Below are 55,938 nucleotides of genomic sequence, written 5' to 3' on the forward strand. Positions count from 1 at the left end.
AACTCGGCCCGCTGGCCGGGGAACGCCGCCATGATGGCGAACACGCTGACGATCAAGGCGATGGTGAACAGGGTCAGCCAAGGGAACAGCCACATGCGCACCGCCAGTGGCCTGCCCAGGGCAACCAGCTTGCGGCGCATGCACAGTTGGGTGATGGCGATCACCAGGTACATCAGCAGGGCCAGTGCACCGCTGGTGGCCAGCAGGAACTGGAACACCTGGGCCGGCAGCAGATAGTTGGCGGCCAGCGCCGCCAGTGCGGCCGCCGAGGTCAGGGCCACAGCCAGTAGCGGCACGCCCTGGGCAGTGGTGCGGGAAACAGCGTCGGGCGCATCGCCGCGGCGCGCCAGTGAATAGACCATTCGCGACGCCGTGTAGATGGCCGAGTTCAGGCAGCTGGTGACGGCCACCAGCACCACGATGCTCATGATGCCCGGCGCCCAAGGGATGTTCATCGCGTTCAGCACCGCCTGGTACGAGCCCTGGGCCAGGCCCGGGGCGTTCCACGGGATCAGGCACACCACCACGAACATCGAGCCGAGGTAGAACAGGCCCAGGCGCCACACCACGGCCCGGATGGCCTTTTTGATGTTGGCTTTGGGGGCGGGTGATTCGGCGGCGGCGATGGTCACCACCTCGCTGCCCTGGAAGCTGAACATCGCGGTCAGCAGCGCAGCGACGATGGCCACATTGCCGTTGGGGGCGAAGCCGCCGTTGGCGTACAGGTTGCTGATGCCGCTGGTGGACGAGCCAGGCATCAGCCCCAGGATCGCCAGCACGCCGAGCCCGATGAAGCTGACGATCGACACCACCTTGAACAGCGACAGCCAGTACTCCAGCGTACCGAACGAACCGACACTGAGGCTGTTGCACAAGACCAGTACCAAGGTCATGGCAAAGGCGGTGAGCCAGTGCGGCAAGCCCAGCCAGTCACCCAGGATGTTGCCGGCAACGATAGCCTCGATGGCGATCACCAGCACGTAGAACCACCAGTACAGCCAGCCGATGGAAAACCCGGCCCAGCGCCCGATGGCCTGGTCGGCGTAGGAGGAAAACGAGCCGGTGTCTGGCCGCGCCGTGGCCATCTCGCCGAGCATCTGCATGACCAGCACCACGATCGCTGCGGCGATCAGGTACGCCACCAGTACCGCCGGCCCGGCGGTGACAATGGCGTTGCTGGAGCCCACGAACAGGCCGGCGCCAATTACCCCGCCGATCGAGATCATCGTGACCTGCCTGCCTTTCAAGCCCGTCCCCAGCTTGTTGTTTGTCTTGCCTTGATCGCCACGCATCGGCTTGCACCTCGGTTGCTCGCTTGTTGTTGTCGTGGGCCGTCTGCGCAACCGGCCTTGCAGGGTCACCTTAAGCGGCAAAGGCGTGTGGGATTAGCCGGCCAGGCGTCACACCGGGTGTGAACACAGTTCATAGCTGAGCAGGGCAGTACCCGGCAGGCAGGGCAGGGCCGCGCAGTCGGTCCGATATAACCCTGTTGCCGGACGGGAAGGCGCACACTCGAAACAGCCCAGGACTTCTGGGCGTTGAGAGGTGCGTATGACCACTGGCAAGCGCTTCACGGATATCGATGCCCCAGGTGCCAAACCCCATGAGGACGCAGACTGGCCAACCGGGGAAGACGACGAGGACAGTGAGCAGGACGAGCGCTCCAAAGCACAGGCTTCTGATGACCATAGGGATGAGAAGGCGCGCACGGAAGGCGAAAGAGGTTCGGGTCGGCCGGACCCGTCCAGGGCTTCTGAGGCTGAACGGTACAGCTATCAGCCTTGGCAAAAAATCAAGCCGTGATGGCCCCGGCCCAGGGTCAGGCGCCCTGGGCCTCTGTATACCCGATGGGTTCACACCGGTGCATCAGCGCCTGCCTGCTCGAGCAAGCCACTGGTCTGCAGGTGTCTCAGTGCTTGTCGGTGAAGTGGTGAGGGTAAAGCACCCGGTCAAGTTCCAGCTTTTCAGCATCCCCCACGCGCTTGCGTACTTCAGCGTAGAACTGCTGGCTCTGGTTCTGGAACCTGATGTAATCGCGGCTACAGGCCTTGAGCGCTGTGCTGAGCTGCTCGCCGGTCAGCCCCTGTGCGTGCTTTTGCGAGGCAAGATATGCCTGCCAGCTGTTTTCCACCTGCTGCAGCCCCTGAGCGAGCGCTGTTGTCTCGATTGTCGCCATTGCTGCACCCTCTTTGAGCCGTTAACGGCCCGTCGGTGTGGATCGCCCGAGCGACGATGGACCTGCGATGCTTTGCCGGGCACTGGTGTGGCCTCGGAAACCCGAGCTTAGCCTGTTTTCACGAGGGCGCCTGCACCGTGCGCCAAACGGCGGCGGGCGCACGCGGCACGTAGGCGAGCAGCCGGCATCGTGATGATGCGTCCGGGCGCAGTGCTGTCGATGGTTGGCGCTGCACCTGAAAAAGCCGCGCAAAGGCCCAACGTCTGTGGCAGTGTTAGGCATCTGGCCAGCCCCACAGTGGTTCCACATGCAAACTCGCAAAACCGGTGTTCGCGCCCAGCAGGCGGACCGCACCAGGCACAACATTCTTCAGGCGGCGGTGAAGGTCTTCAGCAAGGAAGGCTTCACTGGCGGGCGCATCGAGCAGATATCCTCGCTGGCAAACTCCAATGACCGGATGATCTACTACTACTTCGGCAACAAGGAAAAGCTGTTCATCAGCGTGCTGGAGCACATCTACGCAAGCTTCAACCAAGCTGAAGCCAAGCTGCGACTGGACCTTTCCGACCCCGAGGCGGCACTGCGCGAGCTGGTGGCGTTCATCTGGGACTACTACGTGCGCCATCCCGAATTCGTCACCCTCCTGGCCACAGAGAACCTCCATCAGGGCAAGCACGTCAGGCAGTCGCAAAACCTGAAGGGGCTGTCCGGCGAGGCGGTCGGCGTACTGCGGCCGATCGTCGAGGCGGGCCAGGCCAAGGGCGTGTTCCGCACAGATATCGACATCAGGCACACCTACCTGATGATTGCCTCGCTCTGCTATTTCTATAACTCCAACCGCTACACGCTCAGTTCGTTTCTTGCCGTGGACCTGGCCGATAAACAGGCCAAGTCCGACTGGCTGGCGTTCATCAGCGACCTGGCCTTGCGCGGGCTGCGCTGCTGACGGGCGAGCGCACGGGTCAATGGCTGCCGGGGTTGGCGCGCACCTGAGCGCTCTTGGCCACCAGCCCCTCCCAGGCCGGCTTTTGGGCCGCGAAGCGCTGGCGCAGGTAAGCGGCAAGGTCCGCCACCTGGCGGTTCGACAAACTGTCCTTGAACCCCGGCATGTAGCCCAGCTCACGTGTCGCCGGCGCCGGTATGCCGTGCAGTATCACGCGCAGCAGGTTGTCCGGCAGGTCGCTGTGAACATTGCTGTTCACAGCCATGGACGGGCTGACCCCGAACAGCTTCGGCCCCAGCCCGTCGCTGTGGCAGGCCATGCACGCGCCCTTGAACACCCGCTCGCCATTGCTCAGGGACACCTGGGTGTCGACTTGCGCTGGCGCCTTGGCTGCGACCGCCTGCGGCGTGCCGTCCAGTGAGGCCAGGTAATGGGCAATAGCGCGTACATCGCTTTGCGGCAAAGTTGCCAGTTCGCTGACCACCGGCCCCATGGGGCCGGCAGCCACGCCATGCTTGTCGGAAAAACCGGTGCTCAGGTAGGTGAACAGCTCATTCTCGCTCCAGGGGGTCGATGACTTGCCCAGGGCATTGAGTGCAGGCGCTTCCCAGCCATCGACCATGCCGCCGGCAAGGTAGCTGTTGCCGCTTTTCTCCGCGCCCATCAGGTTGCGTGGCGAGTGGCACGCCGCGCAGTGGCCGAGCCCGTCGACCAGGTAGGCGCCGCGGTTCCATTGCTCGCTGCGCTGCGGGTCGGGCTGGTATTCGCCGCGCTTGAGAAACAGCGCGTTCCAGCCGGCCATCAGGGGGCGCTGGTTGAACGGGAAGCGCATCTGATTGGCCGAGGGCGCCTGGTATACAGGCGTTTGCGACATCAGGTAGGCGTACAGGGCCTGCATGTCGGCGTCAGTGATGTTGCGAAATGAGGTGTAGGGGAAGGCCGGGTACAGGTGCCGGCCGTCGCGGCTGATGCCTTCGCGCATGGCCCGCTCGAAGGCGGCGAACGACCACCGGCCGATACCGGTATCCGGATCGGGAGTGATATTGGTGCTGTAGAGCGTACCGAACGGAGTCTCCATCGCCAGGCCACCGACATTGACCTTGCCGCCTTGTACCGTATGGCAGACAGCACAGTCGCCGGCAGCAGCCACTTGGCGCCCGCGCTCGAGCATCGAGGCCGACCAGCTGCCAGCAGCAGGTGGTGTCACCGGGGCGATTTCAGCGCGCCAGGGCAGGGCGGTAGCGGCCATGCCCAACGCGGCGCCGAACACTCCGGCGATCGAGCCGAACCACCATTTCGAGCGCTTCGGCGCGGGCTGTGCCGGCGCCGGCCCGTCGGAGCCCTGGCCATCGCCACTCAGTGCCTCGCGCACCCGCTCAGCCGTGATCGGCAGCTCGCGGAAACGAATGCCGGTGGCATCGAACACGGCGTTGGCGATGGCTGCTGCACTGGGTACCGAGGCTGATTCACCGCTGCCCATCGGCGGCTCGTGTTGGCGCGGCAGCATCATTACATCGATGGCCGGCACCTCGGGGAATGTCAGGATCGGGTATCCGCCCCATTCCTTGCTCGCCACCGTCGATTCTTCGAAGCTCACCTGCTCCTTGAGCACGCGGCTGGTGGACTGAATTACATTGCCGTGTATCTGGTGCCGCACCCCGTCGGGGTTGACCATCATGCCGGCGTCATGGCCGATGACCACACGTGTCACGGCGACCTCGCCGGTGCGCCGGTCCACTGCAACATCGGCGACCCAGGCCGCCCACGCAGCCCCGAAGCCCGGGAACTTGCTGTGGATGTAGCGTGCATAGGCGAAACCGCGTCCGCGCAACACATCACCTTTGGCGGGTGTCTGCATGGGCTCGGTGCGCGGCTGCCAGCCGGCGCGCTCGGCCGTGGCTTTGACCAGGTCGATGGCGCGCGGATCGCTGAGGTGCTTGAGGCGGTACTCGACCGGGTCGACGCCTGCTGCAAAGGCCAGTTCGTCGATGTAGGACTCATGGGCGAAGCTGTTGGGCATGGCCGACACACCACGCATCCACGAGGCGCGCACCAAGGGCGTCATGTCATTGATGGTGACGCGCATGTGTTCGTAGTCATAGGGTGGGATGGAGGTGCGGTCGCCCATTTCGAACAGTGCCGGTACCGGCTCCACGGCGCCTGTGAGCAGCAGGGCGAGTGTAGGTGCACCGTTGGAGGGGTAGCTGGTCTGGAAATCGTAGGCGGCGACCGTGCCGTCGGCATTCAGGCCGCCATCGATTTCCATCAGTTGCGCGGTACCCTTGGGTTCCCAGGCATGCTCCTGCTCGCGGGTCAGCTGCACCCGCACCGGGCGGCCGACTGCACGCGACAGCAGCACTGCATCGGCGCAGACATCGTCGGCGCAGTTTCGGCCATAACAGCCGGCCGCTTCCATGCGGATGATCTCGATGCGTTGTTCGGCACAGGCCAGCAGCCAGGCCAGGTCTGCACGCAGCAGGTGCGGGTTCTGGGTGCCCGACCAGACGCGGATCTGCCCGTCGGTGTAGTCGGCGAGCGCGCAGGAGGGGCCAATCGAGCCATGCAACTGGTAGGGCCAGAGATAGCTGCGGCTCAGGCGCTGGCTGGCGTTGGCGATGCCGGCGTCGACATCGCCCTGGTCCAGCACGGTGCGTTGCACACGGGGGTTGTCGCGGATTGCTTGAGCGACATCGCTGAGGTCGGGCAATTTGCCGGTGAGCGGCTTCCAGCTGAGCTTCAAGTCGTGGGCGGCGCGGATCGCCTGCTCCTCACGCTCGGCAACCACACCGACGAAGTCACGGATGACCACCACCGCGACCACCCCCGGCACATGGGCAATAGACGATTCGTCCACTGCCAGCAGGCTGTTGCCGACGAACTCGCCGCTGTCGTGGCCTGCATAGGGCGGGCGGATCACCCGGCCATGCAGCATGTCGGGCAGGCGCATGTCGTGGACGTAGGTCAGTTCGCCGGTCGCCTTGCCAGGAATGTCCACCCGTGCCGCGCTGCGACCGACCAGGCGGTAATCCTCGACGGCCTTGAGCGGCGCATCGTCGGCAATGTGCAGTTGATGGCGCTGCCCGCCGACCAGGTCGGCAAAGCTCAGGGTACGGCCGTCCTCGGTAATCAGCATGCCGGCATCCATGCGCAACGCCTGCACCGGGCAGCCCAGGCGCAGGCTGGCCTGTTCCAGCAGGAAGCGCCGCGCTGTCGCTGCGGCCTTGCGCAGCGGCACGGCGGAAATCTGCAGGGTCGCGCTGGCGATGGTGGCGCCCTGGTTCGGCGCCCGCTCGGTATCACCCAGCACCATGTGCACCTGGTCCATGCGCAGGTCGAGTTCTTCGGCAACGATCTGAGCCAGCGAAGTGCGGATGCCGGTGCCCAGGTCAACGTGGCCATTGAAGGCGTAGACCATGCCGTCATCGCTTACGGCAAGAAACAGCGCCAGTTCACGCGCCTTGACCGTGGGTGTCACACCCTTGGCCACAGGGCCCGAGGGCGGCGTGATCTGGTCGACGATCAACAGTACGCCGGTTTTGCCCAGCAACTGGTCGCGGGTGGGAACGTGTTGGGAGTGGTTCATGTTCTGCTCCGGGTCTCAGGCCTGGCGGCCGGCAGCGCGGCGCACCGCGCGCAGGATTTCGACATGGGTGCCACAACGGCACAGGTTGCCCGACAGTTCGTTGCGGATCTGTTCGTCACTGGCGTCGGGGATGCGGTCGAGCAGGGCCTTGGCGGTCATGATCATGCCGTTCATGCAGTAGCCGCACTGGGCGGCCTGCTCATCGATGAACGCCTGCTGCACCGGGTGTGGCGCGGCCTTGCTACCCAGGCCTTCGAGGGTAGTGATGTCGCGGTTGGCGGCGCCGGACAGCGGGATCACGCAGGCGCGTGCGGCCACGCCGTCGATGATCACCGTGCACGCCCCGCACTCGCCCAGGCCGCAGCCGTACTTGGGGCCGTTCAGGCGCAGGTCGTTGCGCAGGACCAGGAGCAAGGGCGTGTCGGCCATGGCGCTGACTTCGACATCCTGGCCGTTGACCCGCAGGGGGAGGGTGATTTGCATGGTTGGCTCATCTCTGGAAGTTTGCATGCCGTTCAAAAGCGAGTACCTGCGCTACCAAACCACTCAAGTGGTGCGCTTGTTTAGGTAAGTACTCACTACATGAAATGTTCAGGCAAGAAGCAGGCCAGGGACGATTCCGTAGGGGTTGCTCGGGGTATTGGGCGCGCTCAGCCCGCCTGATCGTCCCCGTCGATCATCTTGCGCAGCAGAAACAGGATCGCCACCCGCTCTGCGGCGTTCAGGCAGCCCATGCTCAGTTCACTGATTTGCCGGGCGCAGGGGATCATCGCATCGAGCAAGGCTGCGCCACTGTCGGTGAGCCCGACAATGACCTTGCGCCGGTCATCCGGGTCTGGTGACAGCTCGATCAGCCCGCGTGCCTTGAGGCGTTCGACAATGCCGCGGATGGTCGCCTGATCGACGGCGGTGGCCTTGATCAGTTCGGCTTGGGAACTGGGGCCGTGGTCGCGCAGGGCGCACAGGGTGACGAACTGGATCGAGGTCAACTGCGGGTCGCACGCCTGTTGCTGGAAAATCGCGGTGTGCCGTTGGTAGGCCTTGCGTAAAAGGTGGCCGACCTGTTCGGTCACGTCGTAGGGGGCAGTGTCGGGTGCAGCGGGAGCGGGGGTGTTTTTATTCGACATGGGTTGGCTTGGGCTGTGTGGGTTGGCTGGCCGGCCCCCCGGAACGGGGCGCCGGGCCAGTATAACCACTATCGCGCCTTGGACTCCTCAGGCGCGACCACATCACCGGCCAGCACCACGGCCTGGTCATCCAGGTAGATATCGCAGTTGCGCAGCGGAATATCCAGATGGCAGGGGGTTTTGCGCTTGCCCCCGACTTCGGTGTTGGGGCCGGTGGAGAACAGGAAGTTGCCATAGAACGCGCGGGCATCCATGCACATGCCGTCGTTGCGGTCGTGCAGCCCCATGGCGGTCCACTGGGCACGCGGCTGCAGCCCCCAGCCGATATGGGAGATGCCGTAGACCTCGGGGTCGTTGAAGTACTTCATGTAGTCGCGCAGGTACTCAGCCTCGAAGCCGCCATGGATGCCGGTAATGAAGCCTTTCTCGATCTCCAGGGTGATGCGCTCGCGGCAGTAGTTCTTGAACGGCAGGATGATGTCGCCCACATCCAGTACCAGCGTGCCTTCGGCGCTGTCCTCGTTCGGCCAGGTGAACAAAAAGCCGCTTGGCCAGTGGTCCCAGCGGCCGGGCTCGTCGGCATAGCCGTATTCGGTAACGGCCGGGTATTGGCCCAGTGGGGCGTGGAAATCACTGCCGGCCCTGGAACGCACCTGCATCGTGCGGGCTTGCTTGAGCTGGGTTTCGGCGGCCAGCACGCGGCGCTTGTCGTCTTCGCTGGGCAGCATGCGCGCCAGGACTTCCGGGGGTTCGACCGCCAGCAGTATGCGCGTTCCGGTCTTCAGGATCTGCTCCTGCTCGGGTGAGTGCAGCAGCATCATGGTGTCGACGACCAGGTCGGCGGCTTCCAGCGCCCGCTGGGCTGCCAGGTTGCCGGTCAGGGCGGTGTCGCCGCAGTAGGCGGTCATGTCGTTGCCCATGGCCGTGGGGTGGTTGAACGCGGGCAATTCCACGGCGTAGACCTTCGCCTTGAGCCGCTGCGCCGCTTCCATCGCGGCACTGACCGTACGCGGGTCGGAGTAGTGGCTCTTGAGCACGGCGACGCTCTGAGTTTCGTCCACCCGGGACAGTTTGAGTACGTGTTCGAACATTTGGGTCAGTTCTGCGTTGCTAACCGGCATCAGCTTTCTCCTGGCAGGCCTCGATGAAACCGAAATGCCGCACCGCAGTGGTGCGGGGCGCTTTATCTCGGTGCAAATTAATAGTGTGTACGCCCTATATCCGTTGATGAAAGCGTATCCGGCCTGTAAGCGCAAGTGGTGCGTTGAAACGTTACAAATCCACACATAGCCTAGATGATACGGTTACATCTAGCCGACTCGCCGATTTCGATCACCCGTTTGAATTTTTTTGAATATTCCCCTTCCCAATAAAAAAATACAGCGTATACACTCTAATTCGTCAGGCGGTTCGGCTGACTACATCACAGAACAAGAGGGGACATACCTATGCGGGGCAGGCAGAAAATCGCAATCGTCGGTGCAGGATTGGGCGGGGCAGCCGCCGCCACTTTGTTGCAGCAGGCCGGCTTTGAAGTCGACGTGTACGAGCAGGCACCGGAGTTCACCCGCCTTGGCGCGGGTATTCACATCGGCCCTAACGTGATGAAGATATTCCGCCGCATGGGGTTGGAGCAGAAGCTGGAGCTGATGGGGTCGCACCCGGATTTCTGGTTCAGCCGCGACGGCAACACCGGTGACTACCTGGCGCGCATCCCGCTGGGTGATTACGCCCGCCGTGAATACGGTGCCTCGTACATCACCATTCACCGTGGCGACCTGCACGCCCTGCAGATCGATGCGATCAAGCCGGGCACCGTGCACTTCGGCAAGCGCCTGGAGAAGATCCTGGACGACGGCGATCAGGTACGCCTGGACTTCGCCGACGGCACCCACACCGTGGCCGACATCGTCATCGGTGCCGACGGCATCCATTCGCGCATCCGTGAAGCGCTGCTGGGTGTCGAAGCGCCGATCTACAGCGGCTGGGTGGCTCACCGTGCACTGATCCGCGGCGAGCATCTGGCGCAACATGCCGACGTGTTCGAGGACTGCGTGAAATGGTGGACCGAAGACCGCCACATGATGGTCTATTACACCACCGGCAAGCGCGACGAGTACTACTTCGTCACCGGCGTCCCGCACGAAGCGTGGGACTTCCAGGGCCCGTTCGTGGACAGCAGCCAGGAAGAAATGCGTGCTGCGTTCCAGGGCTACCACCCCACGGTGCAAAAGCTGATCGACGCCACCGAATCGATCACCAAGTGGCCGTTGCGCAACCGCAACCCGTTGCCGCTGTGGAGCCGTGGCCGCCTGGTGCTGCTGGGGGATGCCTGCCACCCGATGAAGCCGCACATGGCGCAAGGTGCGTGCATGGCCATCGAGGATGCGGCGATGCTCACCCGTTGCCTGGAAGAGACCGGGCTGTCCGACCACCGCACCGCCTTCGCTTTGTACGAGGCTAACCGCAAGGAACGCGCTTCGCGGGTGCAGGCGGTCTCCAACGCCAACACCTTCCTCTACACCCAGGAAGACCCGGCATGGGTCTATGGCTACGACCTCTACGGCCAGGCGCTCAAGAGCGGGGAGGCAGCATGAGCACCTTCGTCGCCGGCGGCAACGTCAACGCCAATGGCATCCGTCAGCATTACCTGCGTTACGGCGGCAAGGGCCCTGCGCTGATCCTGGTGCCGGGCATCACCAGCCCGGCGATCACCTGGGGCTTCGTCGCCGAGCGCCTTGGGCAGCAGTTCGACACCTATGTGCTGGATGTACGCGGCCGCGGCCTGTCCGCGAGCGGGCCTGAACTGGACTATGGCACCGATGCCTGCGCGGCGGACATTCCGGCGTTCGCGGCGGCGCTGGGCCTGGCCAGCTACCACCTGGTCGGCCATTCGATGGGCGCGCGCTTCGCCATCCGCGCCGCCGCGCAAGGGGCGCCTGGGCTGCAGCGCCTGGTGCTGGTCGACCCGCCGGTATCCGGGCCTGGTCGGCGCGAATACCCGAGCAAGCTGCCGTGGTACGTCGACTCTATCCGGCAGGCCTGCAGTGGCATGAGCGGTGATGACATGCGCGCCTTCTGTGCAACCTGGACCGACGAGCAGCTGGCGCTGCGCGCCGAGTGGCTGCACACCTGCCACGAGCCTGCGATCGTGCGCGCCTTCAACGATTTCCACCAGGTGGACATCCACCAGGACCTGCCCAATGTGCGCCAACCGGCATTGCTGATGGTGGCGGGGCGAGGCGGGGTGATCCAGCCCCAGGACATCGCCGAGATCCGTGAGCTCAAGCCGGACATCCAGGTCGCGCACGTCGACAACGCCGGCCACATGATTCCCTGGGATGACCTCGAAGGCTTCTTTGCCGCCTTCGGTGATTTCCTGGGCCACCCCCTTGTCTGAAGGAGCACGCGACATGACCAAGCCCTACCGTATCGGCCAGATCGTGCCGAGTTCGAACACCACCATGGAAACCGAGATCCCGGCGATGCTCCTGGCCCGCCAGGCGATCCGCCCGGAGCGCTTCACCTTCCACTCCAGCCGCATGCGCATGAAGCAGGTGAAGAAGGAAGAACTGGCGGCGATGGACGGCGAGTCCGACCGCTGCGCAGTGGAACTGTCAGACGCCAAGGTGGACGTGCTCGGCTATGCCTGCCTGGTGGCGATCATGGCCATGGGGCTGGGGTATCACCGCCAGTCAGAGAAGCGGTTGCAAAAAGCCACTGCCGACAACGACGCACTGGCGCCGGTCATCACCAGTGCCGGTGCGCTGGTGGAAGCCCTGCACGTGATGAAGGCCAAGCGCATCGCCATCGTCGCGCCCTACATGAAGCCGTTGACCGAACTGGTGGTCAACTACATCCGTGAGGAAGGCTTCGAGGTGCAGGACTGGCGCGCGCTGGAAATCCCCGACAACCTCGCCGTGGCCCGTCACGACCCGGCCAACCTGCCGGGCATCGTCGCCGGCATGAACCTTGAGGGCGTCGATGTGGTGGTGCTTTCGGCCTGCGTGCAGATGCAGTCGCTGCCGGCAGTCGCCAAGGTCGAGGCGCAAACCGGCAAACCGGTGGTCACCGCTGCCATCGCCACCACCTACGCCATGCTCAAGGCGCTGGACCTGGAACCGGTGGTTCCGGGCGCTGGCGCCTTGCTGTCGGGCGCCTACTGAATCGGGAGACGAACATGAGCGACGCACAAAGCGCCAGCGACAACTACCAGGGCGTATGGGGTCAGCGTATCGGCTTCGGGCGCAAGGCAGCCCTGCTGATGATCGACTTCATGCAGGGCTACACCACCCCCGGTGCGCCGCTCTACGCCCCCGGCGTGGTGACGGCGGTCGAGCAGGCTGCCGTGCTGCTGGCATTGGCCCGGGACTGCGGTACGCTGGTGGTCCATACCAATATCCGCTACCAGGCCCCGCATTTTGCCGATGGCGGCGTGTGGGTACGCAAGGCGCCAGTAATGAAGGACATGGTCGAAGGCAACCCGCTGGCGGCGTTCTGCGAGGCCGTCGTGCCACGGGCTGATGAGCCGGTGCTCACCAAGCAGTACGCCAGCGCGTTCTTCGGCACCAGCCTGGCACCGCTGCTGCATGCACAAGGGATCGACACCGTGGTGCTGGCCGGCTGCTCCACCAGTGGCTGCATCCGCGCCAGTGCGGTGGATGCGCTGCAGCACGGCTTGCGAACCATCGTGGTGCGTGAGTGCGTCGGTGATCGCCACCCCGCGCCGCACGAAGCAAACCTGTTCGACATCGACAGCAAGTACGGCGATGTCGTCAGCCTGCAGGAAGCCATGGCGCAACTCCAGCGCCTGGCCAGCTGAAACCGCACACCTTGCACCCATAACAATCAAGTAACGGCGCGGGAAGCCCGTTGCATGACCGTCCGCTGTGCGGGCGGCCACCCCGCAGGAGCACCCGGGGTCTTGTGACGCCATCCTCAAACGCCGCGTATAGTGCGCGGCGCGCCCGGAGCGTCGAAAACTGCTGGCCTGAAAACAAAACCACAAAGTCACCCGCCAGGAGACAGGAAATGCCAATTGCGAATGCAACAGCGGTCCACAGCGACATCGACCAATCGACTCAAGCGCTTTACCGCAGGATCACCTGGAGGCTCATACCGTTCCTGTGCTTCTGCTACCTTGCGGCCTACCTGGACCGCATCAACGTCGGCTTCGCCAAGCTGCAGATGCTCGAAGACCTGCAGTTCAGCACCGCAGCCTATGGCTTGGGGGCGGGCCTGTTCTTCGTCGGCTACATCATCTTCGAGGTGCCAAGCAACCTGGTCCTGCAGCGCGTCGGCGCCAAGCTGTGGATCGCCCGCATCATGATCACCTGGGGCCTGCTCTCGGCCTGCACCATGTTCGTCACCACCACCACGCAGTTCTACGTCCTGCGCTTTCTGCTCGGGGCGGCCGAAGCGGGCTTCCTGCCGGGGGTGCTGTTCTATCTGACCATGTGGTACCCGACCTATCGGCGCGGGCGCATCATCGCGCTGTTCATGATCGGGCTGCCGCTGTCGAGTGTGATCGGCGGGCCGATCTCGGGCTGGATCATGGGCCACTTCGACCAGGTGCATGGCCTGCAGGGCTGGCAATGGCTGTTCTTGCTGGAGGCGATCCCCAGTGTGCTGCTCGGTATCCTGACGTTCTGGGCATTGCCGAACAACTTCCAGCAGGCCAAGTGGCTGTCCGCAGACGACAAGGCACAACTGGCCGCCGACCTTGCCGCCGACGATGCCGAAGGCAAGGGCAGCAAGCACAGCTTCCGCGACGGTTTCTTCAACCTGAAAGTGTGGATGCTCGGTGGCATCGATTTCTCGATCCTGCTGAGCGCCTACGCCATGGGCTTCTGGATGCCCACCTTCATCCGCGACGCCGGTGTCAGCGATACCTTCCATATCGGCCTGCTCACGGCGATCCCGAGCCTGGCGGCATTGCTTGGCATGTTGATGATCGGGGCCAGTTCCGACCGTCATCGCGAACGCCGCTGGCACATCATCGTGCCCTTCATCATCGGTGCAATTGCCATGGCCAGCAGCACCCTGTTCAGCCAGAACCTGGTGATGACCGTGCTGCTGTTCGCCATCGCCTCGGCAGCCATCATCGGCGCGGTGCCGGTGTTCTTCAGCCTGCCGGCGACTTTCCTCAAAGGCACCGCTGCGGCGACCGGTTTCGCCCTGGCGTGTTCGCTGGCCAACATCGCGGGGCTGGTGAGCAACTCGCTGATGGGGATGGTCACCGACCTGACCGGCACCTCCCATGCGGCGCTGTGGGTGTTCGCCCTCTGCTTGCTGCTCAGCTGCTTCCTGGTCATCGCCTTGCCGGCCAAGCTGGTCAACCGATAACGGCCTGACCTTTCGCGTCACGGCAGTGCAAGCGGGCCAGCCAGCCCGCTTGAAGACCCTTCCAAAAACACTCCGCGCGGGTGGCCTCAAGGCCACTGCGGCGGGGAGCTGTTGCCCGAATCCAGGAGTCGTTTCAAATGCCCGTCAACACGTCACAGCGTCATTCCCCGACCGCGCGCCTGGCTGGCGGCTGTATCGCCGCAGCCCTCTGTGCTGAAGCGACGGCCGAAGAGGCCGGTTTCATCGAGGGCGCCAGTGCTACGCTGCAAGCGCGCAATTATTTCTTCAGCCGCGATTATGCCGATATCAAAGGCGCGAGCACCCAGTCGCGCACCCAGGAGTGGGCCCAGGGCTTCATCCTCAATGCCTCCTCTGGCTACACCCAAGGCCCCATCGGCGTTGGCATGGACGTCACCGGGCTACTGGGCTTCAAGCTCGACAGCAGCCCCGCGCATGCCAGGTCAGGGCTGTTGCCCAGCCTTGACAGCGGCCAGTCGGCAGACGATTACAGCCGCCTTGGCGCGGCGGTGAAATTCAAGGTGTCGCGCACCGAACTGAAGGTGGGCGAATTGATGCCCAACCTGCCGGTGTTGCTGTTCAGCGACCTGCGCCTGCTGCCGCCGACCTACCAGGGCGCCATGCTCGAGTCCCGCGAGTTTGCCGGGTTGACCTTGAGCGCCGGGCAGTTTCGCTCCACCAGCCTGCGCGACTCCTCCAACAGCCAGAAGATGTATGCGCTGGTCAATGACCCGATCAACCCTTCACGGTTGGCGCGATTCACCAGTGATCGTTTCAACTATGTCGGCGCGGACTATGCGTTCAACGACAACCGTACCCAGGTCGGCGTGTGGCAAGCGCAACTGGAAGACATCTACCAGCAGCGTTTCTACAGCCTCAAACACGCCGAACCTTTGGGTGACTGGACCCTGGGGGTGAATGCCGGCTACTTCGATGCCCAGGAGGATGGCCGGCAGATCGCAGGCCGTTACGACAACCATGCGCTGTTCAGCCTGTTCTCGGCCAAAACGGGTGGCCATACCTTCTATGTGGGGTACCAGCAGATCGGCGGGGACGACGGGTTCATCCAGGTTGGCGCCAACACCAACCCGATGGGCAATACCCTGCCCACCTATGAGTTCGCAGCGCCCGGTGAGCGCTCGTGGCAGGTTCGTCACGATTACAACTTCGTTGCGCTGGGGATACCCGGGCTGACCTCGACGCTGCGCTATGTGAAGGGGCGTGACGTGGAGACCGGCCTGGGCTTCGAGGGGCGTGACCGGGAGCGCGATCTGGACCTTGCCTATGTGGTACAGAGCGGCCCCCTGGCCGGGCTGGGGGTGCGGGTTCGCAACGTGATGGCCCGCTCGAACTACCGCACGGACATTGACGAGAACCGGTTGATCCTCAGTTATACGGTAAAGCTGTTCTGACCCCGGGCTGGCTTACTCCTGCGCCTGGGCCCCGGCGACATGCCGACCGGCCACATAACCGAACGTCAGCGCCGGGCCCAGGTTGATGCCCCCGGACGGGTACCAGCCGCCGAACACGCTGGCCATGTCGGTGCCCGCTGCATACAGGCCGCCGATGGGCTGGCCGTGTTCATCCAGCACACGTGCGTGGCCGTCGGTGCGCAGGCCGGCGAAGGTGCCGAAGCAGCCGGGCTGCACCTTGACCGCGTAGAACGGGCCTTGCTCGATCGGCGCGACGCAGGGGTTGGGCCCCTTGTGTTGGGGGTCGCCCTGTTTGCGGTTGAACGGGGTGCTGCCGCGCCCGAACTCAGGGTCCTGGCCTTGGCGCGCGTGGCGGTTGTACTCGGCCACCGTGGCACTCAGCCCCGCAGGGTCGATGCCGCAGGCGCGGGCCAGCAGTTCCAGGCTGGCACCGCGCTTGAGGTAACCGCTGCGCAGGTGTGGCCACACCGGCAGCGGGGCGGGGCGGGCGTGGCCAAGGCCATACCGGCGCAGGAAGCGGTGGTCACAGATCAGCCAGGAGCAAGCTTGCTCGTCTTGCGGTACGGCGTCGAGCATGGCGGCGACATAGTCGTAGTAGCCGTGCGCCTCGTTGACGAAGCGCTTGCCGTTGGCCAGCACACCGATGATGCCCGGCTTGCCGCGTTCGATGATGTGCGGGAAGTGGCCGACGCTGCCATCACGGTGCGCTACCTTGGACACCGGGGCCCAGGCGACCGCCGACTTCAGGTCGGTGGCTACCACGCCGCCGGCTGATTCGCCCAGGCGCAGGCCGTCGCCGGAGCACGACGGCGGCGGCAGTGCGAGGTTGTCGTGGCCACTGGCATCGCGCGGGAACAATTGCCGGCGCCGCACGGGGTCGTGAGCAAAGCCACCAGCGGCCAGCACCACGGCTTTGGCGCGAAGCGTAATGTCGCCCTGCGCTGTACCGATCACCGCGCCACGCACCTGGCCGTCCTCCATCAGCAGGCGTTTGGCTGGCGCAGACTCAAGCAGGCGCACGCCCAGGTCTTCGGCCGACTTGGCCAGGCGCGCCACCAGTGCCACACCGTTGACCAGGTGCATGGCCCGGCCATGGCGGGCAAGGTGGTACAGGTGGCGACTGAAGCGCTTGCACACATGCCAGAAGGCGCGGGGCGAGCGGGTCATGTTGAGAAAGGCCGCAAGGTCGGCGCCAGCCATGATCGGCATGCCCATGAACGAGGTTTCGCGCAGTGTCCTGCGCAAGCGTGGCAACAGCGCACCGAGTTCGCGGGCGTCATAAGGGGCGGCGATGACCTGGTGCCCACCGGTGGCGGCGCCAGGGGTGTCGCCGTGCATGTCGGGGATGGCGTTGCCCTCAGCGAACTGCAGGGCCGTGTGTTTCTCGAAAAAGGCGACCATGTGCGGGCAGGCTTCGAGAAAGGCGTCGATGCGCTGCGCATCGTAATGCGCGCCCAGTTCGTTGCGCAGGTAAGTGCGTGGCTGCTCGATGTCTTCTTCGATACCGGCGCGGCGCGCCAGCGGGTTGCGCGGCACCCAGGCCCAGCCGCCGGACCAGGCCGTGGCGCCGCCGAACACCGGGTCTTTTTCCACAAGGGTAACCCGCTGCCCATGCCAGGCAGCCGTGACCGCAGCAGCCAGCCCGGCGGCGCCGGAGCCAATGACCAGTACATCGCATTCGGCTTGCAAGGTGTCGGTGGGCATTGCGGGTCTCCGGTATTATTATTGGAACAAGGTTCCATATTCTTCTTGGTTGACCCGCCAGGATGCAAGTGACGCTAGCAAGTAGTGGTCGATAAACGGACACTTCAGCGCTGGTCAGCTGCGGTGGCCCATGAGGATATGGAATCATCTTCCAGAATTTGCCTTCTTTATCAGGAAACCCTGTCATGGCCGGTAGTCAGATCGAACGCGCCTTCAGTCTTGTAGAAAGCCTTGCCGCCGAGCCCCAGGGCCTGGGCTTGCAAACCCTGGCTGACCAGCTTCAGATCCCCAAGAGCGCAGCCCATCGCATGCTCGCTGAACTCGCGCGCCTGGGCTACGTACGCCAGAACCGTGACAACAGCCGTTACCAGTTGTCCGCCAAGCTGGTGGCGCTGGGCTTTCGCTACCTGTCCAGCAGCGGCGCCGACATCATCCAGCCGATACTCGACCGTCTGGCCCAGGAAAGCGGCGAGCTGGTGCGCCTGGGCGTGATCGACGGTGCCCGCCAGACCTGGATCGCCAAATCCCAGGGCGCCCGGTCCGGGTTGCGTTACGACCCGGACATGGGCCGTGATGCGCCCCTGTTCTATACCGCCTCCGGGCATGCCTGGCTGGCCAGCCTGAGCGATGACGAGGCGCTGCAGATGGTCCTGCGCCAGGGCATTGCCGACCCCGAGCAATTCGGCCCCAACGCACCGCGCTCCACTGAACAGTTGCTGAGCTACCTGGCGGGCGCCCGTGAGCGGGGTTATGCCTGGGTCGAGCAAACTTCGGCAGTCGGTACCTCGGCCCTGGCTGCGGTGGTGCGTCGGCCGCAGGGTAACGAGGTCATTGGCGTGCTGAGCATTGCCGGGCCCAGTGCGCGCCTTTCGCAAGCACGCCTGCCGGAGCTGGCGCCGTTGTTGTTGGCGGCGGTGGAGGAGTTGTCGGCAGCCAGTCAGGCGAGTGAGTTGTTTGCCTGACATGCACGGCAGCACGGGCCTGCCTCTGAACTTTCCGGTCGATTACCGCACACTCTATGCCCAGCGTCCTTTTGCAAAGCGGACCGCAGTTCTAAATTAGCGATAGCTGATTTTGGAACTGGGTTCCGAAGTTACCAGAACAACAACGAAAAGAGGACCGCCCGTTGAACGCACCCCTTCGCATTGCCCTGATTGGCGCCGGCATCATGGGCCGCCAGCATTACCAGCATCTGAGCCAGGTGCCGCAAGCGCAGTTGTGCGCGGTGGCCGACCCCGGCCCCCAGGCTGAAGCCTTCGCCGCCGAGTGCGGGGTGGCGTATTTCGCCGATCACCGGCAGATGCTGGAGGTTGTGCGCCCCGAGGCCGTGATCGTGGCCAATCCGAACAACCTGCACGTGGCCACCGCCCTCGATTGTGTCGAAGCCGGCGTGCCGGTATTGGTAGAAAAACCGGTGGGAGTGCACCTGGATGAAGTGCGGGCGCTGGTGGAGGCGTCGCGCCGCTGTCGCGTGCCGGTGCTGGTCGGCCACCACCGGCGGCACAACCCGCTGATTGCCAGCGCGCGGGGCGTGATCGCCGAAGGGGCCTTGGGCCGGTTGGTCAACGTCACCGCGCTGTGGCAGTTGCAAAAGCCCGACAGCTATTTCGACACCCCATGGCGCCGCGAGCCCGGCGCCGGTTTCCTGCTGACCAACCTGATCCACGACCTCGACCTGCTGCGCTACCTGTGCGGCGAGGTGGTACAGGTGCAGGCGTTCACCCGTAACCAGGTGCGCGGCTTTGCCAACGAGGACAGCGCGGCAGTGCTGCTGGAGTTCGCCAACGGTGCGCTGGGCAGCCTGACCGGCTCCGATGCGGTGGCAGCGCCGTGGAGCTGGGAGCTGAGCTCGGGAGAAAGCCCTGTCTATCCACGCCAGGCAGACCAACCCTGCTACCTGCTGGCCGGCACCCGGGGAGCGCTGAGCATCCCGCAGCTCAAGCACTGGCAGTACGCCGAGGCAAACTCGGGTTGGCATACACCGTTGCTGCAGAGCGAGGCGGGCATCCCGGCGGGGGCGGCATTGACCCTGCAGTTGCAGCACTTTGTCCGTGTTGCCCGTGGGCAGGAAGCGCCACTGACCGATGCCGCTGACGGTGGCCGCACCTTGGCGTTGATCGAGGCGATCCGCCAGGCGGCCGCCACCGGCCGGGCTTGCGCGCCAGAGACAATCGTGTGAGCCGCGTGAGCGTTCTTTCGCCCCGTACCCATTTGCCCGCAGGTAACCCGCATGACTGATCGAATCTTTTCCCTGGCCGCGCTCACCGTACTGGAGCTGTCACCCCCGGCAATGGTCGAAGCCGCCGCCCGTGCCGGTTACAGCCACGTTGGCCTGCGCTTGCTGCCAGCGACCAGCGAAGAGCAGCACTTCCCGCTGGTTACCGATGCCGAGCTGCGCCGCCAGACCCAGGCGCGCCTGCGCGACACTGGCATCAAAGTCCTGGACCTGGAAATCCTGCGTCTCAAACCCGACACCTGCGTGGCCGATTTCGAGCCGATGCTGGCGGTCGGTGCCGAGCTTGGCGGCAGCGAACTGCTGGTTGCCGGCAACGACCCGAGCGAGGCGCGCCTCACCGAGCGCTTCGCTCAATTGTGCGACCTGGCTGCCGGCTACGGTATTCACCCGCATCTGGAGTTCATGCCCTGGACCGACGTTCGCGACCTGCAACAGGCCATGCGCATCGTTGCCAACGCAGACCGCCCGAACGCTTGCGTACTGGTGGATGCCTTTCATTTCAACCGCTCCGGGTCGTCGCTCGACGACCTGGCGCGCCTGGCCCCGCAGCGCATGCGCTACGCCCAGTTGTGTGACGTGGCTGGGCCGGTGCCGGCAGACATGGATGAAATCTTGCGCCAGGCCCGTAACGAGCGGCGTTTTCCGGGGGAGGGTGATGCCGACCTGACGGGCCTGTTGCGCGGGTTGCCAGCGAGTGTTCCGTTAAGCCTGGAGATCCCCACGCGGCAACTGCTGGAGCAGGGCGTCAGTGGCGAACAGCGTGCGCGGATGGCGCTGGAGAAGGCCCGGGCGGTATTGGCGTTGATTTGAGCCAAGGGGCCGCTTTGCGGCCCATCGCCGGCAAGCCGGCTCCCATAGGTAACGCGCAGACCTCAAGAACTGCGCGGTTCCGGCAGGAGCTGATCAGGCCTGTCCGGGCTGCGGTGATCCGCACAGCGCCAGGCCCGCGAGGTACCCAAAGGTCATCCCGGGCCCCAGTGTGATACCGCCACTGGGGTAGTGCCCGCCCATAATGCTGTGCATGTCATTGCCCACGGCAAACAGCCCCGGTATGGCTTGCCCTGCACCATCGAGCACCCTCGCCGAAGCATCGGTGCCCAGCCCGGCAAAGGTGCCGAGGCTGCCCGGCAGCAACTTCACTGCATAAAAAGGGCCGCGCAGCAGGGGCCGCAGCGAAGGGTTCGGCGCCTGTTCAGGCTCACCCTGCGCCCGGTTGTACGCCGAGGCGCCGCGGCCAAAGTCAGGGTCCACGCCCTGCGCCGCATGCTGATTGAAACGCGCCACAGTGCCCTGCAATTGCTGGCCATCTATGCCACAACGCGCGGCCAGTTGCGCCAGGTCGTTGCCGCGCAACAGGTAGCCACGCCGTTCATAGAAGCGGGCAGGGAAGGGAAACGGTTTGGCCCAGCCGATGCCATAGCGACGCTGCGCGGCGTGGTCGCAGATCAACCAGGCCTCATAAGGCTCGCCCTCTGGCGTAGCGGCGAACAGCGCATTCATGAAGTCGTGGTAGCAGTCCGCCTCGTTGACAAAGCGTCGGCCGTCACTGCGCACTGCAATGAAACCAGGCTTGGCGCGGTCGATCAGGTGCGGGAAATGCCCAGCGCGGCCATCGCCGCGCGGCACCTGCGATACCGGCGCCCAGGCACCGGCATGGGCCAAGGTGGTAGCGACCTGGGCGCCAGCCTGCTCTCCCAGGCGCAGGCCATCGCCGCTGTTTTCCGGCGGCGCGGCAGAGTAATGGCCAACCCCGTCGGGCGCGTGCGGCATCAGTTGCGCGATGCGCTGGCGGTCATGGGCAAAGCCGCCACAGGCCAGCACTACGCCACGCCGCGCCTGGATCAGCTGGCCATCGGCACACTGCGCGCCGCTGATGCGTGCCCCTCCCAGCAAGGCAATGGCCGCTTTGTCGGTCAGCAGCGTGACGCCCAGGTCCAGGGCACTGCGTAGCAGGCCGGCCACCAGCGCGTTGCCGTTGACCAGTTGCAGACCGCGCCGGTGCCGCAACAGGTCGCGCCCGTGACGCAACAGGCGTTTGGCCACATGCCAAGCCGCCCTGGGCGATTGGCGAGCATTGAAGAAAGCCGCCATGTCCGTGCCACCGGCGATGCCCATGCCGGCCAGGCTGACGATGTCCAGCGGTGGCCGCAGCCTGTGTATCCAAGGCCCGAGCAGGCGGCCGTCATAGGGCAGTGCACACAGTGCTCGCCCGCCGTGGGCGCTGCCGTCGCCTTCACGCATGTCGGGGAGCTTCGTACCGCACTGGAACTTCACGCGGGTGTGCTGCTGGAAGAACGCCACCATTGCGGGGCCATGGCGCAGGAACGCCAGTTGGCGTGCGTCCAGTTCAGCGACGCGGGTCTGGGCACGCAGGTAGCGCTCTGGTGCATCGTCGGTTTCGACCAGGCCTTCGGCCACGGCCAGCGGGTTGCGCGGTATCCATAGCCATCCGCCCGACCAGGCGCTGGTGCCGCCAAGCCGGGGGGCTTTTTCCGCCACGATCACCTTCAGGCCGTGGTGCGCGGCGGTAACCGCCGCAGCCAGGCCGCTGGCACCGGAGCCGATGACAAGTACGTCACACTCAAGGGGTTGCATGGGTGCACTCCGGTTCCGTTTTCACTGCAGCGGCGAGAAGCCTGTAGGCCGCAGCAGGCGTGATTGCAGCCGCAGTACGGCGCCCAGTTCACGGTTGCGCCGTGAAAACTCCGCCCAGCGCGGGTCTGCGGCCATCGCCGCACGGCGTTCGCTGCGTTGGTCCAGGCTGGCATAACCCCAGATGTGCACCACCTGGTTCACCTCACCGAATTCGCTGGTGAAGAAGCCGACCAGGTTGCCCAGGTGTTCGCACTGCACCGCCAGTGCGTGGCTTTGGTAGAGAGCCAGCCAGTCAGCCATTTTCAGTGGGTCGAGGGTGTAGGTTCTCATTTCGTAGTACATGGGAGCGTCTCCATTTCAGGGCTGTGGGCTTGCAGGCGTTCAGCGATATGGCTGGCAGCGATCCAGCCGAAGGTGAGGGCAGGGCCGAGGGTGATCCCTGGGCCTGGATAGGTGCCATTCATCAACGCGTTCATGTCGTTGCCGGCGGCATACAAGCCTACGATCGGCGCACCGGCGCGGTTGAGTACATTGGCGTTGGCGTCGGTCACCAGGCCGCGCGCGGAGCCAAGGTCGCCGGTGTGAATACGGATGGCGTAGAACGGGGCCTTGGCCAGTGGCGCCAGGCACGGGTTGGGCTTGTGCTGCGGGTCGCCCATGTAGCGGTTGTAGCTGTTGCCGCCCTTGTCAAATTGCCGGTCGATGCCGCTGCGGGCGTCGGCGTTGAAGCGCTCCAGTGTTTCCTGCAGCACCTGCGTGGCCACGCCCATGGCCCGGGCCAGCTCTTGCACTGAGCCGGCGCGGTGCAGGTAGCCGGCTTCGATCAGGGCCGTGTTGTCCACCGGTTTGGGCCGTGCCAGGCCCAGGCCGTAACGGTTCATGGCCTGGGCGTCACAGACCAGCCAGCAGGTGCTGATGCCGTTGGCGAACATGGCCTGGACGAAGTGGTGATAGGAGTTGGATTCGTTGACGAAGCGCCGCCCGGCCGGGTCGAGCGCAATGACCCCTGGCTTGGCGCGGTCGGTGACCAGGTGCGGGAAGCGCTCGCGCTCACCACTGGCATGGCGCCGCTCGGAAACCGGCGCCCAGAAGAAGTTGGCGACCAGGCCCTCGCCCTGGGCTGCATCCACCGCCTGGGCAAGGCGCAGAGCAGCACCGTCGTTGCTGGGCGGGGACATGCTGAGGTGTGGCGCGTCAGGGGCCGGCCGGTAGGCCGCAGCCAGCGCACCCGCAGCAAACCCGCCCATGGCGCAGACCACACCGCCGCGGGCATGGACCTGGGTGCGGCGGCCCTCATGCTGTACTTCCACGCCGGTGACCGTGCCGTGCTCGACGATCAGTGCCTGCGCTTCGCTGCGCAACCACAGGTGCGCGCCGTGGGCAAAGGCTGTGCTGGCCAGGCGGGCGACCAGCGCGTTCCCCGTGGTCAGGCGCGTGCCACGGTGGTGGCGAACACGGTCCAGTGCGTAGCGCGCCATCAGTTTCAGGCAATGCCACAGTGACCGGGGTGAGCGGCGTAGGCTCAGGAAGTGCTGAATGTCCTCGCGGTTGACCATCATTGCGCCGAACAACAGCATGCCCGGTGGTGGCATCTTCAAGTCCTTGAAGCGCGCGCCGAGGCGGCGGCCGTCATACTCGACCATTTCCAGCGCCCGGCCGAACGCCGTGGCGCCGGGTGCGTCCGGGTAATAGTCCGGGGAGTGCGGGCGCAGTGCGTAGCGCAGTTCGGTGTTGTGCTCCAGCCAGCGCAGCGCCTGGTGCCCGCGCGCGATGAAGGCGTCCACCAGTTCGGCGTTGTAGCCGGTACCGATGATGGTTTTCAGGTAGGTCCTGACGGCCTCGGGCGAATCCTGGGCACCGGCGGCGCGCGCCTGATCGGAGCCATACAACCATGCTGCTCCGCCGGAGATCGCCGAGGTACCGCCAAAGTGTTCGGCCTTTTCCACCACCAGGACCTTCAGGCCCAGGCGTGATGCCGTGGCGGCGGCAGCCAGGCCACCGGCGCCGCTGCCGAGCACGACCAGGTCGTACACCGGTTGCGCGTTTTCGATAGGGGGCATGGTCTCAGATCTCCAGTGGCGTGACGCCCATGAAGGCGCCCAGGTGGCCAAGCTGCGCAAAGGCCATTTGCGCGCCAGTCTGGACTGCGCAGCCGCGTTCGCGCGCCTGCTCCAGCAGTGGGGTGATCTCCGGTGAGGTGACAACATCGGCCACCAGCGTGGCGGCGTTGAGCGTGCCCAGCAGGGCAGCGGGCAGCGGCAGCTCGCCCGTGCCGCCCATGCCCACGGGCGAAGCGTTGACCACCAGGTCGAAGGCGTCCAGCGCGCTGTATGCAGTGGTGATGCCGACGCCAGGGAAGGCCTTGCCCAGCAGCTCGGCAAGTGCTGCAGCGCGCGACGTTTCCGGGTCGCTTAGGGTGACCTGGGCGACCCCGGCCTCACCCAGTGCGTAGGCAATGGCACTGCCGACGCCGCCGCAACCAATGACCAGCACTCGCTTGCCCGCAGGGTCGAAGCCGTGCTTGCGTGCTGCGCCCAAAAAACCTGCGCCGTCTACGTTGTCGCCATACAGGCGGCCATCGTTTTCGCGCCGTACCACGTTCACCGAGCCCAGGGCTGCTGCACGTTCGCTCAGGCCGTCCAGGCGGGTGGCAAATGCCTGCTTGTAGGGCACGGTCACCACGCAACCGCGCAGGTTGCGCCAGCCGCGCAGGGTGTCGATAAAAGCGTCCAGCGCGGCGTGCTGCAAGTCGATGGGCAGCATGGCCAGGTCAAGGCCATTGTTGCTGAACCAGGTGTTGAAGTTTTCAGGCGATTTCACCTGGGCGATGGGCGAACCGACGATGGCGACCAGCGCTGTCGAACCTTTGATCATGGTGACTTCCGTTTGGGGTGTTGTTATGGAAGTCAGGGTGATGCGGCAGCGGCGTTGTCACAATGCGCTTGCCAACGGTTTGATGCGATAATCGCATTGATAAAGCGATATTCGCAGCATAGGCGCTGTTTAGCACTGCTCAGCGGCACGATTCTCCCCACTCACGAGTGCAGCCAATGGACAAACCCCAGACTCACCCCCGCGACCTGATTGCCGGTTTACAGAAAGGCCTGGCGCTCATGCAGCTGTTCAACGCCGAGCAGCCACGCCTGACAGTGCCCCAGGCCGCCAGGCAAGCAGGCCTTACGCCCAGCGCAGCGCGCCGTTTTCTGCTGACCCTGGTGCATGAAGGCTTCGCCGAAACCGACAACCGTCACTACTGGCTGACCCCCAAGGCCCTGCGTATCGGCCAGGCCTATGTGGACTCGGCGCAGTTGCCACGCATGCTGCGCCCGATCGTCGAGCAAGTGGCGCGCCAGACCCAGGAGCATGTCTCGGTGGGCACACGCGACGATGATGAAATCATCCACTTGGTGCGCAGCCGCTACAGCCACATCGCATCACTGTCGATACGGCCCGGCTCGCGGGTGCCGATGTACTGCACTGCCGGCGGGAGGGTCTGGCTGGCGGCTTTGGACCAAGCGCAGCGCGATGACTATTTCGCCCGTAACCCGCTACACCCGCTGACGCCCTACACCCAGACCGACAGGGCGCTGCTGGACGCGACGTTGCAGCAGGTGAGCGAGCAGGGCTACTGCATCGTCGATCAGGAGTTCGAAGTCGGCATGCGCGTAATCGGCGTGCCGTTACTGGACCGGGCGGGGCAGCTCAAGGCGACACTGACCATCACTACCCATGCATCGCGGCTGAGCATGGATGAGATACGGCTGCGTTACCTGCCACCGCTCTATGAGGCGCAGGCCTTGCTGAAACCGGTATTTGGCTGACCGGGGAGCGTGTGTTGAGCACGATCGGGGCCGCAGCGGATCAGGCCGTTTTCACTGCCAGCCCATCAGCCATACCTCGGGGTCGCGCAGTACCCGCCAGTCCAGCCACTGGCTGCGCTTGCTGTGTACCGCTTCCAGTTCCACACGCAGCACATGCCCCTCTTCATCCAGCTCCAGGTCGGTCACCAGAAAGTGCTTTTCGCGGTTCTCAGGGTGTCGCGCTGTCCATTTCGAGAGTTTCAATTTGCCAGGGTTGAAGCGGTTCATCATTGCTCCTTGGGCGAGAGTGCGGCCTGCATGCTGATCGTTATACAAACAGACAAGTAGCTGATGATACTTGCACGGGAAGCATTTGGTCGGTCGATCGCTGTGCGCAATGGAGTGCTCGCGTCATGGCTCGGCCGTTGGCCGAGAAGGGTATGCCGCCAAATAGCAAACGGCCGCCCTCAGGCGACCGTTTGTATAGGCTCAAGCGCAATGGTCAATCCTTGCTGACCGCGTCCTTGACATCAGCGACTACCTGCTGAGCTTCGCCTTTTTTCTCCTGCACCTTGCCTTTGACCTCCAGCTCCGTGTTGCCAGTGGCTTTGCCTACGGCTTGTTTGACCTTGCCGACGGCTTCGTTGGCCAAGCCTTTTACTTTGTCCGAAGTGCTGCTCATGGTCGTTCTCCTTCAACAGACATCAGTGAAACGTGGGTTGGGTGAAGCGTTCATACAGCGTTTGCGTTGCGACTCACACCGTGGCGACGCGGGTCTTGCGAGACGTCAGCGCGAAGCGGCCTACGCCAAAACTCAAGGCGGCACCGATCAGCAGGGTTACCAAGGTGCCCCAGGCGGCTTTCGATACGTTGCTGGCGGCTACCTGGGCGGCTTCGCGAGCCTGTTGCTCGGCCTGCTCTTTGAGCACTTTCACTTGCTCGGCGGCCTGTTGGTAGGCACGGGCGTAGTTATCGACCACCTGCTGGGCCTCCTGCTGGCTCTTGCCGGTGCGCGCAGCGACGATGTTGACCAAAGCTTGCTTGTCTGCCGCGCTCAGGGCAGGTTCACCGGCCTTGCGCACCCGCTCGAACCACTGCTTGAGCTGGTCGACGGCCTGGGTCGGGTCCTCGGCCGCGACGCGCCCTGCCGACTCTCCCTGAGCCTGGGCCTGATCGGCCTGCTGCTCCAGGGACGAAGGGGCCAGTTCAGCCTTGCCGGACTGCGCCAAGGTTTTGTCCAACTCCGCTTCCAGGTTGTCCCAGTCCAGCGAGATGCCATTCTTGTTCAGTTGCTCCTTGATGCCCTGGCTCACACTGGGTGCGGCGGCGGCGACACCGTCAGCTGCCAGCGACAGGCCTTTGCCAGCGATATTGCCGGCAGTGCCAACTACGGTGCCGGCCAACGAAGCCAGCAACCAGGTAGCCAGCAGGGTGGTCACCGTCCAGCTCAACAGGCCATGCAGGCCGCCGCGGGTGGGCGCGGTACGCCCGGCGACCCAGGCACCGGCTGCGACCGAGAGCAGGGTGCTGATGAACAGCCACACCCCAGCGCCGGTCCCAAAGCCCTGCAGCGGATTGCCGTCGGCCATCGGGTTCATGGCTCCGGCGCCAATGGCCGTGCCCAGTACGCTGAGTACCAGGTAGCTGGCCAGGGCGATGGCGCCGCCTGCAAACACGGCGCTCCACGATACCCGTAGCGGGCTGACAGCGTTGGTTGGGGTGGTCACGTACGATTCAGTCATCTATGCATCCTCGTGGGTAAGTTCCGGCAGCACCGGCAACACAGGCCAAGTGCAACGTCAGGGCCAGTTTGCAGGTCACATGCAAGGCTGTATTGGCGCATCCGCACCTGATCGATTAGTGCATTCGCACCAACCCTGGCCCGCCTGCAGCGTTTAAGCTCCAGGCCATGCAGAACTACCGATTGGAGACACTCTATGAGCGACGCCGTGCTTGCCCGCGAGACCAACCGCCGCCAGCTTCAGCAAATCATCGCCGGGCTGTCCGATGGTGTGATCCTGCTGGAGGTCGACCAATCCATCATCTGGGCCAACGAAGCGGCTTTGCGCATGCACGGGGTCGACAGCCTGGAGCAACTGGGCAGCAACGCTCAGGGTTATCGCGAACGCTTTGCCCTGCGCTACCGCAACAATCACCCCCTTGACGCCGAGCAGTACCCTATCGCCCGCGTGGCTGCGGGGGAGGTGTTCAGCGACGTGATGGTAGAGGTGCTGGCTGTTGGCGACGATGAAGCGCGCAGCCGCGTGCACCGCGTGCGCAGCATGGTGCTGGAAGACAGCAAGGGCGAGGCCGAATCGCTGGTGCTGATCCTGGCCGATGCCACCGAGTGGGCCAGCGCCGAGCAGCGTTTCGAAAAAACCTTCAATGCCAACCCGGCCCCTGCAGTCATCTGCAGGCTCAGCGACCTGCGCTTCATCAAGGTCAACCAGGGCTTTCTGGAAATGACCGGCCATATGCGGGAGAACGTCATTGGCCGTTCGGTCTACGAAGTGGATGTGCTGGAAAACGCCGAACGCAAAGAATTGGCAATCGAACGCCTGATGGAAGGGGCGACCATCCCGCAGATGCAGGCTGAACTGCGCTTGCCCGATGGTGGCAGCAAACTGGTGATCGTTGCCGGGCAACCACTGGACATGCATGAAGAAGATTGCATGCTGTTTTCATTCACCGACCTGGAGCCCCGGCGCAAGGCGGAAAATGCCCTGCGCCAGAGTGAGGAGCGCTTTGCCAAGGCCTTTCGCCTGAGCCCTGTGCCCACCCTGTTGTGCAGCGCCGACAGGCAGCAGCTGATCGATGCCAATGAAGCCTTTCTGGACACCTTGGGTTACGCCGCCCAGGAGCTGATAGGCAAGACAGTGGCCGAAATCGACTTCATGGCTGATCGGCGTGTTGCTACCCAGGTGTTCGATGCGCTGGAAAAGACCGGGCGCATCGAAGGGCTGGACCTTAAGCTGCGAAAAAAAGGCAATGACCGGCTCGACTGTGTACTGCAGGCGGACACCGTCAGCTTGCAGGACACCCCGTGCTACCTGTTGGTACTGATGGACATTACCGAGCGCAAGCGTTCTGAGCTGGAGTTGGTCGAGGCGATAGAAACGGTGATGCAGGATGCGTCATGGTTCAGCCAGACCTTGATCGAGAAACTGGCCAATGCCAAGCGCATCAACACAGGGCGTTTACCAGATGCATCGTTTACCGACCTGACCCGCCGTGAGCGCGATGTGCTGGCGCTGATCTGTGAAGGCCTTGCCGACAAGGAAATCGCAACGCGGCTTAACCTGGCGCTCAATACCGTGCGCAACCATGTGGCAACGGTGTACTCCAAGCTCGATGTTCACAGCCGCAGTGAAGCCATTGTCTGGGCGCGCGAACGACGGCTGTTCACCCATTGATTCGCCTCGGTACAGTCTGCTCTCGCGCTTGCCGAGGCTGCTTGATGCCAAAGGGCTTCAGATGCCTCGAAGCCCTTGGACCGACCTTTTGCTTATCAGCGACGCAGCAGGCGGCTCACCACCAGGGTGAGGGCGGCGCCAATCGCCAGGGCGGTGATGGGCTTCTCTTTTACGAAGGTGGAGACGTTGTTCAGTGCGTCACCATAGGTTTTGGTCAGTTGGCCTGCGACCTGGCGGCCATCACCCTCTGCCTCCAGGGCCGGGTCCTCGAACAGCCGGCCCACTGCGCTCTGCGCCTTGCCAGCGACTTTCTGTGCAACACCTTCAACTTGTTCGCTTTTCATAGTGATCAAACCTTCCTAGTGAGTGGCAATGGGAACGCACAAGGTTAGGGAGCGGGGGGTGGGGATTAGTTCAAAGCGGTTTTGGCAAATGGGAACGATCCTTGCTGATTGCTAGCAATATCAGAAAAGGAGCTAGCAATGAACGAGTCCCTGGTCGCCCACTCCCGCGGTGGCGTGCTGTGCACCCCGCACCCCTTGGCAAGCGCGGCGGGCCTGGAGGTGCTCGACGGCGGGGGGAGCGCAATCGATGCAATGCTCACCGCCAGTGCCGTGCTGGCGGCGGTGTACCCACACATGACGGGCCTGGGCGGTGATGCACTGTGGTTGCTCCATGACGATCAGGTACGCACCATCATCGGGATCGGCCAGGCCGGGATGCGCTTGCCCGCAGCAGGCGCGATCAGCCTGCGCGGGCCTGGCTCCGTCGGGACCACGGCCGGGGCCATGGCCAGTTGGGCGCAGGCCAAGGCAATCAGCGAGCAGTGGGGGTCGCGGCTGGGCTGGGCCGACCTGCTGACTGGCGCCGCAGGGTTGGCCCGCGACGGGGTTGAGGTATCCCCCTCGCAACTGTTCTGGCAAGGGCAGCGCGCCAGCCTGATCAAGACACTGCCCAGCCTGCAGCCATTGTGTACGCCCCAAGGTGGCCGTCTGCGCCAACCCGCGCTGGCCAACAGCCTGGAGCACCTGGCGCGGCGTGGCCCAGGCGACTTCTATCATGGGGAACTGGCAGAAGCCTTTGGTGTGGCGTTCGACGCGCTGGGCTGCGGCCTGAGCGTCGAAGACTTGCGCGCCACCCGGGCCTGCCTGGCGGCGCCTATCTCCATACGCTATCGCAATGGCCGGCTGTACAACGTCGCGCCACCCACCCAAGGCCTGTACACGCTGCGCGCCATGGCTGCCCTGCAGGCTGTGAACCTGGGCGAAAACGGCACGCCGCGCTACTACCACCTGTTGGTCGAAGCCATCAAGCAGGGCCTGCTGCAGCGCAACGCTCAACTGCATGACCCGCTCGCCAGCGGCTGGGACTTCGAGCACGCGCTTGCTCAGCCTGCCGCGACCCTTGACGAGCAGCGTGCGACGCCTTGGGGCGAGCCTGGGCAACCTGCCGACACTGTGTGGATGGCCGCCACCGACCGCGCCGGGCGCAGCGCCTGCCTGATCCAAAGCCTGTTCCATGATTTCGGTTCCGGTTGCATCCTGGGCGATACCGGCATCCTTTGGCACAACCGCGCGGCAGGTTTCAGCGCCCAGCCGGGGCACCGCAATGCCTGGGCGCCCGGCAAGCGGCCGGCGCACACACTCAACCCGTCGGCCTACCTGGCCGATGATGGGCGCCGCTGGTTCTTCGGCACCCAAGGGGGGGACGGCCAACCTCAGACGCAGATGGTGCTTGCCACCCAGTTGATCGACTATCAGCAGCCTGCCGAGGTGGCGTTGCGTGCACCGCGGTTTCTGCTTGGGCGCAGCTTCTTCGACAGCACCGACAACCTCAAGCTGGAGGCCGATATCGGCGAATCGGTGGTACAGGGGCTGGTCGACCGGGGCCATCAGGTCGAGACCACGCCTGCGCTCAGCCCGTTGATGGGCCTGGCCGGCGTGATCGCCATCGGCCCTGACGGCCAGCGCACTGCTGCCTACGACCCGCGCAGCCAGGGCAGCGCCCTTGGCCAGCAGGACTGAACCGCGCCGATTGCCGCAATGCCTGGCCCGGCGGATAATGCCGGCCCAATGCGTTTGAGGGTTTAGAGGTCTCGATGAAAGGCAAGACGGTCAGCAGCAAGCAACAAGAAGTCCAGCGCATCGCCGAGATGCTCGCCAAGGCCATTGCCCAGCATCGCCTGCGCCCTGGCGTGCGGCTGGTCGAGGCGCACATCGTCGAGACCCTGCAGGCCAACCGCAACCACGTGCAGGCTGCGCTGCAACGCCTGGCCATGCAGCGCATCGTCGACATCGAGCCCAACCGCGGCGCCACCGTGGCCCAGCCCAGTGCCCGCGAAGCACGGGAAATCTTCGCCGCACGCCGCGCCGTGGAGCGGGCGATCGTCGAGGCCATCACCCCGGCCCATGTCGCTGAGCATCAGGTGCGCATCGAACAGCACATGCACAACGAGCGCGCAGCCACTGCCAGCACCGATCGCCGCGCCATCGTCCGCGAACTCAGCGAGTTTCACTTGTTGCTGGGGGAGGTGAGCGGTAACCAGGTGCTGGCCGATATCCTCGGTAACCTGATGGTGCGCAGCTCGCTGATCGTCGCCCTGTACCAGCGTGGTGACAGCCCGCCCTGTGCCTCGGACGAGCACCAGGCGATCATCGATGCGTTGCGCGCCGGCAATACCCAGGCGGCCGTGGACGAAATGATCGCGCACCTGGACGAGCTCGAGGGCCAGTTGGCCCTCGAGGATGTGGCTGCGCCTGAGGTCAACCTGCGTCAGGCACTGTCAGGGCTGTGAGCTGTGCCGGGAACAGCTCGGCGGGTGGCCGGCTGAAGGTCTGCCGGCCCTGTTTGAAACCCATCAGCGGCGCGGCGATACGGCCGATCACCTCGGCCGGCGAGGGTGCGTCGAACACCACGAAGTCGGCTCGGCAACCCGGTTCCAGGCCATAGTCGGCAAGGCGCAGCAGGCGCGCCGACTGGCGTGAGATCCAGCCCAGGCACAGCAGTAGTTCTTGCGGCGTACCCAGTTGGGCGACGTTGGCGTACAGGTTGGCCTGACGCACCAGGGAGGCATCGCCGTAGGGCGTGAAGGGGTTGCCGATGTTGTTGCTCGACAACGAACAGGTCACCCCGCACTGATGCAACTGCGCCAGCGGTGCCAGCCCCCGGGGCTTGTCATGGAAGCGGTCACGGCCGGTGAGGAACAGGTCGGTGGCCGGCAGGCAGGTGACCTGCACGCCGGCTTCGGCCAGGGCGTGGCCCATACGCATCAGTTCGGCCTGCGGCAGTGCCGAGAGCTTGGTCACATGGCCAACGGTGACCCGGCCCTGCCAGCCATGCTGGTGGGTGCAGCGGATCACCTCGCCCAGGGTCATGCCGGCGACCTGCAGGTCGAAGTCTTGGTGCAGGTCCAGGTCGCGATCGTAGGCCACCGCCAGTTCGAACAGCCGGCGGATCTGTGCAGGCGGGTCGGCGTCGGTGTAAGGGCAGCCGCCCAGCACTTCGGCGCCTTCGTCCAGGGCCTGGCACAACAGGGCTTCGGTCCCGGGGTTGTCGAGCATGCCTTCCTGCGGAAACACGCAGATCTCCAAGGTCACGGCCCAGGCGTAATCAGCCTGCAGCCTGCGGATGGCGCGCAGGCCGGTCAGGCCGATGCCGGGGTCGATCTCGACATGGGTACGCATGTGCGTGGTGCCTTGCACGATGGCTTGCTCCAGCACTGCCGCGCCGCGCGCGTACACATCGGCCTCGGTGAAATCGGCTTTGGCCAGGCGGGTCTGGGCGATGGCTTCGGCCAGCGTGCCTTCGCGCAGCTGGCAGCGCGAAAGGATGCAGGCCTTGTCCAGGTGGATATGGGTTTCGATCAGGCCGGGCAACACCAGCCGGCCGCCGAGGTCGAGTTTGGGCGCCGGCCGGCTCAGCCGGGCCACGAACCGGCCGTCTTCGATCAGCAGGCGGCTCAGTGCCGGGCCGTCGCCCAGGCGCACATTGATCAGTTCCAGGTGGTTCATGCGGCGGCTCCTGTGCCCAGGTAGGCGGCTTCCAGTTGTGGGTCGCCGCGCAGTTGCTCGGCGCTGCCCTGTTTGACGATGCGGCCTGTTTCCAGCACGTAGGCACGGTCGGCCACCTGCAGTGCCAGGTTGGCCATCTGATCGACCAGCAGTAACGTCACCCCTTCGTCGCGCAGGGCGGCGAGGGCGTCGTACAGCTCGCCGATCATCGCCGGGGAGAGGCCCAGGGACGGTTCGTCGAGCAGCAGGATGCGCGGCTTGGCCATCAGCCCGCGGCCGATCGCGACCATCTGCTGCTCACCGCCCGAGAGCAGCCCGGCCGGGCTGTCGATACGCTCGCGCAGGCGGGGGAAGCGTTTGAGGATCGCGGCAATCTCGGCGTCGGCATCGACGGCATCCTGGCGCACATTGGCCCCCAGCAGCAGGTTCTCACGCACGCTCAACTGGCCGAACAGCTGCCGGCCTTCAGGGACCAGGGCCAGGCCAAGGCGGGCGATCTGGCTGGCATCCAGGCTTTCGATGCTGCGGTTGTCCAGCACGATGCTGCCGCCACGCGGCCTGTGCAGGCCGGCAAGGGCCTGCAGGATGCTCGATTTGCCGGCGCCATTGGCGCCCAGAATGGCGATCAGCTCGCCCGGGTTGACCACCAGGTCGACGCCTTCGACCACTGGCGCCGCGCCATAGTCGATGCACAGGTCGCGCACGTGCAGCACGGCATCACGCGAGCCTGCCCAGGCCTGCGCGCGCGGCTGGGCCTGGTACTCGGTGCCACCCAGGTACGCGGCAATCACCCGTGGGTCAGCGCGCACCTGTTCAGGCGTGCCCCAGGCGATCGGTTTGCCGGCGTCGAGCACCAGTAGCCTTTGCGACACGGCCATCACCAGCGGCATGTCGTGCTCGACCAGGATGATCGCCAGGTTGAAGGCGGCCAAGCGTTGCAGCAGCGTGGCCAGGCGGTCGGTGTCCTGCCGGCCGAGGCCGGCGGCAGGCTCGTCGAGCAGCAGCACCTGCGGCCGGCTGGCCAGGGCCCGGGCGATCTCGACCAGGCGGCGGTCGACGTGGGGCAGGTCATCGGCGGTGACGTGCAGGTTGCTGCGGTAGCCGACCAGCGCCAGCAACTCAATGGCCATGGCCTTGCGTGTGGCTTGCTGGCATGGCCAGGGCCGTTCGATGGCCCCTTGCTGGAAGGCCAACAGCAGGTTTTCAAGCACGCTCAGCTCACCGAACAGCTGGGTGGTCTGGTACGTACGGGCGATACCGGCGCGGGCGATGCGCCAGGCCGGCTGCCCGGCCAGCTCCCCGCCCAGCTGGATCGAGCCGGTGTCGGTGCGGTAGAAACCACTGATCAGGTTGAGCACTGTGGATTTGCCCGCACCATTGGGCCCGATCAGGCTGGTGATGCTGCCAGGCACAGCCTGCAGGCTGACCTGCTGCGCGGCCTGGACACCGCCAAAACGGATGCCAATGCCCTCGACCTTCAGCCCATGCTGCGCACCACCGGCGAAGAACGCCCGCAGCGCCGCCGTGTCGGGCTGTGCCGTGACCGGCTCGTGTCGCGGCCGCCAGAAGCGCTTGGCCAGGCTGCCCAGCACACCGCGTGGTGCAGCCCACAGTACTGCCAGCAGCAAAACCGAAAATGCCAGCAACCGGTACTCGGCAAAGTCGGCCAGCAATTCGGGCAGCAGCACGATCACCAGTGCACCGAGCACTGGCCCGAACAGCATGCCGGCGCCACCGACGATCACCGCCAGGACGAACAGGATCGACTGCGAGAACGGGAACGCCGCCGGGTTGATGAACATCAGCACCGGCGCTACCAGTGCCCCGGCCGCCCCCGCCAGGCCTGCCGACAGGGCAAAGGCCAGGGTCCGCGTCTGCACCGGGTTGACCCCCAGTGAACGCGCGGCAATTTCCGAAGCCTTCACCGCACGCATAGCCAGGCCCCAGCCGCTGCGTTGCAGGCTCCAGTAGAAGACCAGTGCGGCCAGCATCAGCAGCACCGAAGCCAGTGCCAGCAGTAGCGCCGGGTCCAGCGTGCCGAGTTCAGGCAGCGGGATGCCCATCAGGCCATTGGCCCCTCCGGTGACGCTGCGCCACTCGATCAGGCCGTTGTGCACCACCAGCGCAAAGGCAATGGTGATCATCGCAAGGTAAGGCCCGCTGACCCGTAGCGCCGGGATCGCCAGCAAGCCACCCAGCACCGCGCAGCCGAGGCCGGCCAGGGGCAGGGCGGCCGAAAGCGGCAGGCCAGCCAGCGTCAGCAGTGCCGACAGGTAGGCACCGATGGCATAGAAGGCGATGTGCCCGAAGGACATCTGCCCGGACAGACCGATCAGGATGTTCAGGCCCACGCCGACGGTGACCGCCAGCGCGTACAAGGTCAGGATCAACAGCCAGTAGCTGTCCAGGCCCAGTGCCAGGCCAAGGCAGGCGACCCCGAACAGGGCCAGGCCGAGGGGGGCGAGTCGCTCGCGCATGGTCATACCTTTACCCAGAGTTTGCGGCCGAACAGGCCGTCAGGACGTGCCGCGAGCACCACGATCACCAGTGCAAAGCACAGCAATTGCGTGAACGCAGAGCCGAAATACAGCGTGACCACCGCTTCGAGCAGGCCAAACAGCAGGCCTGCGGCAAACACCCCACCGGCACTGGCGATGCCGCCCAGAATGGCCACGGCGAAAGCCTTCAGACCGAACAGCGTGCCCATGTCCGCGTGCACGCTGTACAGCGGTGCGATCAGCAGGCCCGCCAGCGCCGCGAACACGGTCGACAGGGCAAAGGCCGCCGCCACCACGCGGTTCACTTCGATGCCCATCAACCGCGCTGCCCGTGGGTTCTGCACGCAGGCTTCCAGGCGCAAGCCCAGTTGCGTGCGTCTGCGCACCCAGTAAAGCGTGGCCGCCACCGCCGCGCCGGCCAGCGGGATGGCCAGCTGCACGGCATTCAGGCTGCTGTCGCCCAGGTCCAGGCGCAGGCTGGTCAGGGCGCTGCCGAACTGCCGCGGCTCCTTGCCGAAGGTGAACATCGCCAGGTTGTCCAGCAGCAGCCCGCCCGCCACCGTCGCCATCAGCCAGGCGTCCGAGCCACGGGCATGGAACGGCCGCACCAGAAAGCGCTCGATGGCCAGGCCCAGCACCGCGCACAGCAGCAGGGTAGTGGGCAGTGCCAGCCACAGCGGCCAGCCCCAGGTCACCGCCAGGCTGTAGCCCAGCACGGCGCCGACCATCATCGCGCTGCCCTGGGCAAAGTTGACCGTGCGCGACACGGCATAGGTGAGGTGAAAGCCCAAAGCCAGCAGCGCATACATGCTGCCCAGGCCCAGGCCGCTGACCAGTGCGGTGGTGATCATGTCGAGGGTCTCCGCTCAGGGCGTCACGGGCACGATGGTGTCGCCATCGAAGCGGCTGAAAATGTAGTCGTCAGGGCCCAGGGCATCGTGGCGGTCAACGCTGAACGGCTGCTGGTAGTGTTTGATCAGCCCGTCGTAGTCGCTGATGGCATAAAAGCCGTCACGCACCTTCGTGCCTTGGGTGTCCTGGGCCTTGTCGATCGCCAGGCCCACCAGGTGCATGGCGTCGTAGGCGTTGGCGATGCCCACGGCCGGGGTCACGTCGGCCAGGGTCTTGACCTGTGGGTAGCGCTGCTTGAGTGCGGCCAGCAAGGCATCGCCGCGGGCGCTGTTGTGGGCGCTGAAGACAAAGGTCTGGATGAAGTGCACGCGCCCGGCGTCTGGCCCGGCCAGCTCGCCAAAGCGGCCGCCGGCCGGGCCCCAGTGCGACACCACCGGCACGTTCCAGCCCATCTGCTGGAGCGACTTGACCACCTGCGCCGACGGGCCGACGTTGCCGACCAGCAGCAGGGTGTCGACACCTGCGCTTTTCAGGCGGGTGAGTTGCGGCACCATGTCCAGGTCGCTGTCTTCAAAGCGCTCGGCCGGCGCCTGGGCCATGTCGCGGCGGGCCAGGGCCGCGTTGAGCCCTGCCAGGTTCGACTCGCCCCAAGGGTTGTTGGCCAGGATCAAACCCGGTCGTTTCATGCCCTGGCGCAGGCCATAGGCGACCAGCGCTTCATCCACCTGTTCATCCACCGCCGACACGCGGAACACGTAGTTGTCCTTCGCGCCGTTCTCGGTGATCTTGGTGCCTGCCGCCCAGATGCCCATGAACGGCGTTTTCAGTTGGTTGGCCAACGGTACGATGGCCAGCGACACCGGGGTGTCGAGGCCGCCGAACAGCACGCTGACCTTCTCCCGCTGGATCAGCTCGCGCGCCGCCAGCATGCCCTTGGCCGGGTTGCTTTCGTCATCGCGGCGCACCAGCTCCACCGGGCGGCCCAGCAGCCCGCCTTTGGCATTGATTTCGTCGATGGCCAGGGTGAGGCCCCGGGTAAGGGCCTCGCCGGACTTGGCCGACTGCCCCGACAACGCGGCCACCAGGCCCACCTTGATCGGCTCGGCAGCCTGTACCCAGCCTGTGCAGCAGGCCAGGGAAAAGGCTGCGCAGGGCAGCCAGCGACGTAGCAAGGAACGGCTGAACATGGTTCGAACTCCTGATTGCTAGCAATTTATAAAAATGTGCTAGCAAAACAGGTGCCATTTGGAAAATACTTCGGGCACCCCGTGTTTTGGGGCTTGCGCCTTGGCTTCAGCGCCCTCGCGTGCACTGCATCAAGGCATCGTTCGGGGCCGACGCCCCGTTCTGGACACCCTCGGAGACTTGCAATGACCGAAAGCAACAGCGCCGTACAGATCGTGCGCGACTTCCTCGCCGCCTCCATGGCCCCCGACCCGGTGCGCGCCGCCACGTTCATGAGCGACGACGTGCGCATCACCTTTACCGGCGGCCGCGCGATGCCCACCCCGACCGATATCACCGCGTTCAACGGCGCGCGTTACACCTGGGTGAAAAAGCAGCTGGGGCAGTTCGACTGGTGCGAGCGCGAGGACCACACCGTGGTGTATTCCAATGGCACGCTGTACGGGCAGTGGCCGGATGGCCGCAGCTTTTCCGGCAACCGTTACCTGGACCGCTTCGAAGTGAAGGCGGGCAAGATCGTGCGCATGGATGTGTGGAACGACAGCGCGGAGTGGATGCTGGTGCCGGAGATTGGCAAGGCTTGAGCGCGGCTACTGCTGCGATGCAGCCCGATGTATCGCGCAGGGCGATACCTGGTAGTGCGAAAACCGCATCGTGAGCGCACCCCTGTCGGGTATAAGTTGCCCATGCGCTATCGACGTCTTGATCTCAACCTGCTGGTCGCCCTGGATGTGCTGCTCGAGGAGTGCAGCGTCAGCCGGGCGGCGCAGCGCCTCAACCTTGGCCAGTCTGCCACCAGCGCTGCGCTGGGGCGCCTGCGCGAACATTTTCAGGACCCCCTGCTGATCCCGCTCGGGCGCGGCCTTGAGCCCAGTGCCTTGGCGCGGCAGCTGGCACCCAGAGTGCGAAAGGCACTAAGCCTGGTCGGGGAGGTGGTGCAGACGTCCCTGGACTTCGACCCCGGCCGCTGTGAGCGGCGCTTTACCCTGGTGGCGTCGGACTATGTGGCGGCCACTGTCATGCCTGCGCTCAGCCGTGTACTGGCGCGCCTGGCGCCCGGCATATCGCTGACGGTTCGCGACCTGCCGCTGTCGCGTGACGGTGACGTGGTTGCCGAGGCACTGGACTATCGCCGCAGCGACCTGGTGGTCGTGCCCCAGCGGCGCATAAATCCGCGCTACCCCCACTCAGTGTTGCTCGAGGATGAGCTGTGCTGCGTTGTTTGCGCGCATGCAGTGGCTTACCAGGCGGGCCTTGACCTGGCTGAGTTCTGTGCAGCCGCGCATGTCGTGCGCGAGTTCACCGATGGCCAGAACCTCTCGCTCGACACCCAGCACCTGCGTGAAATCGGCATCGAGCGGCGTGTGGCCGTGGCGGTGCAGAGTTTCGCGCTGATGGGCGACTTCGTCGCCGGTACGCCGCGCATCGCTACGTTGTTTCGGCGCCAGGCCCAAGGGCTGGCGCGTCATCATCAGCTACGGGTACTGCCATCGCCCATCGCCTTCCCGGTGGCTGTTCAAGTGGTGCAATGGCACCCGCAACAAGCATCCGACCCGGCCCTGAGCTGGCTGCGACAGGTGCTGACCGAGCAGGCGGCGGGGGTAGATCACGCCTGAAGGTCGCCCGTGTCACCGACAAGGCCGAACTCTTCGATGGCCAGCAAGGCGCAACGCTCATCGTTGTCCGAGGTGTCACCGCTGACGCCGATTGCCCCGAGCAGGCGCCCCTCGGTGTCGCGCAGCAGAACACCGCCGGGTACCGGGATCACGTGGCCTTGGGTCAGGCTGTTGATCGCGTCGAAGAATGCTGGCATCACCTGAGCGCGCCTTGCCAGCTCCCGGCCACCGAAGCCCATACCCAGGCAGCCGCTGGCTTTTGCGGTGGCGATCTGTGGGCGCAAGGCGCTGGCCTGCTCATCGCGCAACAGCGCCAGCGGGTGGCCTGCAGCATCGAGCACGGCGGCTGCCAAAGGCCGCACGCCCAAGGCCCGTGCGTGTCGCAGCGTAGACGCGGCAAGCCGCGCGGCGGTTTCGAAATCGAGTGCCTGCATGGTCACTGGCTCCATTTGCCAAGTTCGGCTACACGGTCGCGGGTGTAGAGTTCGGTCCATTTCAGGGAGTTGAAGTCCGACACCTGTTTAGGGTTGTAGGGCGTGCGTTGCAGGCGTACTGGCTGGCCTGCCTTGTACACCGCCTGCAGGCGGTTGCGGTCTTGCAGGATGCGGATGTCGTCAAGCGGCGAGCCGTCGAGGATCAACAGGTCGGCCTGTTTGCCTGGCTCCAGGGTGCCGAGCGTTTCACCGCGTGGCATCAGGCGTGCGCCGACATTGGTCGCAGCGTGCAGCGCTTGTGCCGGGGTGAAGCCCAGGCGCGTGACCAGCAACTCCAGTTCACGCGCATGCCACTCGCCGTAAGGGGTAACGGCAAAACCGCTGTCGCTGCCGCAGGCGAAAGGAATTCCGGCAGCCTTGGCGCGCTTGAGCACCGGCGTGCCCAGTTCCAGCGTGCGGGCACAGTAGCCGGCGTAGCCTGTGGTCACCGCCGGGTCGTGGGGCTGGCAGAAATCTACGGTGTTCTGTGGGAAGGTCATGGTGGGCGCCAGCACGCTGCCTGCCTCCAGAAGTGCTTCGATGCAGGCGTCGTCCATGTAGAAGGCATGAAAGACCAGATCGACGCCTGCCTTGGCCGCGTACATCACGGCTTCGCGGCCGTAGGCATGCGTGGCTACCCGGCAGCCGAGGCGGTGCGCTTCGTCGACCATTTCGCGGGTTTCATCGGCTGTGAAGGCGGCGATGATTTCACCGTTGGGGCGGCGGTGCGTGCCGTCCATGGCGATCTTGATCAGGTCGACGCCATCCTTGGCCTGTTTGCGGATCTGCGCGATGGCTTCGGTACGGCTGGTGACCAGCGCAGCGGTGAAGTATTCCGGTGCGCCGACGCGGCTGGGAAACCAGTCGTTGAGGCTTTGCCGGTTGGTGATCACGCGGCTGCTTGCCGCGATGCGCGGGCCTTCGAAGAGCCCGGCGTTGACTGTGTTGCGCACGGCGATGCTGAGCTGGCCGCTGTCACCCGGGCAGACCATCGAGGTGACCCCGGCAGCCAGCACGTGCTGGGCGAAGAACATGCCGCGCAACGCGCGGAATTCGTCGCTGGTCCAGATGTCGATGTCTTCCTCGCTCTGGGCGTTGCCGAACGCCAGGTGGGTGTGCACGTCTACCAACCCCGGCATGACGAAGTCGCCGCGCGCTTCGCGGTCACCGGGCAATGGGCGTGGCGCCTGGGCCGTCGCGCCAACATGGCGTATCAGGCCGTTTTCGATGATCAGCGTCTGTTGCTGGCGTGCCTGAAGGCTGGCGCCATCGAACAGGGTGGCGCAGTGAAGGTGCAGGGCGCTCATGGTCGGGTTCTACTCGTCTTGTTGTTTCCGGCAGGCTATGTGCCTGCGGCGGCAGGCACCATCAGATCCTGTCGTTGGCCACCCATCGACGGCATCGATACCTGCCGCAACCCCTGTGGCTGCCGGGTTGCCCGGGCCGGCAGGGGGCAATGGCCAGGTATCGTCAGTGTCGATGGCAGGCATGGATATCCACGATTGTTCCTTGCGCTGGGGGTGAGGTGAGGATGTGCCGGTCAATCAATCCTGAAGGAAGTACCATGAAGGCTATTCGTGATGAGTTGCTGAGCCTTGAAGCCGAACGCCAGCGCGCCTTGGTCCACGAGGACCATGAGCAGCTCGAGGTGCTGTTCGACGATGATTTGCTTTATGTCCACACCACGGGGCTGGTGCAGGACAAAGGACAGTACCTGGATTATGCCCGCAATGCCGTGCGCTACCTGGCCGTGGATCGCGGTGAGCTGACGGTGCGGGTGTTTGCCGACGGGCTGGCGCTGATGAGCGGGGTGCAATGCAACCTGCTGCAAAAACGCGGCGGCGGTGAACCGGTGCGCGCCGAAGGTTTCGCCACGCAGCTTTGGGTCAAACGGGAGAAGGGGTGGCGGATCGCATCATTCCACGGTACGCGGGCACCGGCCTGATGACGGCATGAACCGCTGACAGGCACCGGGGCAGTCGCCATACAGGCTGCCCCGGCACCTTCACCAGCAAGGGTTCAGGCGGTATGCCCGCCGAGCGTTTCGGCAACCCAGTCGGCGATGAACTGGCCGGCATTGATGCTGTTGTCGAAGCTTGAATGCTGCACGCCGCCTTCGCGCTCAGTGAAGACCTTCAATTCGCGCTTGGGGCTGTTGACCAGCTGCTCGTAGGTGCGATGGGCCCACTTGAGCGGGATCTGCGAGTCCTTTTCGCCGTGGGTCACCAGGAAGGGGACGCGAATGCGGTCGAGCACGCCATCAAGGTGCACGTTTTCGGCAATGGTCATGAATTCATCCATATCCTTGGCGCCCCAGACCCAGCACACGTGCGCCCAGTAATGCGGCACCGGGAAGTCGCCTTCCTTCTCCAGGCGACGCTTCTGTACATCCCGCCAGTCGTGGTTGGCGCCCCACACCACACCGCAGGCGAAGCGCGGTTCGAAGGCCACCGCACGTGGGCAGTAGTAACCCCCCAGCGATACCCCTTCCATACCGATGCGCTTGGGGTCGACTTCCGGGCGGGTTTCCAGCCAGTCCACTACGCGGCTGGCCCAATGCTCGCTGTCGTAACGCGCGGTCAGGCCTTGCAGGCGCAACGCCTCGCCCGTGCCGGGTTGGTCGATGATCAGCGAGGACACGCCACGTTTGGCCAGCCACGCTGGCAGACCGACGCGGTACTTCATCTCTTTGGTCGAATCCAGCCCGTTGACCTGCACCAGCAGTGGTGCCGGGCCGGTCGTGCCTTCGGCGCGCACGAGCAGCCCGCTCAGATGCTGGCCTTCGTAGGGGATTTCCACCCGCTCGCAGTTTTCCCTGGACAGGTCGATGCCGCGGGCGAAGGTCTCGAGAAAACGCTGGTACAGGGCCTCGCGCCCTGACGCACCATGCGCCTGCAGGCGTTCGCAGGTCAGGTAGTAAGTGGCAGCGCGGTTGTATTTTTCGCCAGCGGACAGGCATCGGCCTGCGGCCTCGTCTTCTTCGGCCAGGGCGCAGAGCTTGTCGGCCATCTTCGACCAGGTTTCGCGAAACGCCTGGGTGCCGGCGGCGTCGGGTTGCAGGGCCGCCTCCTGCAGCGGCGCGCACATCGCTTCGATCTCGCCCAGGCGGGCGCCCATTTCGATGGCCAGGTCCACCGAGAGATTCCAGACATAGTTGGTGGGGAAGTAACGGAACATTGTTGTTGTCCTTCTGCGGTCGTTGAGTCCGGCGCCTGACAATTGCGACAGGTACGCAAGGCGCTGTCCGAAGGCAAGGTACGCAGACACGGCGAGGTGGGGCCAATCGTGAACAGGGATGCGAGGTATCGCCAAACGCGATGCCCCGGCGACGTTGCGCCGGCCGGGGCGATGGCTGCCGGTCAGGCGCTGGCGAGCAGGGCGTCGGGTTGCTGGTCGACATGCTGAATGAAGTCGCTGATGCGTTCACGCAACCAGCGGTGCATGGGGTCGCCCTCCATGCTGCGGTGCCAGAGCATGAATTCGCGCATCACCGGGATCTTCACCGGTGGCGGCAGGATGCGCAGGGGCAGGTAGCGGGCATACAGCTGCGCCAGGCGCCGGTGCATGGTGGCCACGCGGGGGGTGCCTACCAGCAGCTGCGGCAGGGTGTTGAAGTCGTTGGTAATCACTTCCAGGCGGCGGTTGAAGCCGTACTGGTTCATGAACCAGTCCTCGATGCTCAGGTGCCGGTTACGGCCAAAGCCCACCGAGATATGCCCCATCTGCATGTACTGCTCCAGCGTCAGGCTCTCGCCGACTTGCGGATTGTCGCGCCAGACCACGCACACGTGGTCTTCCTCGAACAACAGCTGCGACGGGTGGCCATCGATGAGGTAACGCTCGGGCACGATCATCATGTCGACTTCGCCGCGCATCAGAAGCTCGGCGCTGTTGTCACCGGGGCTGATCATTTCGAAGGTGATGTGCGGCGCCTGAAGGTGGATTTTCTGGATGACCTGGGCGAACAGCACGCTGATCAGGTAGTCCGAGGTCACCAGGCGCAGGTGCCGTTTGCTGCTCGAGGGGTCGAACACCGGCTTGGCGGTAATCGAGGAGCGGATGGTCAGCAGCACCTCGCGCACCGGCTGGGCCAGCTCCAGTGCATAGGGTGTGGGCTGCATCTTGCGGCCGACCTGCACCAGCAGTTCGTCCTCGAAAAACGTTCTCAAGCGGCCCAGCACCCCGCTGGTGGCCGATTGCGTCATGTGCAGGCGTTCAGCGGCACGGGTGATGTTCTGCTCCTCGAGCAGGACATCCAGGGCGACCAGCAGGTTCAGATCCAGGTGGTGAAAGCGCATGGTGATAGCTCACGGTTATTGTAGTTATTTTCGCGATACCTTCCCGCCGCATTGCCGATACGTCAAGGCCAATCCGCTGTCCAGCCGAGCCAGCGCCAGGCGCCATGGGCTTGCGCACAGGTATCGCGATTACCGATGCCTCGCATCCTGACTCGCGATTGGTCAGCCTGGCCGATCAGCCAGCAATCTGCCCTCCAGTCGAGCGGCCTGCCCGCCGCGCCGACCTGCTACCGGTGACCCTGGCTGGCACCGAACAACAATTTCAATGGAGTGGTAGCCATGAACATTCTTGGACTCGACGCACTGGTATTCGGCGTCGACGATATCCAGGCCTGCGCCGATTGCCTGCGTGATTACGGCCTCACAGCCGTACAACTGGATGCCGACGGTGGCCGTTTCGAAGCACTCGACGGCACTGCGATCATCATCCGTCACGGCGATGACCCCCACCTGCCGCCGGCGCTGGGCCCGACCCCATCGCTGCGTGAAACCGTTTACGGCGTGGCAGCGACGCAGGACCTTGAGGCCATCGCCGACGAGCTGGGGCGCGACCGCGAGGTGCGCCGTGACGAGCAGGGTGTGCTGCACAGTGTCGACGACCTGGGCTTTGCCATCGCCTTCCAGGTCTCCTGCAGACGCAGCTTCCAGGCGCCGGCCGACCTCACCAACGCTCCCGGTAGCGCGCCGCAGCGCCCCCTCAACCAGTTGGGCATCACGCTGGACATGCCAGCGCAGCCGCGCACCTTGTCTCATGTGGTGTACTTCGTGCCCGATGCGGCCAAAGGCGAAGCCTTCTATCGCGACCGCCTGGGCTTCGTCACCACTGACAGCTTCATCGGCGTCGGCCCGTTCATGCGCACCGCTGGCATGGACGATCACCACTGCCTGTTCATGATCCAGACGCCGCCACACATGCAGGGCTGCGAGCATTTCACCTTCCATATGGGCAGCGGCACGGAAGTGCTGCTGGCCGGCAATCGCTTCCAGCAAAAGGGCTGGACCAGTTTCTGGGGCCCGGGCCGTCACCTGCTGGGCTCGAACTGGTTCTGGTACTTCAACAGCCCGCTGGGCTGCCACATCGAGTACGACGCCGACATGGACAAGCATGACGATGAGTGGGCGGCGCGCCAGGCACCGATGTCGGCCGACAACTCGCAGCTGTTCCTTTTCGCTTCGCGGGAGAAGTGGGCGCCCGGTGGCCCACCGCCAAAGCAGCCCTGAGCTGTGCCTTGCGTGGCGCTGTGCCCGCTCGCGGAACTGAGCGAGGGCAAGGCACGCGGCTTCGACCCGCAGGGCAGGGGGGCAGACAGCCTGTTCGCCCTGCGGCACCGCGGCGTTGTGCGTGTTTACCGCAACCTGTGTCCGCACCTGCTGGTACCGCTGGAGTACCGCAAGGACCGCTTCCTCAGTGCCGATGGCCAGTGGGTGGTCTGCTACGCCCATGGCGCACGCTTTCGGCCTGACGATGGCACCTGCGTTCACGGCCCTTGCCGTGGCGATGCGCTGCAGGCGCTTGATCACCGCGAGGTGGACGGCTGGCTGGTAGTGCCGCTGCAACAGTTGCACCCCTGAGGTATCGCGCCGCGTGATAGGTCGCATCCCAGGACTCGATTGGTCAAAGCCCGGCGCTGCCGGGAAGCTGTGCCCAAGGCACAGGAAATGCCCGCCGCCCACGCTGCGGCGAACAACAAGAACAAGACGTGAGGGATGCCATGAATACTGTGAGCAACGTACTGATCGTGGGCGGCGGGATTGGCGGGCTGTGCGCCGCCATCGCGCTGCGCCGCAAGGGGATGGCGGTCGACCTGGTCGAACTCAAGACCGAGTGGACCGTCTACGGCGTCGGCATCATCCAGCAGAGCAACGTGGTGCGCGAGATGCACCGCCTGGGGGTGCTCGATGCCTACCTGAGCGCGGCCTACGCCTTCGAGGACGTAGCCATCTACACCACTGAAGGCCACCAGCTGGCGCGTATTCCGGGGCAGCGCCTGGCCGGCCCGCAGTACCCGGCCAACGTCGGTATCTCCCGCCGTGCCTTGCACAAGGTGCTGAGCGAAACCGCCATCGAACTCGGTACCCAAGTGCGCCTGGGCACCTCTGTGGAGAGCTTCGAGCAGGATGCCACTGGCGTGGACGTGCTGTTCAGCGATGGCCGCCAGGGGCGCTATGCGTTGGTGGTCGGTGCCGATGGCCTGTACTCGAAGATCCGTGGTTTGCTGTTCGGTGATGCCTACCAGCCGCAATTCACCGGCCAGTCGGTATGGCGTCACAACTTCCCGCGCGCAGCCGGTATCGACCACCTGGCCAATTACCAGGGCCCCTCGGGCAATGCTGGGCTGGTGCCGCTGGCCGACAACCTGATGTACCTGTTCACCACTTCCCACGAACCGGGCAACCCGTGGATGGACCCGGCCGGGCTTGCTGCTGGCCTGCGCCAGCGCCTGGCGGGGTTTGGCGGGTTGATCGGTGAGCTGCGCGAACAGATCCGTGACAGCGCAGAGGTCGTCTACAAGCCACTGGAGGCGGTGTTCGTCGACGAGCCCTGGTACCGCGGCCGCGTGCTGCTGATTGGCGATGCGGCCCATGCCACCACACCGCACCTGGGGCAGGGTGCGGGCATGGCCATCGAAGATGCCGTGGTGCTGGCCGAAGCGCTGACCGCCGGCGGCAGCCTGGACGAGCAGTTGCAGTGCTTCATGGGCCGCCGTTTCGAGCGCTGCAAGTTCATCAGCGACATGTCGCTGCTGGCGGGCGAGAAAGAGGTCCAGCGTGACCCGTCCTTTGACCGCATCGGCCTGGTCAAGCAGATGCTGGAGGTCACGGCTCGGCCGATCTGATACCTGTGCCCGGCGCACCCTGCCTTGCTGGCGCGCCGCGACGCATGCCAACACCGACACAAGAACAAGAAAGAGGAAACCACGATGTTGACTCGTAAAGGCGCAACCGCCCGGCCGTTGCCGCCGCTCAAACCCCTCACCCTGGCGATTTTCGCGCTGGCGGCCAGCCAGGCCCAGGCGCTGCAATTCGATACTGGCAACCCGGACCTGAGGGTACGCTGGGACAATACCCTCAAGTACAGCGCCGCCTGGCGCACCCAGGATGCCAGCAGCAAACTCACCGAGGGGCAGACGACACTGAACCTGGATGATGGTGACCGCAACTTCGACAAAGGCCTGATTTCCAACCGCCTGGACCTGCTGTCAGAGCTGGATGTGACCTACGGCAACGTCGGCGCCCGGGTCAGTGGCGCGGCCTGGTATGACGATGTCTACAACCAAGGTACCGACAATGGCGACCCCAGCCGCGCCAACAGCTATTCGGTAGATTTCGACGAGTTCACCGATGACACCCGCACCTTGCACGGGCGCAAGGGCGAGCTGCTCGATGCGTTCATCTTTGGCAAGGCCGAGATCGGTGAGCTGCCGGTGTCTGGCCGCCTGGGCCGTTACGCCATGCAGTGGGGCGAGAGCCTGTTCTACGGCATGAACGGCATCGCCGGGGGCATGGCGCCGGTGGATGTGGTCAAGGGCCTGTCGGTGCCCAACACCCAGTTCAAGGAGCTGATCCGCCCGGTGCAGCAGATTTCCGGGCAGTTGCAGCTGACGCCGGATGTTTCCCTGGGCGCCTACTACCAGTTCGAGTGGGAGGCCAACCGCCTGCCGGCAGCCGGTAGCTATTTCTCCAACGACGACTTCTTTGGGGACGGCGCAGAGCGCATGTTCGTTGGCGCGCCGGTGTTCCCTGGTGGCCAGCCACTGGCCTTCTATCATGGCAACGACAAGGAAGCCAAAGACTCGGGGCAGGGCGGTGTGCAGTTGCGTTGGCGCACCGAGACCGTGGACTGGGGGCTCTATGCCATTCGCTTCCACGACAAGTCACCGCAGCTCAACGTACGCCCCGACTTCGCCAACCTCGACCCGGTCAGTGGCAAGGCCGGCGAGTTCTACTGGGTGTACCCCGAGGGCATCGAGGCACTGGGCGCCAGTTTTTCCACCACCCTGGGCAACTTCAACGTCGCGGGCGAGCTTTCCACCCGTTGGAACCAGCCACTGGCCTCGACCAACCAGCATGCACTGGCGACGGGCGAGGTGATCGACAACGACGACAACCCGGTCTACGCCACCGGCCGCACGCTGCATGCCAACGTCTCCTGGCTGGCGAGCCTGGAGCCTAACTTCATTGCCGCCGAGTCTACTTTCCTGGGCGAGATTGCCTGGAACCGGGTGATGAGCGTGAGCAAGAACGCCGACGCCGTCGACCCCAACGCCGACCGTGACGCCACCAGCCTGCGCCTGGTCTTCGAACCGATGTACCGGCAGATCTACCCAGGCCTGGACCTCTCGGTGCCGATCGGGGCGAGCTACACCAACGGTGCCTCCATGGCCTTGGGTACCGGCTTTGGCACCGACCATGGCGGCGACCTGAACATCGGCCTGAAGGGCAACTATCTCAATACCTGGAGCCTTGGCCTGACCTACACGCACTACTACGGCCCCGAAAACACCTTCCTCGATGCCGACAACAACTACACCTTCGAACAGTCGCTCAAAGACCGCGACTTCATCGCCTTCACCGTCAGCCGTACCTTCTGACCGAGGACTACCCGATGAAACACAACAATAAAGTCGTTTCCCTGTTCACTGCCCTGAGTGCCTCGCTGCTGCTCGCCCACGGCGCTTTTGCCGCGGTGTCCCCCGAGCAGGCGGCAACGCTCAAGACCACACTGACCCCATTGGGCGGCGAGCGTGCCGGCAATGCCGACGGCAGTATCCCCGCCTGGACCGGCGGTTACACCCAGGTCGACGCCGCTTACAAGGACGGCGGCAAGCGTGGCGACCCGTTCGCCGCTGACAAGCCGCTGCTGACAATCACTGCGCAGAACATGACGCAGTACGCTGACAAGCTGACCCCAGGCATCCAGGCGATGCTCAAGAAGTACCCCGACAGCTACCGGTTGGACGTGTACCCGACCCACCGCAGCGCTGCCGCACCGCAATCGGTGTATGACGCAACCTTTGCCAACGCCACCAGCGGCAAGTTGGTGGACGGCCCTGCCGGCGCCATGCCCGAAGGCGCCTCCGGGGGCATTCCGTTCCCGATCCCGGGCAATGGCGTAGAAGCCATGTGGAACCACCTGCTGCGCTGGCGCGGGGCCTCGTGGCACGCCAGCTTCAACCAGTACCTGACCACCGCCGACGGCAAGCACGTGCTGACCAACGATTCGCGCGCCGATTTGCAGATGCCCTGGTATCTGCCTGGGGGCAGTGGTGACAAAGGTGTGTTCTGGTCCATCCGCATGACCAACGATGGGCCGCCATTGCGGGCGGGCGAGGCCATCACCGGCCTTGAAAACCTCAATGCCGATAAAGCGGCGGTGTGGACCTACCTGCCTGGTCAGCGCCGCGTGCGCCGCCTGCCCAATGCCTGCTGCGACACGCCGACCCCAGCTACAGCGGGGGTGATGAGTTTCGACGAACTGTACGTGTTCAACGGCCGCCTGGACCGCTTCGACTGGAAGCTGGTGGGCAAGAAAGAGATGTACATCCCCTACAACGCCAACAAGGTGTTTACCGCCGCCAACGCCGAAGCGCTGCTCGACCCGCATCACCTCAAGCCACAAGCCATCCGCTGGGAACTGCATCGGGTGTGGGTGGTGGAGGCGACGCTCAAGGAGGGCCAGCGTCACGTGATGCCCAAGAGCACCTACTACCTCGATGAAGACACCTGGGCGGCGGTGCTGGGTGAGCGATACGACGCACGCAACCAGTTGGCCAAAGTGGTCTGGACCTCGCCGGTGGTACTGCCTGACCTGCCTGGCGTGGTGACCCTGACCAACGGCTTCTATGACCTGCTGTCCGGCGCGTGGTTTGCCGGCGATCTGTTTGCCGGCAAGCAGGAGCAGTACCGCATCGTGCCGCCCTACAAGGACTCGGTATTCACCGCCGATGCCATGGCGGGTGAGGGCGTGCGCTGAGCAGGCGCATTGCACCTGGGCTGTATCGACTACAAGAACAAAAGGTTGCGTGCGATGAACAAGATGCTCCATGGCTGGCTGCTGGCCGCCTGTTGCGCGCTGCCCCCGGCCTACGCCGGCGGTAGCGTGGATGTGCTCTCGCAGCCCGCAGTGCAGGGCCCCCAGGCCTTGCGAGCGGTGTTGCAGGATGTGGCCCGTGCCGGCACGCGCCTGGTGTCGGTGGGCGAGCGTGGCGTGGTGCTGCTCTCGGATGACAACGGCAAGGCCTGGCGCCAGGCCAAGACCGTGCCGGTGAGTGTCAGCCTGACCGCGGTGCAGTTCGTCGACGAGCGCAACGGCTGGGCGGTTGGCCACGCCGGCGTAGTGCTGCGCAGCGAGGATGGCGGCGAGCACTGGACTTTGCAGCTCGACGGCAAGCGCGCCGCTGCGCTGGAGTTGCAGGCAGCCGAGGCATCTGCTGATGAGCGCCGTTTGGCCGCGGCACAACGGCTGCTGGCCGACGGTGCCGACAAGCCGTTGCTGGCGCTGAGCTTTGCCGATGCGCAGCACGGCCTGGTCGTGGGCGCCTACGGCCTGGCCATGATCACGGCCGACGGCGGGCGCAGCTGGCAGTCCGGCATGGGCCTGTTGCCCAACCGCCGCGGCCTGCACCTGTATGCCTTGGCACGTCAGGGCGCTGACGTGTATGTCGCCGGCGAACAGGGCCTGCTGCTGCGTTCGCGCGATGCCGGTGCTCATTTCGAGGCTTTGCAAGGCCCTTATGACGGGAGCTACTTCGCTGCCAGCGTGCTGCCCAACGGGCGGCTGCTGGTCGGCGGGTTGCGCGGTTCGTTGTTTGCCTCCGATGACGGCGGTGCCAGTTTCCAGGCGTTGGCCAACCCGATTCCTGCTTCGCTCAACGGCATCCGCGTCGCCGGTGATCAAGTGTTGCTGGCCAACCAGGCCGGGATGCTGCTGCGCAGCAGCCTCAGCGACTTTGCCGCGCATCCCTTGCCGGTCTCCGATGGCCTGCCACTGACTGCCGCCACCACTGCCGCCGACGGTTCCATCGTCGCCGTCGGCATGGCCGGTGCACGCCGCCTGGCACCTTCTTCTTCCTCTTCCACGAAGGACTGAGCCATGCATGCCATGAATCCGCCCGCGCCTTGCAGCGGCCGTCTCGATGACTTCGACAACATGTCCGGGTCGCTGCTGGAGCGTGCGCTGTTCAACCACCGGGCGCTGGTCCTGCTGTTGTGCCTGGCCGCGACCTTGCTGCTTGGCTGGCAGGCCACGCGCCTGACGCTCAACGCCAGTTTCGAGAAGACGATTGCGCGCGATCACCCATTCGTCCACAACTACCTGGAACACCGCCAGGAACTTGCCGGCCTGGGCAACGCGGTGCGCATCGCCGTGGCCAACCCCAGTGGCAGCATCTACGACAAGGACTATCTGCACAGCCTGCAGCAGCTCAACGACGCGGTGTACCTGCTGCCGGGCGTCGACCGTGCGGCGATGAAGTCGCTTTGGACCCCCTCAACCCGCTGGGCCGGGGTGACCGAGGAGGGCCTGGAAGGCGGCCCGGTGATCCCCGACGGCTACGACGGCGGCCTCGCGAGCCTCGAAGCGCTCAAGCGCAACGTCGAACGCTCCAACGAGATCGGCCAGTTGGTGGCCTTCGACCAGCGTTCGAGCATCGTCTACGTGCCGCTGCTGGAAACGACGCCGGACGGCAAGGCGCTTGACTACACCGCCTTCGCCAGCGAACTGGAAACCCTGCGTGAACGCTTCCAGCAGCAGGGTGTGCAGATTCACATCACCGGCTTCGCCAAGGTGGTGGGCGATCTGATCGATGGGCTGAGGCAGATCCTGCTGTTCTTCGCCGCCGCCATCGCCATCACGGCTGTCGTGCTCTATTGGTACACCCGATGTGCGCGCAGTACGGCGCTGGTGGTGACCTGCTCACTGGTGGCAGTGATCTGGCAAATGGGCCTGCTGCCGGTGCTGGGATACGAACTGGACCCGTACTCGGTGCTGGTTCCGTTTCTGGTGTTCGCCATCGGCATGAGCCATGGCGCACAGAAGATGAACGGCATCATGCAGGACATCGGCCGCGGCATGCACCGCCTGGTGGCGGCGCGCTTCACCTTCCGCCGGCTGTTCCTGGCCGGGCTCACTGCGCTGTTGTGTGATGCAGTGGGTTTTGCGGTGCTGATGATCATCCGTATCCAGGTGATCCAGGACCTTGCCGTCATCGCCAGCCTCGGCGTGGCGGTGCTGATCTTCACCAACCTGATCCTGCTGCCGGTGCTGCTTTCCTATGTCGGCGTCAGCGCCCGAGGTGCGCGCCGTAGCCTGCGCGCCGAAGAGGCGGAGGCAAGCGGGGCGCAGAAGCACGCGATGTGGCGCCTGCTGGACCACTTCACCCGGCGCCGCTGGGCGGCGTGGTGCATTGCACTGGCGGTACTGATGGCCGCTGGCGGATTCGCCGTGAGCCTGCACCTGAAGGTCGGTGACCTGGATGCTGGCGCCCCCGAGCTGCGTGCGGACTCGCGTTACAACCGCGACAACGCCTTCATCACCGAGCATTACGGTGCCAGCAGTGACGTGTTTGCGGTGATGGTGCGCACGCCAGCCGGCGGCTGCTCGGCCTACGATACCCTCAAGCGTGTGGACGACCTTGACTGGCAGTTGCGCGGCCTGCCGGGCGTGGACTCGACCAACTCACTGGCGCTGCTCAACCGCAGGGTACTGGTTGGCCTGTCTGAAGGCAGCCCGAAGTGGTACGAGCTGGTGAACAACCAGGCGACCCTGAACATGGTCACCGCCAACGCCCCGCGCGGGCTGTACAACGATGACTGCAGCCTGCTCACGCTCTATGCCTACCTCACTGACCACAAGGCCGACACGCTTGCGCGGGTGGTGGACAGCGTGCAGACCTTTGCCCGCGACAACGACAGCGAACAGGCCACCTTCCTGCTCGCTGCCGGCAGCGCCGGCATCGAGGCCGCCACCAACCAGGTGGTGAAACAGGCCAACCGCGACATGCTCTGGTGGGTTTACGGGGCCGTCATCCTGCTTTGCCTGGTGACCTTCCGCTCCTGGCGTGCGGTGCTTTGCGCGGTGTTGCCGCTGGTGCTCACCTCGATCCTTTGCGAAGCGTTGATGGTGGCGTTGGGCATCGGCGTGAAGGTGGCGACCTTGCCTGTGATCGCGCTCGGCGTCGGCATCGGAGTGGACTACGCGCTCTATGTGATGAGCATCGTGCTGGCCCAGCTGCGACAGGGGGCGAGCCTTTCCCAGGCGTATTACCGCGCGCTGCTGTTCACCGGCAAGGTGGTGATGCTGACTGGCGTGACCCTGGCCATTGCGGTGGGCACCTGGATCTTCTCGCCGATCAAGTTCCAGGCAGACATGGGCGTGCTGCTGGCCTTCATGTTCGTGTGGAACATGGTCGGGGCACTGGTCCTGCTGCCGGCACTGGCCTACTTCCTGCTGCCGCAAGGCCAGGTGCGTTCGCAGGCGGATCCGGTGTTGCCTGCTCGTGAGCCTTTGTCGCAACAGTGCCTGGCAGGCGCTGAACTCACCCCGCGCCAGGCGAAGCTTCATTCGCTGGAGGAGGTGAGCCATGGCCGCTGAACGTATCGCCGGCAGTGTTCAGGCGCTGCTATTGCTGTTCGGCAGCTGCCTGCCGGTGCTGGGGGCAGTGCTGATCGCGCCTGTGCTGCCACGCATGCAGATGCATTTCACCGAGACGCCCGGCGTCGCGGTGCTGGTACCGGTCGTGCTGACGCTGCCTGCGCTGGTGATTGCGTTGGCGGCACCATGGGCCGGGATGCTGGCGGACCGTGTCGGCCGACGGGCTTTGCTGCTCGCCAGCATGCTGCTTTACAGCGTCTGCGGGGTGATGCCGCTGTGGCTGGATTCACTTGGCCTGATCATCGCCAGCCGCGCCGGCATTGGCCTGGCCGAAGCCGGGATCATGACCTGCTGCACCACATTGATGGGTGACTACTTCGATGGCCAGCGCCGGGAGCGCCTGTTTGCCCTGCAAATGGTCGCCACTTCGCTGTCAGCCGCCCTGTTCATGGGGCTGGGCGGGGCACTGGGCGAGGACAGCTGGCGTACGCCGTTCGCGCTGTATGCAGTCGGCGTGTTGTGCCTGCCGCTGATGGCCTTGCTGTTGTGGGAGCCTCAGGCCCGCTGTGTCGAACCTCAACACGCCCAGGCTTCACGCTTTCCCTGGGCCGCCTTGGCGCCGATCTACCTGCTGACCGGCCTGGCAGGTGTGAGCCTGTTCATCGTACCGGTGCAGGTTGGTTACCTGCTGCAACTGCTGCAGGTGGATGCGCCCCAGCAGGTGGGCCTGACCATGGGCGCCAACCAGCTCGGCGTGCTAGCCGGCGCACTGGCCTTCCGTTTGCTGGCCCGCCAGCCTGCTGGCCGCCTGCTGGCGCTGGGGTTTGCCACGGCGGGGCTTGGCGGCGGGCTGATGGCGCTTTCCACCAGCCACGCAATGGTGGTGTTGGCCGTACTGGTCAATGGCCTGGGCGTGGGCCTGTTGCTGCCCACCCTGATCAGCCAGGTCATGCAGCACGTCGGTTTCGACCAGCGCGGCCGGGCCACGGGCGGCTTCACCGCAGCGATTTTTGCCGGTGAATTCATCAGCCCTTTGCTGGTGCTTGCGCTGACCGGCGGCGCGGCGCCGCATCTGCCCCAGGCGCTGCTACTGGTTGCCCTCAGCCAACTGATCCTGGCGCCGCTGTGCCTGCTGCTGTTGCGTCGCGCCCGCGCGGCGGGCGCAGTGGGGGCGCTGTGAACGATCAGCTTTCCAACACAGGCCCAGGTGCCGCCCCTGGCACCGGCCACGGTAATTGACAGGAGACAGCATGCAGTCACTTGCAACCTTCAAACGCGTCGTCACCGGCCACGACTCCCAAGGGCAGGCGGTGGTGGCCAGTTGTGGCCCTACGGCGCATGACTTTGCGCTCAAGGCGGTGCCTGGCACGGTGTTCTACGAAGTGTGGAACAGTGCCGGCAGCCCGGCGCTGCTGGATAACGGCGACGACCCGACCGCCCGGCCCCTGCAATTGAGCCCCGGCCCGTTGGGCAGTGTGATCCGCGTGGTGGATATCCCGCCGGACAGCCTGCAGAACCAGGTCAGCGCTGAGCAGGCGGCGGCCGCCTTCGCCGAAATCGGCGAAGCGCATGCCGGCACGGGCAACGCTGATTCAAAGCACAAACTGATGCACCGCACAGAAACCCTGGATTACGGGATCGTCACTGAAGGTGAGGTGTGGCTGGTGCTGGACGGCGACGAGGTACACCTCAAGCGGGGTGACATCGTCGTGCAGCGCGGCACCAATCATGCCTGGAGCAACCGCACCGCGCAGATGGCGCGCATGGTGTTCATCCTGCTTGACGGTCGTTACGCCGAGCAGCTCAAGGAGGTGCTGCCATGAAGCTCGCCACACTCAATGACGGTAGCCGCGCTGGCCGCCTGCTGGTGGTTGCCCGCAACCTGGAGCGGGCGGTGGAGGCCAGCAGCATCGCCGCTACGCTGCAGGCTGCCCTGGACGACTGGGCGCAGGTCGAGGGCGACCTGCAGCAATTGTATGAGCAGCTCAACGCCGGGCAGGCCCCGGGTGCGTTCGACCTTGACCTGGCACTGCTCGCCGCG

Annotated in this window: 51 protein-coding genes (2 of these 51 cut by a window edge); 28 read left to right on the forward strand and 23 right to left on the reverse strand. The window is 65.0% G+C overall.

All coding sequences use genetic code 11. The features are described 5' to 3' along the window. A protein-coding gene (locus NGJ21_RS15565; protein ID WP_251962354.1) for an amino acid permease crosses the window boundary here: on the reverse strand, positions 1-1,292 show its 5' portion. Its footprint begins 118 nt before the window's first position; 1,292 of the gene's 1,410 nt are visible here — the first part of the coding sequence; the start codon lies at positions 1,290-1,292; its stop codon lies off the left edge, out of view. 259 nt (positions 1,293-1,551) lie between these two features. Between NGJ21_RS15565 and NGJ21_RS15570 the strand changes: the two genes are divergently transcribed. Further along, positions 1,552-1,803, forward strand: a complete 252-nt coding sequence (locus NGJ21_RS15570; RefSeq protein WP_046785579.1) for a hypothetical protein — start codon at positions 1,552-1,554, stop codon at positions 1,801-1,803. Between the two features lie 106 nt (positions 1,804-1,909). On the opposite strand, the gene NGJ21_RS15575 is transcribed toward NGJ21_RS15570, so the two are convergent. Next, on the reverse strand, positions 1,910-2,176 hold the full coding sequence (locus NGJ21_RS15575; protein WP_046785578.1) for a hypothetical protein: 267 nt from the start codon (positions 2,174-2,176) through the stop codon (positions 1,910-1,912). Positions 2,177-2,483: 307 nt separating this feature from the next. On the opposite strand from NGJ21_RS15575, the gene NGJ21_RS15580 reads away from it, so the two are divergent. After that, entirely contained in the window at positions 2,484-3,122 is a 639-nt protein-coding gene (locus NGJ21_RS15580) for a TetR/AcrR family transcriptional regulator (protein WP_115275155.1), read from the forward strand. A gap of 16 nt (positions 3,123-3,138) precedes the next feature. Here NGJ21_RS15580 and NGJ21_RS15585 read toward each other — a convergent pair whose 3' ends face one another. From NGJ21_RS15585 to NGJ21_RS15600, 4 genes are all read right to left on the reverse strand, one after another. Beyond that, entirely contained in the window at positions 3,139-6,702 is a 3,564-nt protein-coding gene (locus tag NGJ21_RS15585; RefSeq protein WP_251962355.1) for a molybdopterin cofactor-binding domain-containing protein, read from the reverse strand. 15 nt (positions 6,703-6,717) lie between these two features. Next, on the reverse strand, positions 6,718-7,185 hold the full coding sequence (locus NGJ21_RS15590) for a (2Fe-2S)-binding protein (RefSeq protein ID WP_046785575.1): 468 nt from the start codon (positions 7,183-7,185) through the stop codon (positions 6,718-6,720). A 167-nt stretch (positions 7,186-7,352) separates the two neighbouring features. After that, entirely contained in the window at positions 7,353-7,829 is a 477-nt protein-coding gene (locus tag NGJ21_RS15595; RefSeq protein WP_012314026.1) for a MarR family winged helix-turn-helix transcriptional regulator, read from the reverse strand. 68 nt (positions 7,830-7,897) lie between these two features. Continuing rightward, the gene (locus NGJ21_RS15600; protein ID WP_046785574.1) at positions 7,898-8,950 is read right to left on the reverse strand and encodes a 2,5-dihydroxypyridine 5,6-dioxygenase; all 1,053 of its coding nucleotides are present in this window, start codon (positions 8,948-8,950) and stop codon (positions 7,898-7,900) included. Positions 8,951-9,277: 327 nt separating this feature from the next. Here NGJ21_RS15600 and NGJ21_RS15605 point away from each other — a divergent pair, with 327 nt between their 5' ends. The 6 genes from NGJ21_RS15605 to NGJ21_RS15630 all read left to right on the forward strand — a co-directional run bounded on the left by NGJ21_RS15605 (position 9,278) and on the right by NGJ21_RS15630 (position 15,604). Continuing rightward, on the forward strand, positions 9,278-10,426 hold the full coding sequence (locus NGJ21_RS15605) for an FAD-dependent monooxygenase (protein WP_012314029.1): 1,149 nt from the start codon (positions 9,278-9,280) through the stop codon (positions 10,424-10,426). After that, the gene (gene nicD / locus NGJ21_RS15610; protein WP_251962356.1) at positions 10,423-11,229 is read left to right on the forward strand and encodes an N-formylmaleamate deformylase; all 807 of its coding nucleotides are present in this window, start codon (positions 10,423-10,425) and stop codon (positions 11,227-11,229) included. Before NGJ21_RS15605 ends, nicD begins: the two co-directional genes overlap by 4 nt. A gap of 13 nt (positions 11,230-11,242) precedes the next feature. Further along, the gene (locus NGJ21_RS15615; RefSeq protein WP_115275151.1) at positions 11,243-11,995 is read left to right on the forward strand and encodes a maleate cis-trans isomerase family protein; all 753 of its coding nucleotides are present in this window, start codon (positions 11,243-11,245) and stop codon (positions 11,993-11,995) included. Positions 11,996-12,009: 14 nt separating this feature from the next. Further along, entirely contained in the window at positions 12,010-12,651 is a 642-nt protein-coding gene (locus NGJ21_RS15620) for an N-carbamoylsarcosine amidohydrolase (RefSeq protein WP_046785571.1), read from the forward strand. A 209-nt stretch (positions 12,652-12,860) separates the two neighbouring features. Beyond that, entirely contained in the window at positions 12,861-14,174 is a 1,314-nt protein-coding gene (locus NGJ21_RS15625) for an MFS transporter (protein ID WP_012314033.1), read from the forward strand. A 137-nt stretch (positions 14,175-14,311) separates the two neighbouring features. Further along, positions 14,312-15,604, forward strand: coding sequence for an OprD family porin (locus tag NGJ21_RS15630; RefSeq protein WP_251962357.1), 1,293 nt, complete (start codon positions 14,312-14,314; stop codon positions 15,602-15,604). Between the two features lie 12 nt (positions 15,605-15,616). On the opposite strand, the gene NGJ21_RS15635 is transcribed toward NGJ21_RS15630, so the two are convergent. Next, positions 15,617-17,329, reverse strand: coding sequence for an FAD-dependent oxidoreductase (locus tag NGJ21_RS15635; protein ID WP_174141418.1), 1,713 nt, complete (start codon positions 17,327-17,329; stop codon positions 15,617-15,619). 185 nt (positions 17,330-17,514) lie between these two features. Here NGJ21_RS15635 and NGJ21_RS15640 point away from each other — a divergent pair, with 185 nt between their 5' ends. The 3 genes from NGJ21_RS15640 to NGJ21_RS15650 all read left to right on the forward strand — a co-directional run bounded on the left by NGJ21_RS15640 (position 17,515) and on the right by NGJ21_RS15650 (position 20,375). After that, positions 17,515-18,291 (forward strand): IclR family transcriptional regulator, encoded by a 777-nt coding sequence (locus tag NGJ21_RS15640; RefSeq protein WP_012314036.1) that lies wholly within the window; start codon positions 17,515-17,517, stop codon positions 18,289-18,291. 164 nt (positions 18,292-18,455) lie between these two features. Next, a complete protein-coding gene (locus tag NGJ21_RS15645; RefSeq protein ID WP_251962358.1) occupies positions 18,456-19,508 on the forward strand; it encodes a Gfo/Idh/MocA family protein in 1,053 nt (350 codons plus the stop codon). A gap of 51 nt (positions 19,509-19,559) precedes the next feature. Then, the gene (locus NGJ21_RS15650; RefSeq protein ID WP_115275145.1) at positions 19,560-20,375 is read left to right on the forward strand and encodes a sugar phosphate isomerase/epimerase family protein; all 816 of its coding nucleotides are present in this window, start codon (positions 19,560-19,562) and stop codon (positions 20,373-20,375) included. Positions 20,376-20,468: 93 nt separating this feature from the next. Here the strand turns inward: NGJ21_RS15650 and NGJ21_RS15655 are convergent, their stop codons facing one another. From NGJ21_RS15655 to NGJ21_RS15670, 4 genes are read right to left on the reverse strand one after another with little or no spacing between them, the layout of a single operon-like run. Continuing rightward, positions 20,469-22,160 carry an FAD-dependent oxidoreductase gene (locus NGJ21_RS15655; RefSeq protein WP_174141420.1) on the reverse strand — a complete coding sequence of 564 codons (1,692 nt, stop codon included), beginning with the start codon at positions 22,158-22,160 and terminating at the stop codon, positions 20,469-20,471. Between the two features lie 21 nt (positions 22,161-22,181). Continuing rightward, on the reverse strand, positions 22,182-22,502 hold the full coding sequence (locus tag NGJ21_RS15660) for an NIPSNAP family protein (protein WP_119688772.1): 321 nt from the start codon (positions 22,500-22,502) through the stop codon (positions 22,182-22,184). Then, entirely contained in the window at positions 22,487-24,220 is a 1,734-nt protein-coding gene (locus NGJ21_RS15665) for an FAD-dependent oxidoreductase (RefSeq protein WP_119688773.1), read from the reverse strand. Before NGJ21_RS15665 ends, NGJ21_RS15660 begins: the two co-directional genes overlap by 16 nt. 4 nt (positions 24,221-24,224) lie before the next feature. Further along, a complete protein-coding gene (locus NGJ21_RS15670; RefSeq protein ID WP_115275141.1) occupies positions 24,225-25,034 on the reverse strand; it encodes a shikimate dehydrogenase family protein in 810 nt (269 codons plus the stop codon). Positions 25,035-25,210: 176 nt separating this feature from the next. Between NGJ21_RS15670 and NGJ21_RS15675 the strand changes: the two genes are divergently transcribed. Further along, on the forward strand, positions 25,211-25,981 hold the full coding sequence (locus NGJ21_RS15675) for an IclR family transcriptional regulator (RefSeq protein WP_119688774.1): 771 nt from the start codon (positions 25,211-25,213) through the stop codon (positions 25,979-25,981). 51 nt (positions 25,982-26,032) lie between these two features. Here NGJ21_RS15675 and NGJ21_RS15680 read toward each other — a convergent pair whose 3' ends face one another. The 3 genes from NGJ21_RS15680 to NGJ21_RS15690 form a co-directional block, all read right to left on the reverse strand. Continuing rightward, the gene (locus NGJ21_RS15680) at positions 26,033-26,248 is read right to left on the reverse strand and encodes a TIGR02450 family Trp-rich protein (RefSeq protein WP_012314044.1); all 216 of its coding nucleotides are present in this window, start codon (positions 26,246-26,248) and stop codon (positions 26,033-26,035) included. A gap of 214 nt (positions 26,249-26,462) precedes the next feature. Beyond that, the gene (locus NGJ21_RS15685; protein WP_012314045.1) at positions 26,463-26,642 is read right to left on the reverse strand and encodes a CsbD family protein; all 180 of its coding nucleotides are present in this window, start codon (positions 26,640-26,642) and stop codon (positions 26,463-26,465) included. 73 nt (positions 26,643-26,715) lie between these two features. Beyond that, the gene (locus NGJ21_RS15690) at positions 26,716-27,702 is read right to left on the reverse strand and encodes a hypothetical protein (protein WP_012314046.1); all 987 of its coding nucleotides are present in this window, start codon (positions 27,700-27,702) and stop codon (positions 26,716-26,718) included. Positions 27,703-27,897: 195 nt separating this feature from the next. On the opposite strand from NGJ21_RS15690, the gene NGJ21_RS15695 reads away from it, so the two are divergent. Continuing rightward, positions 27,898-29,373, forward strand: a complete 1,476-nt coding sequence (locus NGJ21_RS15695; protein WP_012314047.1) for a PAS domain S-box protein — start codon at positions 27,898-27,900, stop codon at positions 29,371-29,373. A 95-nt stretch (positions 29,374-29,468) separates the two neighbouring features. On the opposite strand, the gene NGJ21_RS15700 is transcribed toward NGJ21_RS15695, so the two are convergent. After that, positions 29,469-29,717 carry a CsbD family protein gene (locus NGJ21_RS15700; RefSeq protein WP_012314048.1) on the reverse strand — a complete coding sequence of 83 codons (249 nt, stop codon included), beginning with the start codon at positions 29,715-29,717 and terminating at the stop codon, positions 29,469-29,471. A gap of 138 nt (positions 29,718-29,855) precedes the next feature. On the opposite strand from NGJ21_RS15700, the gene NGJ21_RS15705 reads away from it, so the two are divergent. Both NGJ21_RS15705 and NGJ21_RS15710 read left to right on the forward strand, forming a co-directional pair. Continuing rightward, positions 29,856-31,397, forward strand: coding sequence for a gamma-glutamyltransferase family protein (locus tag NGJ21_RS15705; protein ID WP_231386138.1), 1,542 nt, complete (start codon positions 29,856-29,858; stop codon positions 31,395-31,397). Positions 31,398-31,471: 74 nt separating this feature from the next. Continuing rightward, positions 31,472-32,167: a GntR family transcriptional regulator gene (locus tag NGJ21_RS15710; protein WP_039601266.1), complete on the forward strand. Its 696-nt coding sequence runs from the start codon at positions 31,472-31,474 to the stop codon at positions 32,165-32,167. Here the strand turns inward: NGJ21_RS15710 and NGJ21_RS15715 are convergent. From NGJ21_RS15715 to NGJ21_RS15730, 4 genes are read right to left on the reverse strand one after another with little or no spacing between them, the layout of a single operon-like run. Continuing rightward, entirely contained in the window at positions 32,136-33,383 is a 1,248-nt protein-coding gene (locus NGJ21_RS15715) for an amidohydrolase family protein (RefSeq protein ID WP_251962359.1), read from the reverse strand. The two genes, NGJ21_RS15710 and NGJ21_RS15715, sit on opposite strands and share 32 nt — an antisense overlap. Further along, a complete protein-coding gene (locus NGJ21_RS15720) occupies positions 33,380-35,866 on the reverse strand; it encodes a branched-chain amino acid ABC transporter ATP-binding protein/permease (protein ID WP_502943555.1) in 2,487 nt (828 codons plus the stop codon). Before NGJ21_RS15720 ends, NGJ21_RS15715 begins: the two co-directional genes overlap by 4 nt. Continuing rightward, complete coding sequence (locus NGJ21_RS15725; protein ID WP_046785559.1) at positions 35,863-36,732, reverse strand: branched-chain amino acid ABC transporter permease; 870 nt, start codon at positions 36,730-36,732, stop codon at positions 35,863-35,865. The genes NGJ21_RS15720 and NGJ21_RS15725 overlap by 4 nt, the downstream gene beginning before the upstream one ends. A gap of 15 nt (positions 36,733-36,747) precedes the next feature. Continuing rightward, positions 36,748-37,920, reverse strand: a complete 1,173-nt coding sequence (locus NGJ21_RS15730) for an ABC transporter substrate-binding protein (protein WP_046785558.1) — start codon at positions 37,918-37,920, stop codon at positions 36,748-36,750. 183 nt (positions 37,921-38,103) lie between these two features. On the opposite strand from NGJ21_RS15730, the gene NGJ21_RS15735 reads away from it, so the two are divergent. Both NGJ21_RS15735 and NGJ21_RS15740 read left to right on the forward strand, forming a co-directional pair. Next, complete coding sequence (locus NGJ21_RS15735) at positions 38,104-38,502, forward strand: nuclear transport factor 2 family protein (protein ID WP_046785557.1); 399 nt, start codon at positions 38,104-38,106, stop codon at positions 38,500-38,502. A 102-nt stretch (positions 38,503-38,604) separates the two neighbouring features. Beyond that, on the forward strand, positions 38,605-39,534 hold the full coding sequence (locus NGJ21_RS15740) for a LysR family transcriptional regulator (RefSeq protein WP_119688778.1): 930 nt from the start codon (positions 38,605-38,607) through the stop codon (positions 39,532-39,534). On the opposite strand, the gene NGJ21_RS15745 is transcribed toward NGJ21_RS15740, so the two are convergent. Next, complete coding sequence (locus NGJ21_RS15745) at positions 39,525-39,968, reverse strand: GlcG/HbpS family heme-binding protein (RefSeq protein ID WP_251962361.1); 444 nt, start codon at positions 39,966-39,968, stop codon at positions 39,525-39,527. The two genes, NGJ21_RS15740 and NGJ21_RS15745, sit on opposite strands and share 10 nt — an antisense overlap. A 2-nt stretch (positions 39,969-39,970) precedes the next feature. Continuing rightward, positions 39,971-41,314 carry a metal-dependent hydrolase family protein gene (locus NGJ21_RS15750; RefSeq protein WP_174141427.1) on the reverse strand — a complete coding sequence of 448 codons (1,344 nt, stop codon included), beginning with the start codon at positions 41,312-41,314 and terminating at the stop codon, positions 39,971-39,973. A gap of 257 nt (positions 41,315-41,571) precedes the next feature. Between NGJ21_RS15750 and NGJ21_RS15755 the strand changes: the two genes are divergently transcribed. Continuing rightward, a complete protein-coding gene (locus NGJ21_RS15755; RefSeq protein ID WP_115275131.1) occupies positions 41,572-41,952 on the forward strand; it encodes a nuclear transport factor 2 family protein in 381 nt (126 codons plus the stop codon). 74 nt (positions 41,953-42,026) lie between these two features. Here the strand turns inward: NGJ21_RS15755 and NGJ21_RS15760 are convergent, their stop codons facing one another. Continuing rightward, positions 42,027-43,184, reverse strand: a complete 1,158-nt coding sequence (locus NGJ21_RS15760; RefSeq protein ID WP_251962362.1) for an alpha/beta hydrolase family protein — start codon at positions 43,182-43,184, stop codon at positions 42,027-42,029. Between the two features lie 182 nt (positions 43,185-43,366). Further along, positions 43,367-44,305, reverse strand: a complete 939-nt coding sequence (locus NGJ21_RS15765; RefSeq protein WP_046785551.1) for a LysR family transcriptional regulator — start codon at positions 44,303-44,305, stop codon at positions 43,367-43,369. A 279-nt stretch (positions 44,306-44,584) separates the two neighbouring features. On the opposite strand from NGJ21_RS15765, the gene NGJ21_RS15770 reads away from it, so the two are divergent. From NGJ21_RS15770 to NGJ21_RS15815, 10 genes are all read left to right on the forward strand, one after another. Then, positions 44,585-45,526 carry a VOC family protein gene (locus NGJ21_RS15770; RefSeq protein WP_237858203.1) on the forward strand — a complete coding sequence of 314 codons (942 nt, stop codon included), beginning with the start codon at positions 44,585-44,587 and terminating at the stop codon, positions 45,524-45,526. 12 nt (positions 45,527-45,538) lie between these two features. Next, positions 45,539-45,877, forward strand: coding sequence for a Rieske (2Fe-2S) protein (locus tag NGJ21_RS15775; RefSeq protein ID WP_371316833.1), 339 nt, complete (start codon positions 45,539-45,541; stop codon positions 45,875-45,877). A 140-nt stretch (positions 45,878-46,017) separates the two neighbouring features. Beyond that, on the forward strand, positions 46,018-47,142 hold the full coding sequence (locus NGJ21_RS15780) for an FAD-dependent oxidoreductase (RefSeq protein WP_046785548.1): 1,125 nt from the start codon (positions 46,018-46,020) through the stop codon (positions 47,140-47,142). A gap of 84 nt (positions 47,143-47,226) precedes the next feature. After that, complete coding sequence (locus NGJ21_RS15785) at positions 47,227-48,897, forward strand: DUF1302 domain-containing protein (protein WP_251962363.1); 1,671 nt, start codon at positions 47,227-47,229, stop codon at positions 48,895-48,897. A 14-nt stretch (positions 48,898-48,911) separates the two neighbouring features. Continuing rightward, the gene (locus NGJ21_RS15790) at positions 48,912-50,279 is read left to right on the forward strand and encodes a DUF1329 domain-containing protein (RefSeq protein WP_046785546.1); all 1,368 of its coding nucleotides are present in this window, start codon (positions 48,912-48,914) and stop codon (positions 50,277-50,279) included. Positions 50,280-50,333: 54 nt separating this feature from the next. Beyond that, entirely contained in the window at positions 50,334-51,395 is a 1,062-nt protein-coding gene (locus NGJ21_RS15795; RefSeq protein WP_251962364.1) for a WD40/YVTN/BNR-like repeat-containing protein, read from the forward strand. 3 nt (positions 51,396-51,398) lie between these two features. Beyond that, positions 51,399-53,897 (forward strand): efflux RND transporter permease subunit, encoded by a 2,499-nt coding sequence (locus NGJ21_RS15800; RefSeq protein WP_115275125.1) that lies wholly within the window; start codon positions 51,399-51,401, stop codon positions 53,895-53,897. Further along, positions 53,887-55,077, forward strand: coding sequence for an MFS transporter (locus NGJ21_RS15805; RefSeq protein ID WP_251962365.1), 1,191 nt, complete (start codon positions 53,887-53,889; stop codon positions 55,075-55,077). Before NGJ21_RS15800 ends, NGJ21_RS15805 begins: the two co-directional genes overlap by 11 nt. Before the next feature lie 70 nt (positions 55,078-55,147). Next, a complete protein-coding gene (locus NGJ21_RS15810) occupies positions 55,148-55,720 on the forward strand; it encodes a cupin domain-containing protein (protein ID WP_046785541.1) in 573 nt (190 codons plus the stop codon). Next, positions 55,717-55,938: the start of a fumarylacetoacetate hydrolase family protein gene (locus NGJ21_RS15815; RefSeq protein ID WP_046785540.1), read on the forward strand. The gene runs 771 nt beyond the window's last position; only the first 222 of its 993 coding nucleotides appear in the window; it begins with the start codon at positions 55,717-55,719; the stop codon falls past the right edge of the window. The genes NGJ21_RS15810 and NGJ21_RS15815 overlap by 4 nt, the downstream gene beginning before the upstream one ends.

The organism is Pseudomonas sp. Marseille-Q5299 (assembly GCF_943737035.1).
Taxonomy (GTDB): Bacteria; Pseudomonadota; Gammaproteobacteria; order Pseudomonadales; family Pseudomonadaceae; genus Aquipseudomonas; species Aquipseudomonas putida_E.

Excerpts from the sequence above, each read along its gene's own strand:
- NGJ21_RS15570 (WP_046785579.1), top strand. The coding sequence starts at position 1,552 with ATGACCACTGGCAAGCGCTTCACGGATATCGATGCCCCAGGTGCCAAA.
- NGJ21_RS15575 (WP_046785578.1), bottom strand. The coding sequence starts at position 2,176 with ATGGCGACAATCGAGACAACAGCGCTCGCTCAGGGGCTGCAGCAGGTG.
- NGJ21_RS15580 (WP_115275155.1), top strand. The coding sequence starts at position 2,484 with ATGCAAACTCGCAAAACCGGTGTTCGCGCCCAGCAGGCGGACCGCACC.
- NGJ21_RS15585 (WP_251962355.1), bottom strand. The coding sequence starts at position 6,702 with ATGAACCACTCCCAACACGTTCCCACCCGCGACCAGTTGCTGGGCAAA.
- NGJ21_RS15590 (WP_046785575.1), bottom strand. The coding sequence starts at position 7,185 with ATGCAAATCACCCTCCCCCTGCGGGTCAACGGCCAGGATGTCGAAGTC.
- NGJ21_RS15595 (WP_012314026.1), bottom strand. The coding sequence starts at position 7,829 with ATGTCGAATAAAAACACCCCCGCTCCCGCTGCACCCGACACTGCCCCC.
- NGJ21_RS15600 (WP_046785574.1), bottom strand. The coding sequence starts at position 8,950 with ATGCCGGTTAGCAACGCAGAACTGACCCAAATGTTCGAACACGTACTC.
- NGJ21_RS15605 (WP_012314029.1), top strand. The coding sequence starts at position 9,278 with ATGCGGGGCAGGCAGAAAATCGCAATCGTCGGTGCAGGATTGGGCGGG.
- nicD (WP_251962356.1), top strand. The coding sequence starts at position 10,423 with ATGAGCACCTTCGTCGCCGGCGGCAACGTCAACGCCAATGGCATCCGT.
- NGJ21_RS15615 (WP_115275151.1), top strand. The coding sequence starts at position 11,243 with ATGACCAAGCCCTACCGTATCGGCCAGATCGTGCCGAGTTCGAACACC.
- NGJ21_RS15620 (WP_046785571.1), top strand. The coding sequence starts at position 12,010 with ATGAGCGACGCACAAAGCGCCAGCGACAACTACCAGGGCGTATGGGGT.
- NGJ21_RS15625 (WP_012314033.1), top strand. The coding sequence starts at position 12,861 with ATGCCAATTGCGAATGCAACAGCGGTCCACAGCGACATCGACCAATCG.
- NGJ21_RS15630 (WP_251962357.1), top strand. The coding sequence starts at position 14,312 with ATGCCCGTCAACACGTCACAGCGTCATTCCCCGACCGCGCGCCTGGCT.
- NGJ21_RS15635 (WP_174141418.1), bottom strand. The coding sequence starts at position 17,329 with ATGCCCACCGACACCTTGCAAGCCGAATGCGATGTACTGGTCATTGGC.
- NGJ21_RS15640 (WP_012314036.1), top strand. The coding sequence starts at position 17,515 with ATGGCCGGTAGTCAGATCGAACGCGCCTTCAGTCTTGTAGAAAGCCTT.
- NGJ21_RS15650 (WP_115275145.1), top strand. The coding sequence starts at position 19,560 with ATGACTGATCGAATCTTTTCCCTGGCCGCGCTCACCGTACTGGAGCTG.
- NGJ21_RS15655 (WP_174141420.1), bottom strand. The coding sequence starts at position 22,160 with ATGCAACCCCTTGAGTGTGACGTACTTGTCATCGGCTCCGGTGCCAGC.
- NGJ21_RS15660 (WP_119688772.1), bottom strand. The coding sequence starts at position 22,502 with ATGTACTACGAAATGAGAACCTACACCCTCGACCCACTGAAAATGGCT.
- NGJ21_RS15665 (WP_119688773.1), bottom strand. The coding sequence starts at position 24,220 with ATGCCCCCTATCGAAAACGCGCAACCGGTGTACGACCTGGTCGTGCTC.
- NGJ21_RS15670 (WP_115275141.1), bottom strand. The coding sequence starts at position 25,034 with ATGATCAAAGGTTCGACAGCGCTGGTCGCCATCGTCGGTTCGCCCATC.
- NGJ21_RS15675 (WP_119688774.1), top strand. The coding sequence starts at position 25,211 with ATGGACAAACCCCAGACTCACCCCCGCGACCTGATTGCCGGTTTACAG.
- NGJ21_RS15680 (WP_012314044.1), bottom strand. The coding sequence starts at position 26,248 with ATGAACCGCTTCAACCCTGGCAAATTGAAACTCTCGAAATGGACAGCG.
- NGJ21_RS15685 (WP_012314045.1), bottom strand. The coding sequence starts at position 26,642 with ATGAGCAGCACTTCGGACAAAGTAAAAGGCTTGGCCAACGAAGCCGTC.
- NGJ21_RS15690 (WP_012314046.1), bottom strand. The coding sequence starts at position 27,702 with ATGACTGAATCGTACGTGACCACCCCAACCAACGCTGTCAGCCCGCTA.
- NGJ21_RS15695 (WP_012314047.1), top strand. The coding sequence starts at position 27,898 with ATGAGCGACGCCGTGCTTGCCCGCGAGACCAACCGCCGCCAGCTTCAG.
- NGJ21_RS15700 (WP_012314048.1), bottom strand. The coding sequence starts at position 29,717 with ATGAAAAGCGAACAAGTTGAAGGTGTTGCACAGAAAGTCGCTGGCAAG.
- NGJ21_RS15705 (WP_231386138.1), top strand. The coding sequence starts at position 29,856 with ATGAACGAGTCCCTGGTCGCCCACTCCCGCGGTGGCGTGCTGTGCACC.
- NGJ21_RS15710 (WP_039601266.1), top strand. The coding sequence starts at position 31,472 with ATGAAAGGCAAGACGGTCAGCAGCAAGCAACAAGAAGTCCAGCGCATC.
- NGJ21_RS15715 (WP_251962359.1), bottom strand. The coding sequence starts at position 33,383 with ATGAACCACCTGGAACTGATCAATGTGCGCCTGGGCGACGGCCCGGCA.
- NGJ21_RS15720 (WP_502943555.1), bottom strand. The coding sequence starts at position 35,866 with ATGACCATGCGCGAGCGACTCGCCCCCCTCGGCCTGGCCCTGTTCGGG.
- NGJ21_RS15725 (WP_046785559.1), bottom strand. The coding sequence starts at position 36,732 with ATGATCACCACCGCACTGGTCAGCGGCCTGGGCCTGGGCAGCATGTAT.
- NGJ21_RS15730 (WP_046785558.1), bottom strand. The coding sequence starts at position 37,920 with ATGTTCAGCCGTTCCTTGCTACGTCGCTGGCTGCCCTGCGCAGCCTTT.
- NGJ21_RS15735 (WP_046785557.1), top strand. The coding sequence starts at position 38,104 with ATGACCGAAAGCAACAGCGCCGTACAGATCGTGCGCGACTTCCTCGCC.
- NGJ21_RS15740 (WP_119688778.1), top strand. The coding sequence starts at position 38,605 with ATGCGCTATCGACGTCTTGATCTCAACCTGCTGGTCGCCCTGGATGTG.
- NGJ21_RS15745 (WP_251962361.1), bottom strand. The coding sequence starts at position 39,968 with ATGCAGGCACTCGATTTCGAAACCGCCGCGCGGCTTGCCGCGTCTACG.
- NGJ21_RS15750 (WP_174141427.1), bottom strand. The coding sequence starts at position 41,314 with ATGAGCGCCCTGCACCTTCACTGCGCCACCCTGTTCGATGGCGCCAGC.
- NGJ21_RS15755 (WP_115275131.1), top strand. The coding sequence starts at position 41,572 with ATGAAGGCTATTCGTGATGAGTTGCTGAGCCTTGAAGCCGAACGCCAG.
- NGJ21_RS15760 (WP_251962362.1), bottom strand. The coding sequence starts at position 43,184 with ATGTTCCGTTACTTCCCCACCAACTATGTCTGGAATCTCTCGGTGGAC.
- NGJ21_RS15765 (WP_046785551.1), bottom strand. The coding sequence starts at position 44,305 with ATGCGCTTTCACCACCTGGATCTGAACCTGCTGGTCGCCCTGGATGTC.
- NGJ21_RS15770 (WP_237858203.1), top strand. The coding sequence starts at position 44,585 with ATGAACATTCTTGGACTCGACGCACTGGTATTCGGCGTCGACGATATC.
- NGJ21_RS15780 (WP_046785548.1), top strand. The coding sequence starts at position 46,018 with ATGAATACTGTGAGCAACGTACTGATCGTGGGCGGCGGGATTGGCGGG.
- NGJ21_RS15785 (WP_251962363.1), top strand. The coding sequence starts at position 47,227 with ATGTTGACTCGTAAAGGCGCAACCGCCCGGCCGTTGCCGCCGCTCAAA.
- NGJ21_RS15790 (WP_046785546.1), top strand. The coding sequence starts at position 48,912 with ATGAAACACAACAATAAAGTCGTTTCCCTGTTCACTGCCCTGAGTGCC.
- NGJ21_RS15795 (WP_251962364.1), top strand. The coding sequence starts at position 50,334 with ATGAACAAGATGCTCCATGGCTGGCTGCTGGCCGCCTGTTGCGCGCTG.
- NGJ21_RS15800 (WP_115275125.1), top strand. The coding sequence starts at position 51,399 with ATGCATGCCATGAATCCGCCCGCGCCTTGCAGCGGCCGTCTCGATGAC.
- NGJ21_RS15805 (WP_251962365.1), top strand. The coding sequence starts at position 53,887 with ATGGCCGCTGAACGTATCGCCGGCAGTGTTCAGGCGCTGCTATTGCTG.
- NGJ21_RS15810 (WP_046785541.1), top strand. The coding sequence starts at position 55,148 with ATGCAGTCACTTGCAACCTTCAAACGCGTCGTCACCGGCCACGACTCC.